Raw genomic sequence first — 57671 nt, 5'->3', positions numbered from 1 at the left:
AGATCTACGACAAGGGCGAGAACATGCTGCTCGATCTCGTCGCTGGCCGCATAGATGCCGCCGTCGACGGCGCAGGCGCAACGCTCAATTTCATCGGCGAACAGGAGAAGGCCGGCAAGAAATTCATCGCCTTTGGTCCTGCGCTGAAAGGCGGTGCCCTCGGCAAAGGCGTGGCGCTGGCGTTTCGCAGGGGTGAGGAAGCCGAACTGCGCGAGCAGTTCAACAAGGCGATCCGCGAAGCGACCTCCGACGGCAGCATCTCGAAGATGAGCGTCAAGTGGATCGGTGTCGACGGCTCGATTCCCGAAAACCTCGCCAAATGAAGCTTCTCGATCTTCTCGCCTTCGGGCCGACCGGCTGGGGTGACGAACTGGCATATGGTGCTGCAATGACCTTGGTCATCGCAGCACTGGGTTTTGCCGGCGGCCTTGTCGTGGGGTTGCCGATCGCGGCGGCCCGCCTCTCTGCGAACATCCTGCTGCGCGCGATTTCCGGTGTCTATGTCACGGTCGTCCGCGGCGTGCCAGAACTCCTGGTGATCTACCTTCTCTTCTTCGGCGGCGGCCAGTTCTATCGCCACATCGCCAATGCGATGGGATATTCTGGCGCGGTCGCAGCCGATGCCTTCAGCGCTGGCGTGCTCGCCATCGTCCTGATCTGCGCGGCCTACAGTGCTGAAGTGTTTCGTGGTGCGTTCCAAGCTATTCCGAAAGGACAGATCGAGGCCGCCAATGCCTTCGGCATGAGGTGGGCCACCCTGTTTTTCCGCATCAAGCTGCCGCAGATGCTGCGCTATGCCTTGCCGTCCATCGCCAATGTCTGGCAGCTGGTGCTGAAAGACACGGCGCTGATCTCCGTCACGGGCCTGGTCGAACTCATGCGCACCATCGACGTCGCAGCTGGCTCCACACGCAGTCCGTTCTTGTTCTACATGGTCGCCATCCTGATCTTTCTTTTCACCACCTCCGTCTCGCACAAGGTTTTCGAAAGCGCCGAACACCATTTCAGCCGCTCCGTCATCGGAGGATACGGCAAATGAGATGGGATGTATTTTTTGACTCGTTTCCGCCCTTGCTTTTGGCACTGCCGCTGACGCTGGAACTCGCCCTGACATCGATCGCGCTCGGTTTCATGCTGGCGGTGCTGCTGGCTGCGGCAAGGCTTTCGACGGTCCGCGCGTTTTCGGCGCTTGCCTACTCCTTTGTCTACGTCATTCGAGGCACCCCGCTGCTGGCGCAGGTTTTCTTCGTCTACTACGGACTCGGTCAGCTCGATGCGATGCGCAACTCCATCCTGTGGCCAATATTTCGGGAAGCCTATGCCTGCGCTCTCATCGCCCTGTCGCTCAATACGGCGGCCTATGGCAGCGAGATCATCCGTGGCGGGCTGCTCGCGGTTCCCCGCGGGCAAGTCGAAGCTGCCAAGGCGTTCGGGCTCACCGCCACGCAAAAGTTCCGCCTGGTGGTCTTCCCACAGGCCCTGCGCACCATGTTGCCAGCCTATGGCAATGAATTGATCCTGATTCTTAAGGGCACGTCGCTCGCCAGCATCATCACGATTATCGAGTTGACCGGGCAAGCGCGTATACTGGCTTCCGAGACCTATGCCCCGATCGAAGTCTTCGCGGCGGCGGGCGCGGTCTATCTCGCGCTCAACATGGCACTCAGTTTCGGGGTGCGGCTGCTTGAAGGCCGGATCAAGCGCAGCGGCGGCCTGGCGATGGAAGGCTGAGGCGCAAGCCATTCCCAACCCCGCCCAGCCAGGCGATCTCAACAAGACGACGAGAATGCGCATTCCAGCAATGGCGTGCCAGGCGGGACTCTTTGTACCGCCGCCAGAGCATCACCGGAGGAAATGATGAGTGTAATCGAACTGCCTCCCGGCAAATCCGCATCCGCGGTGCCGACAATCGAGTCGCGGGACTTGCGCAAGAGCTTCGGCGTCGTCGAGGTGCTCAAGGGCATTTCCTTCAAGGCTTACGAGCATCAGGTGGTTTCGATCATCGGTGCCAGCGGGTCCGGCAAAAGCACCTTCCTGCGCTGCCTCAATTTCCTTGAGACGCCGAGTTCCGGCGAGATAGACTTCAGGGGTCAAAGCCTCAAGATCGGCGGCGGCAAAGCGCCGGCCCGGGCGGATGTGGAGCGGCTGCGCCGACGCACCGGCATGGTGTTCCAGCAATTCAATCTCTGGTCACATTGGACCGTGCTTGAGAACATCATCAAGGTACCCATTCACGTGCATGGCACGCCGCGCCAGCAGGCGGTGGAGAAGGCAATGGAACTGCTGGCCAAGGTTGGCCTGCAGGAAAAGGCCAATGCCTATCCGACTTCGTTGTCTGGCGGCCAGCAGCAACGCGTCGCCATTGCACGGGCGCTTGCCGTCGAACCGGAGTTGCTGCTGTTTGACGAACCGACCTCGGCGCTCGATCCCGAATTGGTGGGCGAAGTGCTGGCCGTGATCCGTTCCCTCGCGAAGGAAGGCCGCACCATGCTTGTCGTGACACACGAGATGAGCTTCGCCCGCGAGGTCTGCGATAAGATAGTGTTCTTCCATGACGGCCGTATCGAAGAAGAAGGCCCGCCGGCCGAACTGCTACGCCAGCCTCGTAGTCCGCGTCTCGGCGCGTTCTTGAGATCGGTTCGCTAGTAGCACGACGATGCCAAGGAAGTGCCAGGGAATGATTCTCTCTCTCCATAGTGGGTTGGACCGTCGCTGGGGTGTTCGCGTCAGTGATCGCCTATGCACCGCAGGAGCAGCCGCTCTTCCGGGATCTGCCTATCCGCGACAGCCGACGTCTGCCCTGCATTCGGGCGATGCAGCACTTCAAAATCTGAGGCGGAGCTGTCGTTCAAGGTGGTGCTTTCGGCACGACGGCGCTTCAATTCGTCGAGACCTCTCGATCGCATGCGCAAGGGCGTTGCTAGAGACGTCGGATTGGCCCTCGACTCCATTGGCAAGCGTGCGAGGTTCGGAGGTCTCCACGCACTTTATTGGGCATTCCAGAAGCGGCGCGGCATTACGCTGAGTTTGTATCGTGATCGCTTCGGTACGGGATAGGGCACTATTGTTACGGTGGCATGAGACGGCCAATTGCCTTCCGTCGTAATCTGTCGAGAGAAATCGGAGGGGCGGATATTGTGGCGAGCTATGGAGTAAGACTTGGTTGCGAGCCCCCGCAACCACTTTTATCATAAATCAATTACCGTCCTGATCTGAGCATCAGGGCGGTTCTTGCGTTTGGCGAACTGGAACGGTCTGCGTCTGAACTTGTTTAAGTTCAGCTTGATGTCTGGTACTCACGCGGTCGATGCAGGCTACTCCAGCGTCGCCGCTATCTCCCCATAGTGAACCATTTGCCAACAAGCCCAGTTCTCAAACTCGAGAACGAGATCGTTATCGAGATGGACGAGGTTGCCGGCTTCGATGATGAACCAATTCGCCTGCCGGGCCTCGTCCAACAAATTGCCGATGTGAGCGCGCGAAACCTGAAAGCGCGCAGCCAAAGCGCGCAAGGTGAGAGGAACCGCCTGGGGACACGCCTTGATAGTCGCGGCGTAGTGGGCACCGATGATGGCAGTCAGCAATGGATAGCCACAATCCCGACCAGCAAAATGCAAGACCCGTTGGAATGGGTGGATGAGGGTGCCGTCACCGAGGACGAAAGCTGCAGAGCGTTGAAGGAGTACGCCCAATCTGTCGATATCCATCAGGGCAAGGGCCCAGGCTGGCCGCCAAGTCTCGATTTCATCCAAGGCCGAGACGAAGAGGCGGCCTGAGCGTCCAATCTCCTCCACCATTACGGCGGTGGGCTTGAGCGGCTTTTCCCGACCACCAGCAGGTTTGACTGCGCTTTCCAGAAAGCGGCCGGCTTTCAACGCCGCAACGAACCCAGCTGTCTGGCGGGCGCTCGATGGGGTGACCTTCTGAAGAGCTGCCAGCGTCGGTGAAGGGCCCTGGCCTTCACGCCAAGCATAATAATTATGGATCAGCAGATAGGCAGCGACATAGCGCTCGAACTGACCGAAGAGCTTATAAATCGGCCATACAACAGGCGGCTTTTCAGCCATGCGATGGCAATAACGAGCTATAGCCGGTTTGAACCCCGGCGATAGACGCAAACTCGCGGCGCGGAACATGAAGGATTCGCTCAGCCGCTGTGCAGGACGGCGAACGGATATTGGTAAGTCCGAGTGTGCTTCAAGCTTCAACATAAAGAATCCTGCAAAGTTTGGACTCGGGATTCCAGTTCTTCGCCCTCACTATCGACGGGTATCGATCATCTCACACCGGCGCAGCTAAGAACTCCACAGTTCCTTGGCGCATGCTCAATAAACCAGGATGGTTTCTATGTGTGACCAACATGCAGTGTCCCTAACGCGCCGCAGACTCTTGGCAACCGGCCTTGCTGGCGCGTTTGTCGGCGGGCTCGCCTTGCCCGCTGCAGCGCTGCAATCGGGGAGTCCAGCCGCTCAGAACACCATATCGCCCGACGATGCATTGAAAAGGCTGCTTGAAGGCAACGCGCGTTACGCCAGCAACTCGTCGCAGAATCGTGATTATTCGGCAGGACGAGTTGCTCGTTCCAGCGCGCAATATCCCATTGCTGGCCTTGTGAGTTGCGCGGATGCGCGTGTTGCTCCCGAACTGGCATTCGACCAAGGCCCCGGCGATCTTTTCGTTGTGCGCGTCGCCGGTAATTTCGTCAATGGCGACGGTCTGGCCAGCCTCGAATATGGTGTCAAGTTCCTGGGCATGCCGCTCATTGTGGTGTTGGGGCATTCCAATTGCGGTGCCGTAGCCGCAACCATCAAGGTGCTCAAGGATGGGATTGCATTGCCAGGCCATCTTCCGCAACTTGTAGCGGCCATCAAGCCGGCTATCGATCGTGCCGAAAAGGCGAAGGCCTCCGATGCTCTTGCCGAAGCGACCCTGCAGAACATACGCTACAATGTGCGCAAGCTTGAGAAAGCTGGTCCCATCATCGCCGATTTTGTTGCCAAGGGTAAAGTCAAGGTCGTGGGCGGCCTCTATGACATTGCCACCGGTAGGGTGAGCCTAGTGTGAGATATCCCTATATCGGAATGTTATCCTATGTGGCTTCCGATCCCGGCACTTCTTGGACGCGCCCTATACTCCATCAATGAGAGAATCTGGACCACATTCGGCGGCGAGGCGTACACGATCCACGATTATGATTGTCTGCCCTTCGACACGAATCCCTGATTTTTCCAGACCGGTTAATGCGCGAGAGAACGACTCGCGCGTTATGCCAAGTTCCGATGCTATGAGGCTCTTTCCATAGGGAAGCATGACACGGCCGGGAGTGCCCTGGCGTGCGGCAAGAGCCAGGATGTAGCACCCCACGCGCTCGGCGGATGATCTCAGCTTCAGGTTCTTGACTTGCCGGACCATGCGTCGAAACTGTTGGGCAAGGCTGCCAATCACGACATGCGCCAGCAGCGGGTCGCTTGCGACTGCCTCGCGGAACACCGCAGCCTGAATCAAGAGGAAGCGTGAGCGCTCGGGTACACGTGCCTGCATGAGATAAGGTTCTCCGGTGACGACGGCGGCCGGAATAATGAGATCGGGGGCCCTTACGACCTCGATGAGAACCTCGCGCCCGGCTGTTGAACGGCCGAAAAGCTGGGCCGATCCGGACATCGCTACGATCTGGAAATTCGGTGCGTCGCCTTGTTCGAAAAGGACGGTGCCGGCCGCGACGCTGTGTTGGATCGCGCTACGCAACAGCTCATCTCGTATTGAGGATGAGAGTCCGCAAAAGACCGGCAGGTCCTCCGGCGATAGATACGTAGCCGCTGTCTCGTCCAATTCATTCACTCCTCGGTCCACGGCCCATGATTGCGGCCTCATCATGTGACAATTATCACAGATCTCATTGATGCAAATCAATGCCCATCACCTGCCCCTTGGCCATGCTCTACGAGGGTAGGCGCAGTTCTGCCCTCGATTGCGGATCAATCGCCGAAGGGCAGTCAAACATGCAGACGACCGCGAATCCAAAGGCTGGCCAAATTCTGGGAACGAGCACCATCGCCTTCACGGCGTGCTTCGCCGTATGGACGATCTTTTCCATCATTGGTATTCGCATTCGCCAGGAACTGAGTCTGACCGAAACTCAATTCGGCCTGCTTGTCGGCACGCCGATTCTGACGGGCTCGCTCATCAGGGTGGCGCTCGGCATCTGGACTGATCGTTACGGCGGCAGGCTCGTCTTCGCAATGACGATGCTGACCGCGGCGATCGCGACCTTTCTGCTCGCCTATGCCCACACCTATCTTCAGATGCTCGTTGCGGCCCTCGGCGTCGGCATCGCCGGTGGATCCTTTGCCGTCGGCGTCGCCTATGTGTCGCGCTGGTATCCCGCGGAAAGGCAGGGAACAGCGCTTGGCATTTTCGGAGCCGGCAATGTCGGTGCCGCAGTCACGAAATTCCTCGCGCCCTTCGTGCTCGTCGCTTTCGGTTGGCAAGTCGTCGCACAGGTCTGGGCGGCGGGGCTCGCCCTAATGGCCGTTGCGTTCTGGCTGACGACCGACGATGATCCCATCATCGTCGAACGGCGTCGCTCGGGTAACAGGCCGAAAAGCGCGTGGCTTGAACTCGAACCGCTCAAGAACATTCAGATCTGGCGCTTCGCGCTCTATTACTTCTTCGTCTTTGGCGCCTTCGTGGCCTTGTCGCTCTGGCTGCCGCAATATCTGATCAATGTCTACGGCCTCGATATCAAGGCTGCAGGCATGATCGCGGCCTTCTTTTCGGTGCCGGCATCGCTGTTCCGTGCCTATGGCGGGCATCTCTCCGACACCTATGGCGCGCGGCGGGTGCTGTATTGGACCTTCCTTGTCTCGGTCGTCGCGACCTTCATCCTTTCCTATCCGCCGACCGACTATGTGGTCCACGGCATCAGGGGAAATACCGCGTTCCATCTGGAGATGAACCTTGTCGGTTTCGTGGTGACGGTTTTCGTGCTGGGCTTCTTCATGGCGCTCGGCAAGGCGGCAGTCTACAAGCACATCCCGGTCTATTATCCCGATCATGTCGGCTCCGTCGGCGGTCTCGTTGGCATGATCGGTGGCCTCGGTGGCTTCCTTCTGCCGATTCTGTTCGGTCTGTTGCTCGACCTCACCGGCCTGTGGACCAGCTGTTTCATGGCATTGTTCGTCCTGGTCGCCGGCGCGCTGATCTGGATGCATATGGCAATTCGCCAGATGGAACGATCCGCTACGGGCGAGACGCTGGCGAATCTGCCCGCCTTCCCCGAAATGCAGGGCATGCCGCAACCGGTCGCCGCGCCCCGCGTGGGCAAAGGCGTGTTGACCGACTGGCGGCCAGAGGATCCGACCTTCTGGCGCCAGACCGGCCGCGCCATAGCGCGCCGCAACCTCTGGCTGTCGATTCCCGCATTGCTGCTCTCCTTCGCCATCTGGCAGGTGTGGTCGGTCGTCGTCGCCAAGCTGCCGCTGGTCGGCTTCAGCTTCACCACCGACCAGCTGTTCTGGCTGGCGGCGTTGCCCGGCATTTCCGGCGCGGTGCTGCGTATCTTCTATTCTTTCATGGTGCCGATCTTCGGCGGGCGGTTGTGGACCACGCTTACCACCTGGTCGCTTATCATTCCGGCTCTCGGCATCGGCTATGCGGTCCAGAACCCGGATACGCCCTATATCGTGTTGCTGATCCTTGCCCTGCTCTGCGGTTTCGGAGGCGGTAACTTCGCTTCTTCCATGGCCAATATCTCCTTCTTCTTCCCGAAGGCGGAGAAGGGGAACGCGCTCGCTCTCAATGCCGGCCTGGGCAATCTCGGCGTCAGTGTCGTGCAGTTCGTCGTGCCGCTCGTGATCACGGTGGGCATCTTCGGTGGGTTCGGCGGTGAGCCGGAACTGGTAAAGGTGACCTCGGGCTCGGCACCGCTTTGGCTGCAGAACGCAGGGTTCTTCTTCGTGCCCTTCATCATCCTGTCGGCTTTTGCATCTTGGTTCGGCATGAACGACATCGCCTCGGCAAAAGCCTCGTTCGCCGAGCAGTCCGTCATCTTCCAGCGCCCCCACAATTGGGTCATGTGCTGGCTCTACACCGGCACCTTCGGGTCTTTCATCGGCTATTCGGCGGGCTTTCCTCTGCTGGCCAAGATGATGTTCCCCGAGGTGAACGCGCTGCAGCTCGCCTTCCTCGGCCCGCTTGTCGGTGCCCTGTCGCGATCCGGCACGGGCTGGCTCGCCGACAGATATGGTGGTGCTCGCGTCACCTTCTGGGTCTTCGCCCTCATGATGGTAGGGGTTGCGGGCCTTCTGTGGTTTACCGGTATCAAGGATCAGCCGGGGGCGTTCTGGGGCTTCTTCGCCTGTTTCCTGCTGCTGTTCTTCGCCACGGGTGTCGGCAACGCCTCGACGTTCCAGATGATTCCGGCGATCAGCACGAAGGAAATGGACCGTCTGTTCCCGCAGGCCGATGCCGAGGCGCGCCAGCGGCAGGCGGAAAAGGAAGCTGCCGCTATCACTGGCTTCACCTCGGCGATCGCTGCGTTTGGCGCTTTCTTCATCCCCAAGAGTTTCGGCACCTCGATCGCCCTCACGGGCAGTGCGCAGGCGGCTCTATGGGGCTTCCTCGCCTTCTACGTGACCTGCCTGGTCATCACGTGGGCCGTCTACACACGCAGGGGCGGTCTCCTTCACGATGTCGAACGTGCCAAGCGCCGTGCTCCCATCGGGCCGGCTGCGGCTGAGTAGTCAAGGACAACAGCAATGTCGCATTTTCTCGACCGGCTTACCTTCTTCAGGAAGAACGTCGATCGGTTCTCGGACGGTCATGGCATCGTGACCAGCGAGGACCGCTCCTGGGAGGACGGCTATCGCAAGCGCTGGCAGCACGACAAGATTGTGCGCTCCACTCATGGCGTGAACTGCACCGGATCCTGCTCCTGGAAGATCTACGTCAAGGGCGGCATCGTGACCTGGGAAACCCAGCAGACCGACTATCCGCGCACCCGGCCGGATCTGCCGAACCACGAACCCCGCGGCTGCGCGCGCGGCGCCTCTTACAGCTGGTACCTCTATTCCGGTGCCCGGGTGAAATATCCCATGATCCGCGGCCGCCTACTGAAGCTATGGCGGGCGGCACGCGCTGAAATGACACCCGTCGCGGCCTGGGCCTCGATCGTGGAGGATGAGGCCAAGCGTACATCCTACACCTCGATCCGCGGGCATGGCGGCTTCGTGCGGGCAGGCTGGGACGAAATCAACGAGATCATCGCCGCGGCCAATGCCTACACCGTCAGAAAGCATGGCCCGGACCGCGTTATTGGCTTTTCGCCGATCCCGGCCATGTCGATGGTCTCCTATGCGGCGGGTTCACGCTATCTCTCGCTGCTCGGCGGCGTGTGCATGTCCTTCTACGACTGGTATTGCGATCTGCCGCCCGCCTCGCCGCAGACTTGGGGCGAGCAGACCGACGTGCCTGAAAGCGCCGACTGGTACAATGCGGGCTTCATCATCGTCTGGGGGTCGAATGTACCGCAGACGCGCACCCCGGACGCGCATTTCTACACCGAGGTCCGCTACAAGGGTACCAAGAGTGCGGTCGTCAGTCCGGACTATGCCGAGGCAACAAAGTTCGCCGATATCTGGCTCAATCCCAAGCAGGGAACGGATGCGGCGCTTGCGCTTGCCATGGGCCATGTAATCCTGCGCGAATACCATCTCGAACGGCAGGTTCCCTATTTTGACGACTATGCCCGCCGCTACACCGACATGCCGTTCCTGGTGCGGCTCGTGGAGCGCGACGGTCGTCTGGTTCCGGAGCGGCTGCTGCGAGCCTCGGAGATTGCAGGTCATCTTGGCGAGAGCAACAATCCGGACTGGAAGACGGTAGCGATCGACGAGGCCACGGACACGCTCGTCGCGCCCCTTGGCTCTGTCGGTTACCGCTGGGGCGAGGATGCCAAGTGGAATCTTGAAGAAAAAGACGGAAAGGGCAGGGAAGTCAGGCTGAGGCTGACTCTCGCCGGCGAGAACGCCGAAATCGCCGCTGTCGACTTTCCGTATTTCGGAGGCCGGGCCACCGAGCACTTTGTGGCGACACAGCATGGCGAGATCCTGACCCGCAACGTTCCCGTTCGCACGATCGAGATGGCGGATGGCAGTCGGGTGAGAGTGGCAACCGTCAACGATCTTCTCATGGCTAATTACGGGCTCGACCGCGGCTTCGGCGGTTCCAATGTCGCTTCCTCCTATGACGAGGATGTGCCGTTCACGCCAGCCTGGGCGGAGCGGATCACCGGGGTGAAGCGGGACGCGATCATCACCGTCGCGCGCGAATTCGCCACCAATGCCGAAAAGACCAATGGCCGCTCGATGATCATTATCGGAGCCGGCATGAACCATTGGTATCATATGGACATGGGCTACCGGGGCGTGATCAACCTCCTGGTATTCTGCGGCGCCATTGGCCAATCCGGTGGAGGCTGGTCGCATTATGTCGGGCAGGAGAAGCTGCGCCCGCAGACCGGTTGGGCACCGCTCGCCTTTGCCCTCGATTGGTCCCGCCCGCCGCGCCACCAGAATTCGACCTCGTTCTTCTACGCGCATACGGATCAATGGCGCTACGAGACGCTGACGGCGGCGGAGATTCTGTCGCCAACCGCGCCCGAGGGCGATTGGAACCAGAGTTTCATCGATTACAATGTCCGCGCCGAGCGCATGGGCTGGCTCCCTTCGGCGCCGCAACTCAAGCAGAACCCGCTCGACATCGCCAGGCGTGCGAAAATGGCCGGCCTGGATGCCAAGGATTATGTGGCGGGGGCGCTAAAATCGGGGGAGCTGGAGCTTTCTTGTCACGATCCCGATCATCCTGCCAACTGGCCTCGCAACATGTTCGTCTGGCGCTCCAATATCTTGGGCTCATCGGGCAAGGGCCATGAATATTTCCTCAAACATCTGCTGGGCACCAAGCACGGCGTGATGGGCAAGGATCTCGGAGCCGAGGGTGCGGTGCGGAACAAGGAGGTCACCTGGCACGAAGAAGCGCCGCAGGGGAAGCTCGACCTGCTCGTGACACTTGATTTCCGTATGTCGACGACCTGCGTCTACTCGGACATCGTGCTGCCGACCGCGACCTGGTACGAGAAGAACGACCTCAATACCTCCGACATGCATCCCTTCATTCATCCGCTCTCGGCGGCGGTGGATCCGGCCTGGGAGGCTCGATCCGACTGGGATATCTACAAGGAGCTCGCGAAGAGCTTCTCCGAGGTCGCTCCCGAGGTGCTCGGCGTCGAGGAGGACGTCGTCCTCACGCCGATCCAGCACGACACACCGGGTGAGATCGCGCAGCCTTTCGAGGTCGCCGACTGGAAGCACGGAGAAATCGAGCCAATCCCTGGCAGGACCATGCCGGCGGTCAATGTCGTTACCCGCGATTATCCAAACCTCCATGCCCGCTTCACGGCCCTCGGTCCGCTGATGACGAAGATCGGCAATGGCGGCAAGGGCATCGCCTGGAAGACGGAGCATGAGGTCGAGGCGCTTGGCGCTCTCAATGGTGTTCATGCGGATGGCACCGCCAAAGGACTGCCGAAAATCGAGACAGACATCGACGCGACCGAAGTCATCCTCATGCTCGCGCCCGAAACCAATGGCGAGGTAGCCGTGAAAGCCTGGGAGGCCCTCTCAAGGGCCACCGGCCGGGAACATGCTCATCTCGCAATCCCCAAGGAAGATGAGAAGATCCGCTTCCGCGATATCCAAGCCCAACCGCGCAAGATCATTTCCTCGCCGACTTGGTCCGGCATCGAGAGCGAAAAGGTATGCTACAATGCCGGCTACACGAATGTGCACGAACTGATCCCCTGGCGCACGCTTACCGGCCGCCAGCAGCTCTACCAGGACCACCTCTGGATGCGGGCCTTCGGGGAAGGCTTCGTTACCTGGAAGCCGCCGGTCGATCTGAAGACCATCCCGGCTGTCAAGGGGCTCAAGCCCAACGGCAACACCGAGATCGTCCTCAACTTCATCACGCCCCACCAAAAATGGGGCATTCACTCGACCTATACCGATAATCTCCTGATGCTGACGCTCAATCGCGGCGGTCCGGTCGTATGGATCTCCGAGACCGACGCGAAGACGGCGGCGATCGTGGACAATGACTGGGTGGAAGTCTTCAACGCCAATGGCGCACTGACGGCCCGTGCAGTGGTCTCCCAGCGGATCAAGCCCGGCATGATGCTGATGTATCATGCCCAGGAAAAGATCGTGAACACGCCTGGCTCCGAACTCACCGGCAACCGCGGCGGCATTCACAACTCGGTCACCCGTACCGTGCTCAAGCCGACCCACATGATCGGAGGCTATGCCCAACAATCCTATGGCTTCAACTACTACGGAACCGTGGGAGCCAACCGGGACGAGTTCATCGTCGTGCGCAAGATGTCAGCCGTCGACTGGCTTGAAGAGCCGCTCGTATCCGAGGCACCCAAGGAGGCCGCAGAATGAAAATCCGTGCTCAGATCGCGATGGTGCTCAACCTCGATAAATGCATCGGGTGTCACACTTGCTCCGTTACCTGCAAGAACGTGTGGACCAACCGCGAAGGCGTCGAATACGCTTGGTTCAACAATGTGGAGACCAAGCCCGGTGTCGGCTACCCGCGCGAATGGGAGAACCAGGCAAAGTGGAACGGCGGCTGGCGGCGCAAGAAAAACGGCAAGATCGAACCCAGGATGGGTGCCAAATGGCGCATTCTTGCCAATATCTTCGCCAACCCCGACCTACCCGAGATCGATGACTACTACGAACCGTTCACCTTCGATTATGAACACCTGCACACGGCAAAGGAATCGAAGGCCTTCCCGACGGCCAGGCCGCGCTCGGCAATCAGCGGTGAGCGGATCGAAAAGATCGAATGGGGGCCGAACTGGGAGGAGATTCTCGGCGGCGAGTTCGAGAAGCGTTCGAAGGACGTCAATTTCGAAGATGTTCAGAAGGACATCTACGGTGAATTCGAAAACACCTTCATGATGTATTTGCCGAGGCTGTGCGAGCATTGCCTCAATCCGGCTTGCGTCGCGGTGTGCCCCTCGGGCGCGATCTACAAGCGCGAGGAGGATGGTATCGTCCTGATCGACCAGGACAAGTGCCGCGGCTGGCGCATGTGCGTCTCGGGCTGCCCATACAAGAAGATCTACTACAACTGGTCCTCAGGTAAGTCCGAAAAGTGCATCTTCTGCTTCCCGCGCATCGAGGCGGGCCAGCCGACGGTGTGCTCGGAGACGTGCGTTGGGCGCATCCGCTATCTGGGCGTCGTCCTTTATGACGCCGACCGTATCGAGGCTGCGGCGGCAACGCCCGACGAGAAGGATCTTTATCAGGCTCAACTCGATCTCTTCCTCGATCCAAAAGACCCGGCAGTGATCGCGCAGGCACGTGTGGACGGCGTGCCCGATGCCTGGATCGAAGCCGCACGTCATTCGCCGATCTGGAAGATGGCTATGGAATGGAAGATCGCCTTCCCGCTGCATCCGGAATACCGCACCCTGCCCATGGTCTGGTACGTGCCGCCGCTGTCGCCGATCCAGTCCGCCGCCGCCGCCGGCAGGATGGGGCTCGACGGCGATATGCCGGATGTGCGGTCCCTGCGCATCCCCCTACGCTATCTTGCCAATTTGCTGACGGCTGGAAAGGAAGAGCCCGTCGCACTGGCGCTCGAGCGCATGCTCGCGATGCGCAGCTATATGCGCGCGAAGACAGTCGATGGTCGCCTGGACGAGCGGATTGCCACGAAGGTAGGGCTGACCGGCGGAGCCATCGAGGAGATGTACCAGGTGATGGCGATTGCCAATTACGAGGATCGCTTCGTCATACCGACCGCCCATCGCGAATGGAGCGAGGACGCCTACGACCTGCGTGGCTCCTGCGGTTTCTCCTTCGGCAATGGCTGCTCGGGCGGCACCAGCGAGACCAATCTCTTCGCGACCAAGCAGGTCAAGAAGGCCCGCAACCCGATGGAGGTCGCGTGATGGCTGCAACGTTCAAAGTGCTTTCGGCACTGCTGTCCTACCCGGGCGACGATCTCCGGGCTGCAAGCAGCGAGATCTCCGGCATCCTGCATTCGGAACAGCTGATCAATCCTCGGCTGCTCCAGGCGCTGGAGCAACTGCTCGCGGAATTCGCGACGTTGGACCTTTTCGACCTGCAGGAGCGCTATGTCGACCTTTTCGACAAGACGAGGCGCCTGTCACTGCATCTGTTCGAGCATGTGCATGGCGAAAGCCGGGATCGCGGTCAGGCTATGGTCGATCTCGCTGCGCTTTACGAAAAAGGCGGGATGATCCTTGTCGGCAACGAATTGCCCGATTATCTGCCGCTGTTTCTCGAATATCTGTCGACACGTCCCGTCGCCGAGGCCAGGGCACTGCTCGCGGACACCGCCCATATCATTGCGAGCCTGCAGGAACGCTTGGCAAAGCGCGGCTCAGCCTACGCGTCGGTCTTCGCCGTGTTGGGCGCCCTTGCCGGTGGCGGGATCGCCACGGATCCGGGCGAGGACGAAGCGGTCGACGATTTTGTGGCTCTCGACGCTGCGTGGGAGGAGACGGCCGTCGCCTTCGGTCCAGGCGACGCCTTGGGAGGATGCTCTGTCGATCGGCTGAGGACCCAGATTCGCGCCGGCCGTCGCGACGTGCGGCAAACGGCAGCCCATTGAGGAACATCCCATGTTCGAGATCATCGATAGCGTACTCTTTGGCTGGTATCCCTATCTCTGTCTGACGGTTTTCCTACTAGGCAGCCTGCTGCGCTTCGAGCGCGAGCAATATACCTGGAAGACCGGATCCTCGCAGCTCCTGCGCAAACGCCAACTTAAATGGGGGTCCAACCTGTTCCACATCGGCATTCTGGTGATATTTGCCGGCCACTTCGTCGGCCTGCTCACGCCGATCTGGGTCTTCGATACGCTTGGCATCAGCCATGGCTTCAAGCAGGGCCTCGCTATCATGGTCGGAGGCATCGCTGGTATCGCCTGCTTCATCGGCATTGCGCTGCTGGCTCATCGGCGCCTGTTCGATGCGCGCATCCGCGCGACATCGAGCTTCGGCGACATCGCCATCCTGCTCCTGCTCTGGTTGCAGCTCACGCTTGGGCTGTCCACGATCTTCGTGTCGCTCGGGCACATGGACGGACACGAGATGGTGAAGTTCATGAACTGGGCGCAGGGCATTCTTACGCTGCAGCCTGCGGCCGCTGCCTTTGTCGCCGACGTCCACCCCATCTTCAAGGCGCATTTGATCCTGGGCATGACGATCTTTCTCGTCTTTCCCTTCACCCGCCTCGTTCATGTCTGGAGTGCGCCTGTCTGGTATGTGGGGCGGCCGGGCTATCAGGTGGTCCGCACGCGTTTTACCACGCGGCCGGAGCGGGCGATGCCGCCCTCCCTGCATCAGCCTGGCACGCGTGCAATGCCCGCCTCTCGCGCACAGCAATCCGCGGAGTAAGCCATGACGACCCTGATCATCGATCATTCGGCCAAGCGAACGGATTGCGGGCAGCCTCACGTTCATGGACCTGCCGCTGTCAGTACCGCTCCGTCACCGGGACGGGTGGCCATGCCGCCGGTCACCGTCAACGGCATCGCCATTTCCAGGAAGGCGATAGCCGCCGAGGTCCAGAACTTCCCGGCGCGCAATCCCGGAGAGGGCTGGCGCGCCGCCGCGCAGGCTCTCGTCATCCGTGAGGTACTACTGCAGGAAGCGCGCCGCCTCGGCGTTTCCGCAGAGCAGGCGACCGATGCGGACGGACGAATCGAGACTGTCGAAGATGCCTTGATCCGTGTGCTTGTGGAACGCGAGGTTGCTCTCCCACGAGCGGACGAGACGGTGTTGCGTCGCTTCTATCAGAACAATCGCAGCCGCTTCATGACGCCGGCCTTGTACGAGGCCGATCATATTCTGATCGCTGCCCTGCGCGATGACAGCGCGGGTTTTGCGGCCGGTCGTGAGAAGGCGTTGTCGCTTGCGGCGTTGCTGGCGGTGAATCCGGACCGCTTCGAAGGTCTGGCACGCGATTGCTCCGACTGTCCATCGGCGACACTCGGCGGCAATCTCGGGCAGATTGGATCGGGCGACACCACACCGGAATTTGAGGCGGCGCTGGTGACGCTCCGTCCCGGTGAAATCTCCGCACCGGTGGAGACACGCTACGGTATCCATCTCATCCGCATGAGGCGGCGGATGAAGGGGCGGCAACTGCCGTTCGAGGCTGTGCACGAGCGTATCGGCAATTACCTCAACGAGCATGTCCGCCGCCGGGCCACCGCGCAATATATCGCCCTGCTGATCGGCAGAGCCGATATCCGGGGCATTACGCTCGATGGTGCCTCCTCCCCATTGGTACAATGAGGCTCACGATGTTCGGACGACTGATTGAATCACTCGATGATCCAACGGCGGCTCTCAATCTCGTCGGAGCTCTCGGCGAGCCCTCGCTATTGAGGCGGCTGGCTGTGGCCGCGGACGCCGAGGCGCGCGCCCCTGCCGAACTCATCGCGTCGGCGGTTCGCGGCTTTCTCGACACCGCGTCCGATGATCACTGGCTGCAACTCGTCGGCATCATGAACAGTGCGGAAGATCCGGGTCTCGCCGCCCTGCGTGCGATCCTCGATAAAGTCCTGCCGAAGGTGCCGGAGCCCGTTCACGCCCACGTTCCGGCGTGACTCCCGCGATGGCCTTTCTTCTTCCATGCGCCAGGATGCATTGCGGTGGCGCTCGCATGGCCGTGCGGCCGCCATGAGCGGCCGGGTTCCACGTGGTGGCGCCATGTGCCCCGGTTCGCCGGCGCAGCGGTTTTTTCAAGAGGAACTTCACCATGCTGTTCGTGCATCCGGATTATGCCATCACGGGAATTGTCTATTCCAGTGGTTCGGAGTTTGAGATTTTTCTGCGGGATATCGTGGGGCAAATGGCCCAGACCGGTCTGCGGTTAGCGGGCCTAATCCAGCACAGCCAGCCGAAGCCGGGCCGTGCCAAATGCGACATGTTTCTTCATGATCTTGCGACCGGTGGCCTGCACCCGATTTCCGATGATCGTGGTCCCGAGGCTCGCGGCTGCGTGCTTAACCCCGACCGGCTGCTGCGGGCCTGTGACGCGGCGATGGCGGGTCTGGGCGGGGAGACTGACATTCTGGTTCTTTGCAAATTCGGCAAGGCCGAGGTCGAAGGTGGCGGCTTCAGGACGCTGATGGCCAGCGCGCTCGAACTTGGCGTGCCTGTCCTGATCGGTGTGCCGCTGGTCAATCTCGCGGCCTTTCGTCAATTCGCAGGCGACCTCGCATGTGTGGTCGACATGTCGGAACCCGAGGGCTGTCGGCCGCCGGTGGCTCAGTCTCCATGGCCCGGCGGCGGGCCGACTGATCGGCCGCTGGCCGGAGCGGCATAGAACCTGCCGGACGGCATCCGTTCAGTGGTCGGCGGAGGTAAGGAATGGACGATATCGTTCTGGCGCGGGCGCTTCATGTCCTGGCCGTTGTCCACTGGATCGGAGGGTTGGCCTTCGTGACTCTGGTAGTCCTGCCGCTTGCCAGGGTACGGTTGGCCGGGGAGGAGGCGTTGTCATTGTTCGAAAGCGTCGAGCAGCGTTTCTCGGCGCAAGTGCGGATTTCCATTCCGTTGGCGGGTGCCACCGGCTTCTGGATGACCTACCGATTGGACCTCTGGCAGCGCTTTATCGAGCCTGAATTCTGGTGGATGACGGCGATGTTCGGCCTGTGGCTCGTCTTCATGCTCATGCTATTCGTGATCGAGCCGCTGGCACGGACGAAGTTCGAAAGCAGGGCGCGGCAGATGCCGGGGCCGACATTGCGTCGTATCAGCCGCCTGCACGAATTGCTGCTGGCGCTAGCGTTTCTCACCGCGTTCTGGGCTGTTGCCGGTGCCCACGGATTCATCTTCTTTTGACGCAGGGGAGCATCCGTCATGGGACGCACCGCGGAGACGCAGAGATCGTGGAAGGGCGCGGCACTGTGGAGTCGCGGCTTTCGCCCCTTCTTCCTGGCTGCGGGTCTCTGGGCTGTGGCGGCCGTCGCGGTATGGCCGCCATTCTTCACGGGCGAAATCGCCATTCCAACAGCCTTTTCACCGGTGGACTGGCACGTCCACGAAATGATCTACGGCTACGGCTCTGCCGTCGTCGCTGGCTTTCTGCTCACGGCGATCCCGAACTGGACCGGGCGGTTACCGGTGGCCGGCTGGCCGCTTGCTTTGCTTGCCGGGCTTTGGATCTCGGGCCGGATCGCGGTCTTCTTTTCGGCGAAGGTCGGATGGCTATTGGCGGCATCGCTCGACACAGCCTTTCTTCTGATATTCGCCACGGTCGCGGCACGCGAAGTTTTTGCGGGGCGCAATCTGCGCAATATCAAGGTGGTCGTTCTCGTACTCGCGCTGGCGGTCGCAAATGCAGGCTTTCACTTTGAGGCAACCGCAAGCGGCACCGCGGTTTTTTTCGCACGTGCAGGGCTTGCTCTCATTGTCTTCTTGATCCTGCTCATCGGCGGACGGGTCGTGCCGAGCTTCACGCACAACTGGCTTGCCAGGAAGAATATCGCGGTGCGGCCGGCGCCTTTCGGTAAGCCGGATGGAATGGTCATGCTGCTTTCAGGGCTTGCTCTCATTTCGTGGATTGCCGATCCAGATGGAAACTTGACTGGCATATTGTCACTGGTCGCCGGCTTGGCGAATTTCTGGCGCCTGTCTCGCTGGCGGGGCTGGGTGGCCTGGTCCGATCGGCTTGTGTTGGTACTCCATGTCGGGTTCTTCTTCGTGACGCTCGGTTTCCTTGTTGCGGGCGCGCATACAGTGAAACCGGACATCGTTTCTCCGGCGGCTACGGTGCATGTTTGGGCTATAGGCGCTATCGGCACCATGACCCTTGCCATGATGACCAGGGCGACGCTTGGCCATACTGGACGGGGCCTCGCAGCCTCGCCTGCCACGCAGTTCATCTATCTCGCGGTGATGGTTGCGATGGCGCTACGCGTCGCCATGGAGTTCGTGCCGAACCTTTCGGTACCGATGATGTATGGCGCCGCCATCGCCTGGGTCGCTGCATTCGCTGGCTTCGCCACGGTATATGGACCAATGCTCGTGCGACCTCCACGTCGAACCTAGAGCGTATCTTGTTTAAGTTGGTTCATAGCCCGCTGCCTGGAAATAGTTCGAGCATTCGGTTGGGCTGAAGAGGTGGATGATCGAGCCGACCGCATCCCATAGGGCATCGATGGTCCTTTCGGCCTTTGCCCGTAGCAGCGCCTTGAGTTTGGAGAACGCATTTTCAATTGGGTTGAAGTCGGGGCTGTAGGGCGGCAGGTAGAGCAGGCTCGCACCTGCCGTCTCGATCGCATTACGCACGCCGGCAGCCTTGTGGGCCGGCAGGTTGTCCATCACGACAACGTCGTTGGGCTCAAGGGTCGGGACCAGGACCTGCTCGACATAGGCAAGGAATACGTTGCCGTTCATGGCGCCGTCATAGACGAAGGGCGCAGTCATTCCGGTCAACCGCAGCGCGCCGGTGAAGGTGGTCGTTTTCCAGTGATGGGGTGGACGCCCCCCGACGGCATCGATGTGCCAAAGTGGTGGTGTTTCAGCGCCACAAAGGAGAGCGTCCGTGACAAATGTTAGCATGATCGGCCTGGATCTGGCCAAGAATGTCTTCCAGGCCCATGGCGCGGATACCGCCGGTGCGCCGGTGCTCCGCAAAAAGCTGCGGCGTGAACAGGTTCTGAGTTTCTTCGCGGCTCAGCCGCCTTGCCTCGTTACGATGGAAGCTTGCCCCGGCGCTCACTATTGGGGCCGTGAGATCGGCAAGCTCGGTCACGAAGTGAGGCTGATCGCACCAGCCTATGTGAAGCCGTTCGTGAAGCGCCAGAAGAATGATGCGGCCGACGCTGAGGCGATCTGCGAGGCAGCTCAGCGCCCAACGATGCGCTTCGTGGCCGTGAAGAGCGAGGCCAAACAGGCCTCCGCCGTGATCTTCCGCACCCGTGACGTACTGATCAATCAGCGCACACAGCTGATCAACGCAATCCGTGGTCACCTGTCCGAGTATGGTCTGATCGCGCCACAAGGCCCCTTCCACGTCGAGCGATTGATCGCTCAGATCGAGGATCCCGCTTCAGATCTTCCGCAAGCGGCTCGCAGCTGTCTCGTCATACTCGTTGGTGCGCTCCGCCATCTCCAGGAGCAAACCGCCGCACTCGATGCCGAGATTGCCGCGCGGTCCAAGACCGACGACGTTGCTCGCAGGCTGATGACGGTCCCTGGCATCGGGCCACTGATCGCCACCGCGATTGAGGCGCTGGCGCCGCCGGCGGAGACGTTCCGCTCGGGTCGAGATTTTGCGGCCTGGGTCGGTCTGACGCCGGTGCAGCGCTCGACCGGCGGCAAGGAGCGTCTCGGCCGCACCTCACGCATGGGCGAGCGGACGCTGCGGCGTCTCCTTATCATCGCCTCAAGCGCGGTCGTGCGCTGGGCCAAGCGAAAAGGCGTGCCGGCCGGTTCGTGGCTCGGCCGCATGCTGGCCCGCAAGCCACCGATGCTGGTGATCGTGGCGCTGGCCAACAAGAATGCGCGTGTCGCCTGGGCGTTGCTGACGAAGGGTGGAGTTTATCGAGCTCCGGTCGCCACCGCATAAGCGGGGCGGGCGCGAGGCTGTCGGGGGTGAGGAGGTCGAAGGACAGGTATGGCGCAACGTCGGTGAGGCGGGGTCAGGAGAACCAGGCCCATGGTAAGCGCTTCGAGCGCGTTCCAATGATGTGGTCCCGACCCTCGCACTCCCATACGGGCCCGCGGCCATGAGCTTGCCGCATCAGAGGCCGGACACATGGCAGCACCCGATCACGCGCAGCGCCTGCCTTGAGATTCTTCTTGCATCCGAAGGGGCGTCCACACATGACCATGGGGAACGCCAGCTCGGCAACGCTCGCCACGGGGCGCTCTTCCGCGCAAGCGCGCCATCTTCGTCGACAGCCCCGTCTCGTCGATGAAAACGAGCCTTGCCGGATCGAGATCGAGTTGACCGTCGAACCAAGCCTGGCGGCGTTTCAGGATGTCGGGCCGATCCTGCTCCAGCGCATGTGCGGACTTTTTTTGAACGTCCAGCCATGGCCACGAAGCCAGGCGCTCAGGGCACTGCGGCTGATCCCGACCGATTGCTCGGTCTCCAGCCGTTGCACCATCTCGTTGAGCGTGATGTCCTTGCGTTCTTCGATCAGCCCGACGATGAAGGCTTCATGCACATCGAGGCTGGAGGACCGGCTACGGCCAGGCCGCCGAGGTGCCAACTCGCCTACCTTCGCTCGTGCTATCCAGCGGATCGCACTTGAAACGCCGACACCGAACCGCGCTGCAGCCTGACGCGCCGACATGCCTTCTGCCGAGGCCTTCAGGACCCGTGACCGTAGATCTCCGCTCAGGGCTCTTCCCATCATCAACTTCTCCCACAAAGCAGATGTTGAATCAGCTCACAAGCCACCTGTCACATCACAATCGATTCATCGATCGCAGGACATGCTCTAGGTCCGGCCCATGCTTTGGAGGAGGCGACGGTCAAGATTAGTAGCACTTGATCTATGTTTGTGAGGTTTCCAGCGAGGCTGAAATAAGATCAGGTGGTCGCGCGGCAAATGTCTTTTTCACAAGATGACGAAGTCAACGGTGGCCAGTAAAGTAGTTGAGAAACTAGTATTTATGTGGATGACTTCAGTAATCACCCGCGTCTTAATTTCTCGCAAAATATGGTGGTTTCGGACGCTCTGGCGTGCCACAGCGTAAGGCTTGGTTGCGCTCCCCCGCAACCAATTCTGTCATAAATCAATTACCGTCCTGATCTGAACATCAGGGCGGTTTTTGCGTTTGACCGGTGAACGGTCGGTCACACAGCGTTGGAAGAGGGATAGCAGGTCGGGAGGCCTCTCAAATGGATCGGCCTGCAGGCGCTCCAGCGACCTCCTTATGCGCGTCCATCAAGTCCTGACGGCAGGATCCGTCGCTTTTACAAAGCGCAGTCCCGATCGACGAGATCCAGGTCAGGCCTCGGGATACTCGCGAGTGATAGAAACGCGATCCGAATAATGCCTATTCCGAAGGGGCTTCCTGATCATCGGAATCCTCTTGGCCAAGTAATTTCTCGTACATGGCGTCGGTAAACGGACGTAGGAAATGAGAGACAGGGGCGTATTGGTCTGCCCTCAGAAGATGATAGGCTTCGTCGAGTTCAATCACTTTATCGAAGGGAAAGGTAGTCGGCGCTTCCACCGCCAGGATCACCTGCATGTCAGTCGGTAATTTCGTGGCAATATACTCTATCATCACCGGCAAGTTGGTCGCATCCTGTCCTTGTTGCTGCGGCGAGTCAATGACAGCGGGCATAGAGAACGAACCGTACTCGCTCAGCGAAGTATGCCAGAGAGCCACGTAGTACGCCAATACGGACCGTGGCCCTCCACTCCCGGAAATCTTTGGGCGGCTGGTCAGTTTCAACCCCTTGGTCTCGACGGGGGGCATATTGAGCGCCTGTAACGCGGCGGCATAAGACGTCCGGAAAGTCGTGAGGATACCTTTGGATCTTCTGGTGCTGGTCAGTTCACCGAGCTGCGCGGTTAATCTATCGATCTCGATCACCAAGGGATTGATCCTCGCTTCGAGCTCAACCAGTTCGGCTTCAAAGGCAGCAAACGCCGATTCAGCGCCCATGGCCTTGACAACATCGTCCAACCTCAGGTCCCCGCGCCGGGTCTCGAGAATCGCCGAGATCCGATTGTAGTTGTTGTCGAGTGTCCTGAGACGAGCTTTCGACTTCTCCAGGATTTCGTTTGCCTTTCGAGAGTCGTCCTTCAATTGGACGGCGAGGCTTCGAAGGATGCGAGCATCCTCGGAATAGCGCAGGATGTCCATGAAGGTCTTGTCGTGCTCGGCATGGCAGATCGGGCAAACAAGTACCTCGTGGGGCTCTGTTTGCAGAAACGCGGCATCGCTATCGTAATGGGCAAGGGCCTGTTCTGCCATTCTGACCTGAAGGATTAGGCTCTCGGCGGTTTCCTTCTCCCGTACGAGCGTATTCCTGAGTTGTTCCTGCTCGGCGTTCAGCGCCGTGACCTCCTCAGTCAACCGTGCGACGTCCTGGCCGAAGATGTCCGGCATCGTCTTCGGGCCGTCCAAGGGGACTGTCTTGCCGAACCGGTCCTTGATGCTTTTGATGACCTTCTCTTCGCCTCTAAGGTCGGCGAGTTCCTTCTGGCGGACGAGCTTCTGCGAATTGAGCTCATAGTAGGCCGGCGGTTTAACGCCCGTAAAATACTCAAGCACCGAGTCGACTGGCTTTTGGTACTGCTGCAAGTTCGCAAACGTTGACCAGGCAGCGAGCCAACTTCCATCTTGGTTGATGTAGAATGGCAGGAAGAATGTCCTCGCATCCCCAGTCACCGACTTCAATTGCCGGTCCGTAAGAACCAAATTGAACCCAACGAGATCGGCAAACCTACGCCCCCAGTCGGTCGCATTAGCCGAGGTGAATTCCAGATTTCCATTGGCGTCGAAAAGCCCGCGGTGATTGTGCTGTTGGACGGCATAGTAGCCGACGCCATCCACGGAAAATTCGACCAGAACTGCCGCGTCCTTGCTCCATCGATCGAGTTCGCCAGTGGGAAAGGCTCCAAGGGCGGTGAAGAGCGATTTAATCAGGCTCGATTTGCCGGTGTGGTTCATCCCCACCAACAACGTCTTTTTCGGACTGAAGCTCTCCCACCTTGCCCGCTGCTCGCTTTCTGAGAGCAACCATATGTTTTTGAATCTGAAGTTTTTCATATGACTTTGTCCGTAGGCTTCTGACGAGACGCGCTAGCTCGGGTCCACGCATTGCTCGATCGCTTTCAGCAAAAAATGAGCTTGAAGTTCAGCCTTCTTGGCCAGTGGAAATTCCGCGCGAAGATGGGTGGTCCCGCCTTCGAAAACAGGCATGAGATCTGTACCGATCCTATTGAGCCCGAGCCACGCATTGCAGCATGTCGAAATCTCAACATCGGTGGGCAGTAGGCTCCCAAACAGCTTCCGGCTGAAAATCGCGGTGGCCGCCGCGCGTATCTGCGAAACCTCCCAGAACGCCAGTCCCTCCTTCCCAAGCTGTTCCAGCCAGTGCTTGAGATGAAAATCAACGTCCGGCGTCTGCTGGAGGTCCCCCAATGCGGCGTTCAACTGCTCCAAGCTATAGCCGTGCCTGGATCGCATCTCATCAAGCGTCGTAGCCTTTGTCGTCTTTGCTCCGAGAGGGCCGAGTTTGGCCAGAAGGCTTTCGACGAACGACCGCGCCTGTCCGGCGTGCATCGGGCTTACTTTGTCCAGATATTTGTGAACGATGCCTATGGTGTAGGTCTGCGCGTCATCTACAGGCACGTCGACCTTTTCGAGCAAAATCTTCGACAGATCAGATTTTGCGCTGCCTGGCTTCTGCACAGCGTCGAGCGCAGCCTGAAGCAGATCGATGAAATGTGATGGGAGTTCGGAAAGCGCGACCGGCAGGGACGTTGCTGCGTTGCCACCAGAAGAGAGAGCAAGGTTACATCCCGCGTTAGAAATGAAACCTCCTGAAGTCTCCAAAGTCTTAAAGCCGGACAGTGAAGCAGAGAGTTTTCCGAGTGGGCTGTCGGCAATCCCCTCCAACGGCTTCGTTTTCTTAACTTTGCTCTTCCCTTTCTTCGAAGGATCATCGGGCACATGCAGATTCGTGAGCGAAGCCCACGTCCATTCCAAGCGATCTTTCTTCTTGACTTGAAAGACTTCGATACTCGTTGGGGTGGTCGAAGAGTTTAGTATGGCGACGTCTTGGACGGCCTCAAACAGAAACAGGAAGTCGATCGCAGCTTTTTCTCTCAGGGCGAACATCTTCACGATGGCCCAGTTCTTCTGGAACTCGATCCCTTTCTGGTTGTGAGCCCCACCACTTTCTGCGATGTCGGGGTCACTCAAGGCCAGCATGACCTCTTGTAACGCAGTATTCAATTGAAACGCCCCCGCGAGTTCACTGCAATCTATGTCCCCATTTGCCTGATGGGCAAGGAATTCTTCGCCACATCCCGAAAGTATAATCTCAAGCCCATGAGCCGAGCGCAGCGTTGGTTGGAACGGCGTTGGGCGCGAAGACGCCTGGTTTCAATCCGCTGGTGGCCACGGCTGTGGCAGGGCGAGAATATCGGCCAGGAAAGTGCCTTCAGCTCGGCCGAACGCATCCTTATCCTCGACATAGGTAAAGCCGGGGAGCGGAAGCAGGCCCCTTGGGTAGGGGATTGGTCGCGAACGGGTTGTCCGCAATCAGGGGCTGCCATCGTTCGTCGCGCAGTTTCCAAAGATTCGGCTCGGGCAGCAGCGGAAGGCCGCTGACATTTCGGTTGCGAGGCTCTCCGTGTCTACCGAAGAACCCATTGTTCGTGCTGATCATTTCCACCTCAGAGCTGCCTGCAGCGGTAGCGAATCCGCTCGAATAACACCCTCGCCGGAATTCAAAAACGTGGGCAACGAGCTGAACCCCTTGCTGCTTGCTACCAATTAGGCGGAGAACGGATGGAGATCTGCAAGATTTTCTTAGATTGTAAGCGCACCTTCGCCATTGAATCATACGATTGCTAGCTCCACTGTGTTTATATCCCCACGAAAGCTAATGTTCACCACGCAAAATGTGTTCTCGCTGGGCACGACTCGACGTAAATAACTTCAATGGAGCTCGTTGGATTTACGTTCGAAACGGGCGCCTATTAATCCTGCCGGAGACTGCAATTGGATATTCGCGAGCCATTAACCGAATTGCACTCAACACGCCTCTTTCAACGCTTGGTCGAACTCGACACTACTTATGCCGATCGAGCGACGAGCTTTCTTGAAGCCGTTGCTCCAGTACTGGCGAGTACTGCCGATCACTTTCCTTACTATACGCGTCATGATGCTCATCATGGCTTTCGAGTGCTTCGACGGGTCGAGCAGGTCATTGTCCCGGAATGTCTGGATGGGGAAGGGCCCGCGGCATTCTGTGCCGCTGAGATCTATCTCATAATCCTTGCCGCCTATGCCCATGACCTCGGAATGACAGTATTTCCCGGAGAGGCCGACAAACTTCTTGCACAACTCGGCATTCCGCAGACCTTAGGGTGGGAAACAGACCCTCGCCTTCAATTACATCTGCGTCGCGAGCATTCGAAGCGCGGCGGGCTTTATGTCTACGAGAACAGTGGCAACCTTCACGTGCCGGTCAACCTAGTCGACGCGCTCGATAAGATCATGCGCGCCCATAATCTCTCGATTGGCGACCTCGAAGCCGCGATTCCTCAGTCCTATGCGGCCGAGGAGAAACTTGTCGACGTACGCCAACTCGCCATCATTATCTGTGCTGCGGATGCATTGGAATTTAGCGACACTCGCGTGGTTGATGGAGTCCTCGCAGCTATCGAGAACGATCCGAGTCCAGAGGCGCGAATATCCTATCTGGAAAACATGAAGCATGTTTGCGTTGGCGACAGTCTGGCGGTTGATGCAGACGGGCGGATCGTCGTCTCCGGCACATTCGACGAGGAGGAGGTTCTAGCACTTTCCCACCTTACCTTGGATCAAATGGAAGGTTGGATACGCGGTTATTGCGATCTTGACCGCCAAATGAAGGTGGCGCGGCTTCGCATCCGCCCCGAACCCTTTGTCCGCAATCTTGTGCTCGTGAACGGGCGCTTCGAACGGCTGGGTGTAAGGCTCAATAAACGCAATGTTATCGAACTGATTGCTTCGAGCGCTGTATGGAGGGAAAGCGGCCCGGTGATCCGCGAACTGCTGCAAAATGCGGTGGAGGCCTGTCGGTACCGGCGACACAATTCGAGTGCGGCAGATAGTTATCGCCCCCACGTCATTGTCACATTTGACCGTGAGCGTCGCGAGATCGTGGTTGTGGATAATGGTTGCGGGATGAACGAGCGTGTTGTCCTCAACAACCTTCTCACCGTAGGCAGCAGTCGGTCTGCCGAGCCTGGTTATGCCAGCAGCAATTATGCGCCTATCGCCAGGTTCGGCGTTGGCTTCTGGTCAGTCTTTACGCTCGCGGAAACAGCTTGTGTCGAGACCGCCTCCTTCGAGACCTATCGCGGTGATCCTGAGGGGGCAACTCAGGCGACTGGGATCGCTTTCGACGTCTCCCTCAGTGAACTAAAGGAATACACGGTCTTCCGACCCGTTACTCGCCCGTGTGGCACGTCCGTAAGGCTGAAGCTGCACCCTAACATCATCGTCGATGATGTTTTCACTAATGCATGCGCCGAGATCTTTTGTTCAGATGTCCCCGTTACCCTGTGTATTGACGATGAGGAGGTTTCCGTACCTCTGGCGTTGCCGGACGTCCCTCATGAGGCATTACTGGGTAGTCGACATAGAGTGCTCAAAGAACGCGACCTCCAGCTTTTTGGGTGGCGCGGTGCGCTGGGCAAGACAGAACTGTCGCTGCTCCTTGCTTACCGAATGGAGGACGACAAACCGACCTTCCTGTGCGATCGCGCCAACTCCGTGATGAATGCCCTGGGAGGAATCCGAAATCCGCGATCCACCGTATGCGGCTTTGCAGCGGCGATGCGGGTGCGTCACATTTGCTTCGATCTAGGCCGCGTCGGCACTTACTTCGCCAATCGCGGCACTCCAGACGGTGTCACTTATTCACTCGATCGCCACCAGTTGATCGAGAACGCATCGTCGGAAGAGTACTCCAAGGAGATTACCAGCCTCATTCACGATGGGTACCGCGCTTTTCTGGACGCCACAAATGGGCGGGATCTAGCAACCGTTGCGGCGCTTCGCCAACAAGCTGCGATGCACGGGGGGAATGTTCATGATCAATTCACCGGCGATGAACTTTCCATCGCCGCTAAACATTTCCCGGACCTCATGCCATTCAAACTTTATCCCTTGTCGGGCGGTGAGCCAATCTATGCGCGGGCTGATCAGCTCGGTTCGCTTAGAGGCAAGGCGCTTTTCATGCAGGAGACACCATACGTCAAATTGACTGATGGCAGGATTGCCTCCCTCGACAATGAAGGTGAAGCAGGCATTCCATACGTACGGGAAATCCTCTCGCCTTGCTTTTTGGGAACAGCCGAGCCTATTTATGTGATGCAGCCGGATCGCTCAGCATCCATGCTGTTCGACGCAGATCCCGACAGTACGGTCTTGTACAATCCGGCTGGTCAGTTTGGTCATACGTGCACACAGCTTGTACAGCTCGAGCGGATCGATGCCTCGCGGTCTGGCAATGTACTTGCTCAGGTCGGAGGGCGTTGGGTTGGTGCAATCTATCTAAGGGATTTCGAAGCTCCGGCGAATAAACCCTACGCGTTTCTCGGACGGCATCGTGTCCTGATCCGCCGGTCCAGCAAGCTCGCAATTCACTTCCAAGATCTGGCCCAGTCAGGGAGGTATGCAAGGCTTGCCGATTTTGTCGCAGATCTTCGAGAGGATCAGGCGGGCTACCCTCCGGCCAGCGTGGTCACGCTGCTATCGGCGACTCTAACCTGAGCTAAGCATCCGCGTCCAGGAGCTGGCACTCGATAAACCCAGTCATGCATCTCAGACCACCATGAAATCCGAACGGATCACCAGAAGAACATTTGACTTCGCGCCCTGCATTTGGTGTGGGGCGAAGGAATACACTCCTTCATTGGAACACATTCTACCAGATTCAATGGATTGCCCCCCAGGCTTCACTTTAGACAATGACATGTGCGCGAGTTGCAACAATAAGCTGGCGCCTCTCGATCGTGCGCTTTTGCGACCGTTCGAGCTCATAACCTTTCTGGGAAAGGTCCCTCGAAAGGGCGGAAAGCATCCTTCGTTAAATAGCTTAGCATCGTTGCAAGGGCGCTATACCAATACAGGACCGGAAATTCATCTTAATGGCGGGCCCGGTATCACAACCGCCTTTGGTCAGACATTGAAGCCGCTGACAGCAACAAAGGAGCTCGACGATGTGTCGTTCGACACCCATGGTGAACTGGCCACTCTAAGGTTTTCGCTGCCATTTGGCGATGATCCGAAGTTCACGAGGGCGCTCTACAAAGTCGGATTCGAGACCGCGGTTTTCTGGCTAGGCCCAGAATCGGCACATATACCTGCGCTGACTGCTGTTCGAAGGTTTGTGCGCAAAGGACGCGGAGCATTCCACGCTGTGATGATCGCAAGACCCGACAGCCGAGCGCATCACTTCGAGCCTCCACATCGATCGAAAGACACGGGCCACCTGGCAGTTGGCATGCGAATATTCGGTGTTGACTTTGTCGTAGACTTTGATCCTCAACAGCGATTGATAGCCACCGTGAGGCGGAAGCTGGAAGAGGGCCGCGCAAAGAATTGGACCGTTATTTCTCCAAAAAAATAGGAGATATTACCGTTTTTGATTTTAAAATGTTCATATATTAATATCTTGTACTGAGTAACTTTTTGGTCTTGGGTTGGCTTTCAATTGCTATCTCTCGGAAGTAGTCTAATAAGACTTATCTACGACTGAAGTAATACTCTTGACCTGGCAGCGACCCGTAATTGAATGGCTCTTGCTCATTGTCAGTTGCACGCATGACGTCGTCACGCACCTTTCGGAGCATCAGATTGAGTTCCACGCCTGGGGTACCAATGTTGTCCAACAGCGCAGTCGTAAAGGGGCTGTGCGACCCAGCATTCCCATCTGCCGCCACAGCACCGTCGCGGGCCGCGTAGGCAACCAGAGTTCCCGTTTCCGGTTCAACGCGGGCCAATCCCCGGAACATGCTCCGCTTAGCGCTGGCGAAAGTCATCTGTTTGAGAAACGGGTCGTCACGACAGGCATCGAGAAGTACCAGCCGAAGCTTTTTGGCTCCATTGATTGCGCCCATCATTTGATCGAGGGAAATGGCTTGAAGGGCGACTTGCCGATCCGTCTTCAGGCTGGCATCAACCGGCACGAGGTAATTCCTGCCATCGACCTCGAGGCCATGGCCAGCGAAATAGATGACAGCCCAATCTGCTTGGTTCGCAACGTCGGAGAAGTCGGATAAGGCCGACATCATTTCCGCCTGGCTGGCGTTGGTTACCAGGGTAACCGTCTTGAAGCCTAGCGCTTTGAATTTTTCTGCTACCGCGGAGGCATCCTCCTGTGGATTGGGGAGAGCCGGCACGTTCTTATAGGCCGAGTTGCCGATCACGAGGGCAACTCGGTTCTCGCTGACGGGAGCCGTGGCCACGACTGGCGTCGACGGCTTCGGTGAAGCGCCATCATCCAGATTACGGCGCAGAGGCAGGAATTCTCGCGACTGAATATCGTAGACGAAAGGTTCCTTCTTGGCTTTGCCTGGAGCCAGGAAGACGCTGCCCTTCGGTACCGTGTCGTCGCCGGTCGGCTTGTAGCCCCCAGAAGCGCAGGCCGCCTTGATCATCTCGTTGTCGGCATATTTCACGTCGACCAGCAACGTCTGGTCCTTCGGGCCGGGCCGAACCTTGCCGACTTCCAGATAGACGACCCGCTTCGAGCAATCGACAGGATCATTCTCATAATGCGTGTTGGCGGATATTACCGAGGCAGTGTCGATGGCATTGTAATTATCGGCATTCTGCCGGGCGGGCGAATAGCTGGCGAGGGTGGTGCTGTGCTCACCCATCCCGTCATACTGCGAGATGCAATAGAGGCTATCCGTGTCGTAATCCCCAGCTACCTTTGCGCAGTTCTCACCAACAGAGTCTCCTCGTACAAAGGAGATCAGATTGATCGATGAGCCCTTGCGTTCAAGCAAGACGCTGCCGCCGTAGTTCGTGGCATGGGGTTCGCAATCACTGCGATAGGACGCATAGACAATGGTCTGACCGCCATAACGTTGCTCAAAAATGCCTCCATTCAGCTCGACGTTGCATGTCGTATCAGTATCCTCAGAAGGATAGCCGCGTGCGACCTTACAATTGTCGCTCTCTATGTCAGCGGGCCGACAAAAGGTCGCCAGGACGTTCGCTTTCGTTACCGAGCCCGTAACACGTGCCGGGGCTAAACTACCGCTTTGATCGCCACGGGTAGCGGCTTGCACCGGACTGGCAGCCCCCTGGATAGCGGCCTGGATACCAGGAGCATCTATATCGGTGGGATAAGCCTGCATGAAGTTACGAATATCGCTCAGCGCCGCCTGCATGTTGCCGAGTTGAGCGTTTGCCTTGGCCCGGCCTTTCAGCACGTAGACAGCAGCGGCGTCGAAAATGAGGGCGTTGTTGAAGTCGCTCAGTGCCTCGCCGGCACGACCAAGCTTCACAAGCGTTTCGCCCCTGATATTCAAGAAGCTTGGGTTTCGAGGCTCCATCGATACGATGGAGTTGAAATCCGTCAGGGCCTGCTGCGATTGGCCCACGGAGTCCAACAGCAAGCCTCGGCTCTGATAGGCAAACGCTAATTTCGGCGCGAGGCTTATTGCTGTATTCGCATCATTCAATGCAGCCTGGAAATTGCCCAGACCTTTATAGGCCGCCTGACGATCGTCGTAATAGCCCGCCACACCGGGATGCAGAGCAATGATCTTGGTAAAGTCAGAGACCGCCAAGGCGAATTGACGTTGCTCCATGTAGGCATTACCGCGCCTTAAATATGCCCTCTCAAGTTGGCTCTTGTCACGCAAGGTCGAGATGGCGCGCGAACATGCCGAGATCTTGGCTTCGGCATTCTGTGCGCTCTTGCAATCGCTCCAGGCGGCTTGCTGTGCGATAGCGGACGAACGGCCGACTGTGAGCGTCATTAGCCAAACCAGAGCAGCAAGTATCGAATACGAAATAGAAGAAAATCGACGATCTGCCAGGCGCATTTCAGCCCTACAAAGCTCACGAGACTACTCCAAGCACCTTATCTTGGCACGCTCAGTAACGCACGCGTATTAGTAATGAATTCCTTCTGTTCCATGCGGATGGTGCACCGGACCGCGCGGCCGCACCGCAGACAGCTTTGTTCCGCAATCATCACATGCCGCAATCAACTAAATCTATCACGGAATTGTGAAAAATTGGGGGGAGACAAATTCGCGAGAAAATGGTGTTTTTTTGTCATCGTCGGAGGAGGTGCGGTTCGCATGCCTGCGATGAAAGACAACCCGCTTCGGCGGGTTTTTTTATTGGTCAACCTGGACACCTATCCCGACATGATTGAGTTCATTTGGGACCGGGTCATCCCTGTGGCCGGCATCGTCCTTGGCATCATCCCTCTGATTTGCAGCTTGAGCCGTTCGAGGAAGCGCATTCGCGTGCGCCATCGGCGGTTTAGGTTTGGGATGATCGAGTGGGAACGCCGCGACCGCGACGAGGACACTCGGTCCTAATCCCTTAGCCCGGTTTTAAAAAATACGGGCCTGAGGGTTAGGCTGTTATGTATCCTCCTATATATGATAATATCCTTTATCACATATATAGGGGGGCCTTTAATGGTATCGAAGAAGAGAGAGCAGGAAATTGGTCATAAGGCGGACAGTGTTGAATGGATGTTGAAGGAGCGCGGGGTGTATCACCTCCCTAACGACGAGCCGGGATTTTGCTTCGCGGTTGGTGAGCTGCTGCGCCGGCGGTTCCCGAATTCCGATCTTAAGGTCGAAGCCCCTAAGCTGAATTTTGGCGGCGAGTACACTTTCAGCTCGGCAAGTCACCTCGGGACAAAGGCAAAGAGCAACACTGAATGAGCGTCCTCGTTTCTGCTCACACTAAGCAGTTACCAGCGCTTGTTTCGGCAGCCGGCGATCGTGCGTCTTATCGCTTCGTTGAATTCTTCACCGCCCATATCCGCAATCCGCACACCCGACGCGCCTATGCCGGCGCCGTTGGCGATTTCTGCGAATGGCTCGAGCGCCAGGGCCTACCCTCGATCGGTGTCGTCTCCTCGCTGCATGTCGCCTGTTATATTGAGCAGCTCGGCGGCGAGGTCTCGGCGCCGACGGTGAAACAGCACCTGGCCGCGATCCACTCGCTGTTCGATTGGCTGGCGCGCGGCGGTGTACTGCCCTTCAATCCGGCCTCGGCCGTGCGAGGGCCCAGACATGCCGTGAAGCGCGGCAAGACGCCAGTGCTGGCACCGGAGGAGGCACGCCAGCTCCTCGATGCTATCGACGTGTCGAAGCCGGCCGGGCTGCGCGATCGCGCCCTGATCGGCCTGATGGTCTATTCCTTCGCCCGTATCGGGGCGGCCGTCACCATGAAAGTCGAGGATGTCTATGTGCAGCAGCAGCGTCTGTGGATACGGCTGCACGAAAAGAGGGGCAAGCGCCACGAGATGCCCTGCCATCACAATCTGGAAGCCTATCTGCGGGCCTACATCTGGGGCTGTGGCTTGGCCGACGACGCCAAGGGCTTCTTGTTCCGTACGATCGGCCGAGGCACCGGCCGACTTACCAAGACGCCGCTGCCGCAGGCCAATGCCTATGCCATGATCCGCCGGCGGGCGACGGCTGTCGCGATTGAAACCAAGATTGGCAACCACACCTTCCGGGCAACCGGCATCACGGCCTATCTGAGGAATGGCGGTACCCTGGAGAAGGCAGCCGCGATGGCGAGCCATGCCAGCACGCGCACCACGCAGCTCTACGATCGCCGGCAGGAAGAGGCAAGTCTTGATGAGGTTGAGAGAGTGCTTATTTAGCCTCCGACTTTTGCGGCCGGCTTTGCAATAGGAATTGTGCTCAGGTGTTAATATGTGGCTAAATGCCTCGAAACTCAGAAGTTTTATGACTGACCACCGCACACCTATCGCTTGCATAGGGCGTAGGGGCCCTATGTTCGAATCTTGTCACTCCGACCATTTTAAAATCAATCGCTTAGCAAAATACTACGGAAACAAATGCTCAGTTTCCTTGATTTTTACCACAACAAAGCGGTCGTCTGAAATCCGCAGAAATCCGCGCTTTTCCTCCTTGGTCCTTCTCAGTCTGTGGCGCGTTTGTGGCAAGAACCCTGTATGGGCGGGACGGCCGCCGACCGCAGGGCAAACATCCACGGGATGGGCTCGGTCCCATCGGATGAAAGCCACCCTCGGCGGCTTGTTTAAAGAAAGTCAATTTTACGTAGTACGACTGTACAAAGGTCGATAGCCGTAAACCTTGAAGGTGTCATCCGGGGAGATTGAACGCATATCCGCCCTTGACCTTGACCACATCCGTCCCGGCCAGGGCTTCCACGATCAAACGAATGGCGTGAACTGTGCGCCGTGCGTCCATCTGCCGGGGAAAGTGATGCTCCTGACCTGGGAATAGGGCCCACCAATCCACCAGGCGCTTCCTCTTGCCGTCCAGATAGACATAACCTTTAAAATAGCCAGAATAGCCCAAGTTCGTATGCCCACCCTGGGCTGCCATACGGCCCATCATGTCGGACTTTTGCTGCAACTGGATAGTGCCATCGGCGAATGTCCCAAACCGGACTGCCAGATGTTTGTCTCCAAACGGAGCGACAATCCAGCCTTCTCCCTGATAGGCTTCGAGTTCATTTTCTTCGATCATGCATTCCTGGTCATTGCGGTCGTCCCATTCCACCACCTGTCCGTTAAGCCGGATTGTATCGGTCACGTACTTGCCCCCAAGTCTACGAAGTCTGTTTGCTCCGGGAGTAACCGCAGCGGTTACGTCTCAGTTGCCGGTATGAGCTTCTTAATCTTGTCGCCCACACCTGGCATCAAAAAATCCACAAGGGACAGTGTATCGGGATCAGGCATGTAATCTTTCGTTTTCCGCGAGAGCGAAGCGCGAATACCCCGAGTGCGTGAGCCCCACTTGCCGGTATGATCCTGCTGTTTTATCAGGTCGACGCGGTCGAACTGCAACAGGGCGTGGCCGAAAGCGACGACATGCTGAGGATACGCCTCCGCTATCCTGTGGCCGACCTCGACAAGCTGTTTGAATTTCCAGCCTACGGGCTTTCCTTCCCTCGCGCTCGTCAGGCCGTTCATCAATGCCATAAGATTGTTGTCTTCGGAGGATGCCGGCAGCGCGATGCCCCGATCCGCAAAAGCGCGGCGCAGGCCGCGCCAGCCGTTAAGCATCTTGGCATCAGGTGCGGTGTTTGGCTTCCGATCCGTCCAGAAATCGAATAGCGCGGTACGCAGAGCGGTCGCAGCATCACTCTCCCGTGCGCGTCGCTCCGCGTTGATCTCTGCACGGATAGCGGTGGCCTCACTTTCATAGTCGAAGTACCAGCACCGTTGAGCTTCCTGTTCAAGCGTCAAAGCGTCAAAGGGAGCGATGCAGCTTTCCCAGGTATCGGAAAGCTGGTCGCCGTCTCGAGCGGGCCGCCGGAAATGGCAACGGACCCGAAATTGCCCTGTGCTCTCTGAAAGCGCCGTGGTTTCTTCATCCACAATCAGGATATTGGAATTGTTGGAGAAGAGCAGGTCGTCGGTCGTCAGCCGCCTGTATTCCGGGTCGAAACCGCCCATGACCCAGACCAGCAGCCCGCCTTCCTCCCGGTAGAATTCGCGGCGGCCTACGACGACATCAAGAAAGGTCGTCGATAGCTGAACCTCAAAGGCAAAGCGCCCTCTGGGGCTGGTGGCCTGAACGTCGGGCTGCCGGCGCGCGATCGGATCATGCGCGGAGCGCCACTGGCGTTCCTTCTTCGGGACAGAATATTGTGGATCGGCCGAAAGGCTCCGCGCGATCAGTTCTTTGATCCGGCGGTGCGGTTCGCTCTCGCGCAATCCGCGATATTTGCGCGCAAGAATATCCTCGCGCGAGAGGGGATGGCGAGTCTGAGCGGGGCAGGAACCATCCTCCACCAGATGTTTGAAATGGAAACGCTTGTGCTGGTTGGAAACCAGATACACGGGCACGGAGCAGAGGGGACATCGAAAACGTGGCGCCTTTTTTAATTTCTCCCTGATGTCGAGGCGCTGCTGAATTAACTCTTCGTACCGCCAGTCACCGATCCACGTCGGTGCGTCGAGGTATTCACCGGTTGCACAATCAAGGACCTCTTTTATTTCAGGGTCCTCCACAGGCATTGCCCTGGACAGAGGATCAACAGTAATGTTCTGCACGGCGCGGCTCAATGGTGCTCCATCCTGCTTTATGGTTACTTTCACCTCACGTCGGAAAATAGCAGGATTCGATAGGTTTCTGTGACGTTTCCTGCTGCGGTTTCGTACAGACAGGGGTGAGCCGACTGGCTTTGCAAGGCGATGCCGGCTCATAGTGGGGCTGAATGCGGGATCATATTGAAAAAGCCGCACTTAAAGCGGATTTATGAAACTGATCCTGCAAAATTATTGGAATCATATTGAATATTCCGCTTTTAAGGCGGATAATTATATATGATCAGAATCGAGCGCTCAGCCCTGTCTTCCTATGCCTCCGGCCTGCTTGCGGCCGGGCGGGGGGTCTTTTCCGCCGCTGAAGCGCAGCAGGAAATCGGCATCGGCCATGGAGCGTTTCTGGATGCAGCCGAGCGTCTGCAACGACGCGGCCAGCTTATCAGGCCCCGCCAAGGTTTCTACGTGATCGTACCGCCGCAGCACGCCACCATGGGCGCGCCGCCGCCGGAGTGGTATATCGATGCCCTCATGCGGCATGAGAAGCGGCCCTACTATGTGGGGCTGTTGTCGGCGGCGGCGGCATATGGCGCCTCCCATCAGGCCGTGATGGAATTTCAGGTCGTCACCGATAAACTCCTGCCGGATATCGAGGCCGGGCGTTCACGCATCGCCTTTTCATACCGCAAGGACGTTGGGATGGTGTCGGCCGGCATCGAGGAGCGCAAGACGCCGTCGGGATATATGAAGTTGTCTTCACCGGAACTGACGGCGCTCGATCTTGTGCGCTATCCTCATTCCAGCGCGGGTCTCGACAATATCGCCACGGTGCTCTCGGAGCTTGCTGAACAGCTTCAACCCGACAAGCTTGCCGCGCTGTCGAGCGCCTTCGAGAAGGCGGTTGTTCAGCGTCTCGGGCACTTGCTTGGAAGGCTGGAGCATACACACACGGCGGAAGCAATGTTTGCGGCGCTGTCCGCGCGCGGCCAGGTGCCGTGGATTGAACTCGACCCTAAGCAAGCAGGCGATCCAGACCTGTCACCGCCACCATCGGAACGCGATGCACATTGGCGCGTGATCGTTCGCCGGGCGCCGGAGATCGACGAATGATACCGCAGGATTACATTACGGCGTGGAGCCACGTCGTTCCGTGGGCAAACCAGCGGCAGATCGAGCAGGACCTCCTCATCAGCCGGGCCATCGTTGAAATTTTCAGCGACCCGCTTCTGTCTGACGCGTTGCGGTTCCGCGGTGGAACGGCGCTGAACAAGTTGCATTTTCCGGCGCCGCTTCGCTATTCCGAAGATATCGACCTTGTCCGTACATCACCCGGAGCAATCGGTCCTATTCTCGACCGGTTGCGCGCTCTCCTAGAGCCTTGGCTGGGCCGCGCGCAATTCGACCAGAGCCCTGTCGCCCCGAAGTTGCGCTTTCGCGTTGAGGCCGAGGATGGCAGCGGCGCTCCCATACGGCTGAAGATCGAGATAAACACTCGTGAAATCGAAGCCTTCGATGGGCCTCACGTGTTGCCCTTTAGTGTCAAGAACCCATGGTTCACGGGCGAAGCTGTAGTACCGACTTTTACCCCGGAAGAAATGCTGGCAACCAAGCTGCGGGCGCTGCTTCAGCGGGACAAAGGGCGCGACCTTTACGATTTGGCTCACGCGCTGGACGTGTTCCGCGAACTGAATACCGCCCGTGTGCCAGAGCTGTTTGGCCGCTATCTGGCACTGGCGGGACAGACGATTTCGCGGGCACAGGCGCAGGAACGTATGTTCTCCAAGCTGGCCAATCCGCGTTTTCTGCTCGACATGAGGCCCCTTTTGCCTGCGGCCCAGGCTGAGGCTTTGACCGACGAATCCACAAAGTTGGCATTCACCCGTGTTTTCTATGAATTTGTCGATCGGATCGCCGGTGACCCCTGGGCCCGCTTCGACGAAATGAAAGACCGCTTTGCTTTGGTGCAGCGATCAGATGCACGCCGTTGAGATTGAAGAAGCAATATCGGCGCTTGCCGAACAGGATTTTAATCGCGACCAGTTCCCTGGTAGCAATCGCCAACAAGGATCTCGACTAAGTTGCTGGCACTATATCGCTGAAGCGAGCAGTGGTGCTCTTGGGCTGCAATTGCTCATCCAATGGCTTGATCGCCAGCTTCAGCGGCATTTGGCCTGCAATCCCACTGAAAATGCAGGTGCCAGTCGGAAGCGTAGGAATGGATTCTTCGGTGATCTTGTCGATATAGGAAACTGCACTCGCAATGGATTGCAAGTCCTTCTGATTGATAAGTCTATGAATGAAATAGTTATGAGCCTGAGAGGTGATGGTCTGGGATATATCGTTGGGTCGCTGGCTTGAGATTGTAACGAATACGCCAAACTTACGCCCTTCCTTGATTATTTCTTCAAATGTTTCCAGTCGATAATCCTTCCAGCTCTCAGACTCCCGGAATGACTCTCTGGATAATATATTATGCGCCTCATCAATAATAATATTTAGAGAACGACCTTCGCCTAAGCGTTTATGGTCTTCGTATATTTTCTTCGCGATCAACAGTGGAATGGTCTTTTTCATCTCCAGATTAACATTCCCCAGCGCGATGACGACCACGTTCGATGTGAATATGTTGCCATGGCCCGCTGGGTCGAAGACCTTGCGTATATCTGCCTGCTTGCTTCTCAGCTTATTTATTGCCGGAGAGATATGCTCATTTTGGGCGCGATTGGATAAAACGTCATAGATGAGCTGGGCATATGCGAACGCGATGAGGTCGCTTATCGTATCCCCGCTGAAATTCCAATTCTCGACGTGGCTATAAACGAACGTATTTGGAATATGATCCGGTGACGACTTCAGGAACACGCCACGGCATCTGAACTCTGCCATCGTGTTATGCCATTCGAGATCGGCGGCGATCTCGACGGGCATGCCTTCCCCGTCAACGTCTGGAAGGAGCTGTCTCAGATAATCCATCAGCAGGTCCACGCGAAGCTTATCCGACATCTGCAGGATCTGTTTTATCTGGCTGCGTAGAATATTCCGGAAATGCTCCGTGGCATCGCCGCCTGCCGTGACTCTTTGCTGGAGCGCGAGAACACGCTTGAAAAATGGTTTCTGCGTTTTCTCCGTGGCATCAGCTAGAATGCTCAGTATCTCAATGTCATTTATACCACTGCCACCAAGGGGAATTTTGTCGCCGGTATCGTTGCGCGTTGTAAGCCCATAAACGCGCTTGTGAGCCGTCAGACAGTTATCCCTTATGTATTCATTATTAAAATCAAAAAGCAATATTTTGCAATTTTGTTCAAAGGCGGCAATATTTCTAGCGCGCATCTTGGATATGAATTCTTGAAATATCATCGCAAGGGTATTCGACTTACCGCTTCCCGTGTTGCCGAAGATCGCGATATGACTGTTTATGAGACCATCAACGGGCAAGGCAATGTCGTATCCCTCGTATTCCGATTGTGCGATATCGAGCCCAACTCCAGCTGAGTTAACCAGGTTGTGAATTTGGTGCACCTTCTCTTTGGTGAGAAGGAAGGCCTCATTCCCAACGAGTGGCAATTCCTTGGTGCCGCCGAAAAAGGCCCCTGAGCGGTCCAGAAATCCAGCCAATGCCACGGACAGCACGCGCTGACCGTTCATATAAGCCAATTGACTTGGCTTGCGGTCATCTCCCTGCGCGTTTTCTCCCTCGACTTTGCCAACAAGGCTAAGAAAGCCTTTGCGGATATCAATGTAACTTCCGACAGCAATATTCCTCAGAACATCACCGTCGAAGAAAAGCTCGCTCAAATTCTTATCGCTATCGACAGAAATGAAAATCTTTCTTCCAGTGACGGCTGATACTTGCCCCACTCTTAATACTGACTCCCGCTCTAAGCGATCAGGCTCCATGGCTTCGGCCTACCTCGGGAAGCACCGAGTTCAACAACTTGTTCAAGGTCGCGAAATTTATAAGCGCTCCCGCCTCGGGCGAGATCACTGTCACATTTCGATGTTTGGCGAACTTTGCCTGATAGGCGGTTGAAGATGCCTTATCGAATGAAAAAATAAGCAATTGTGCGGTCGGATTACGTAAGGCTCTGCGCGTAATGTCCAAAATATGCTCGTCTGCAAAAGAGAAGCCAAAGCACATTAAAACAACGTTTCCGCGCTCCAGGGCGTTGGCGTAAAGACGCAGGAGGTCATAGTAAACGCGGTCCATAAGAGTTGAGTGGAACTTTCTAAAATTGGGCAGTATCAAGAAATGCTTCTCGAGATATTCGCGAACCTTGGCGGAATCGGCCCTGTCTGCTGCCGTCAATTTTGGGACCGCGATTGGATCGAAAACAATAGTATCCGAGCGTCGTCGCCATGATAACGACCCATGAAGCTTCACAAGGTTGATCGTCGGCATCTCGATTTGGTGACCATAAACGGCACCTGATCGGTAAGTGCGGTCAAAATATCGCTCCGGCGCGAAGGGAAAATCGTTGGCTATGCCCGAGGTGCGATCGAAGCCGTCATTGAGCATCAGCCCAGGTAAGAGACTAGATGCATGTTCTACGAACATATCGTAATTCGTGGTGAAAACATTCGCTTGGCGAGGCAGGAGCAAATTCTTCCGGGCGAAAAGAATCCTATCGACGATAGCCACGAATTCCGAATAGCCCGCGATTGTCTCGACAATCGGATCAACTGGGGGATTGGCAGTTATTGATGAATGGACGCCTCCGATCGCTTCGATAAATTCAAGGCACTTTTTATCTGCCTCCGTGTCATTGCCTGCGTCCAAAAGCTCGTTGATCTCTGCTTCAATATTTCCGGCGGTCCTGATCGCCGGGAGGGAGGCACCTGAGCCGATTAAAAAATTCAGATTTCCCGATTGGATGTAAGCTTCCAGGAGTTTGGAGAATGCTACTTCGTTGCCGCCTATTTCAAATATGTCGGCCATTCTTATTCTTTCAAACTGGCACGGCGCCGCATGATGCTCTAACTATACATTAGGGGCTGGGCGCTTGAAAGTCATAATCAGGCGAGGTGCGTTCCATAATCAATGGAGCCGGGGGGATCCGGTCAAGGATGGCCGGTCCGGGTATAGACGTCGACGCGGTATTGCGACACGGGCTCGGGGTATACACCCGCCTCCGCGCTAGCGTAGACGGTCGCTCGTTTGGTGACATTTTTCGACGCCAGAGTAGCGCTGGCTTCCGGAGTTCGAAGTCCACTTTATCTTTCGAACAAGCCTTCGCTGGGCGGCGACTGGCGGGTCCACGATTGACCGCGAGATAACGGCGCGTTGTACGGGACACGTCCCGTACAACGCNCGCCGCCCGCCGGTTTTTCCACACTGGCGCCCGTCGACCAAAATATTTTATATCGCACAAACAATCACATAAGAGCGCCCAGCTTCATCCTCTCCGGCACGCCATATTTCCACCACTCCAGAACAAAGCTGGGCACTATTTCCGCTGCGGCTTCATGACCCTTTTTGGACCTAGGCCCCGTTCGCCATCGCTAGAGGCGGCCATTAAAACAGCCGGATGGCCACACCCAGCCTCTCAAAGAGCTACGCGGCCCATAAGATAGTTGCTAGTACATGTGGTTGGCGCGAGAGTACGCGACATGCATTTGCTTTCAGCTCACTACCGCAGCGAATTTCTGGCGACGCCGCAACTCGTGCGCTTCGATTATGCGGAGGGCAAAGACGCTTGCGAACCTACGCTCCTTATCAAGGGTACCGCGCTAATCCTCAAATACATTATGAGAGGTGTGGCGCTTCAATTTGTTGCGGCGCGCGTCCGCGGCGACAGGCTCCTCTACGGCCTCCTCATTTTCGATGATGCGACCGGGCCGACTTTGATATGGTCAATCATGGAACGTGCGGAAGAGCAGCAAGCCCTTTTTCGCCTAGCCGAGGGCGAAATCTGCCAAGTTTTCCTCTTTAACGAACTCGCCATCAACGTGGCATGGACAACGATACCACTCAACGTCTCTTCAAGCCGCTTAGGCTCGCTGGCGGCATCAGCTGCGTTGGGTAAAATTGACCATGGCGCGATGGGATCGGCGGTAGAACAAGTGATGCTACGGGCGCGAGCAGGTGATGCTGCCGATCCTGAATTGTTGGTCGTTGACATGCCGACCGTGACCGACTGGAGGATCTTCAAGAACACGCTGATTACAAGTCAGGCTTCAGCAAGCCACCTCGATCAGTTTGATCTCGACGAGGGAAGGCAGCAAGAAAAGTTGATTACATGGTTGACTGACAACCTAATGCCTTCAGTAAGCATCGATCAGCCTCAAGTTCGGAAAGGCAAAAAACTTCGCGAACTCACCGACGCTCTTTTGAGTTACCCGCTTGGGACCTTCATCTTCGAGTCGAAGGCGCTCGCGCTGCTCAATCGGCCCACGCTTCCGGATCGGGCCACGCTCGTCAAAAATATCCTTGGCCACATTCACAAGGCAGCCAGTCAGCTAAAAGGGGCCGTTCGCCAGATTAAAGCTGGGGCTGAAATCATGGACGGTGCCGGCAAGGTCTGGCCCGTCGAGATGACACATCCGATCCATGGTGTCATCTTGGTACCTGAACTTGGGCTTCTCCCTGAAAAGTTCGGCGCGGAAATCATGTTGGATTTCATGGAGGCGACCGGCGGTTATATCCACATTCTCGATCCATCAGAATTGCTACGGATCGTTCAAACGACCGAAGAGCTCGTTCGGCGGAGTGAGCGCCAAACTATAACGCCGATGATGGCCTTCGACAGCCGTCTTATCGCGCGCGCTGAGCGCTGCGTTGAAGCCGCCAGTCTCAACGTCGAAATCATCACTCATTTCGTCGATCGGTGAACGAGACGCTGGAGACGAACCACTATTGCTGCTCGCTAGCTGCCGTCTCCCAAGTCGCTGCATATATGTCCGCTTCGGTTATTTTTCGAGCCAAAAGTCACCAGACCGCTTTCGACGTCAAATCGGTTATTCGAACCGCGCGCTATGGTCACGAATAGTCCTGATGAAACTTCATGTTGCAGCGACATTGTCAGAAATCAATAGCGCAAACAATCACATACGAGTGCCCAGCTTCATCCCCCCGTCACGGCACTGCCAGCTACGATATAGTCTAGGTATGAATGCCGTCCCAGAAAGGATTCGAACCGTTGGCCTACTTACTAAAAAACCGTAATCGGCCACGACCGCTGTTTTGAACGCGAAGCCGCTGCAGGTATTGTGCTTCAGCCCGCCGCTCTGCCTCACGATGTTCAGCGATTGCGTGGGCGATTTCCAAGAGGATTGTGTGAGGTGGGAACGATTGTGCCGCGCGATGGGCGGCATCAAGAAATTCGCATCTTTCGAGCTTCGCGATCACAGCTTGACCATCGACGCTTTCCGGCAGAAGGCACCATAAATTGCCTCGCGCCGCTTTGGGGGATCGTGTGTCTGGATCATCGTCGTGGCCGCCGAAGTCGAAAAAAACCGGCTTCGAACATCCAATCCATGACTTTGGAAAATAATCGCTCGGCCAGTGCGTCATGAAGTAGCCAGGTCGACCTGCGCCTCTCAGGTCGTGGCTACCACGATCAAACCTCGAAATGTCGTATTTCAAGCGCGTGCCGTCGACCACCCAGATTAGGTTCTCGTAGAATGCTTCCCGAGCTGTCCGCTCTTGGGTGGAAATCGCGGAGTGCTGGAATTCGATGACGAGGCCGCTTGCATTGCGGACGTCTGCAATATGCTTCTCGCCGGCTGCGCTCCATTGAATAACCTCTCGCCAGTCGGCTGGAAAGCACTCCTTCCACTCGCGATGCCACGCTGTCTCCGGCTCCCACCATGGATCACATTTGCGCTTTCCCTTATGCGACCAGTGCCAGATTTTTATCTCTCCGCATTTCGCAATCATCTCTTGCCCGCACCCGATGCACTTTCCAATGACATTCGGGGTGGGTGGGCAGCGATCTTCATTCACCAATGCAAACTGCACGCTTCGCTCCAAAAGGGTGTGGGCCTTGCACGTGATCCAAACTATCAGGGAAGCATCATTGTGTAAGACGTGCCGGTAAGCAGAAGTTTCCGGGCCGGATGGGACCGCGGCGGCGATAACGGCAGATATGGGTCGTTCGTTGTTTCGCGAGCATATAATGGCGCATTTTCATTTCAATCGGACTGTCAACGCTGTCAGGGTTCAGTGCATTAGGAACGGGTCGAGAGCCATAGCATGTCCATAGAAAGGATCTCCCGAGAAGAATTATTCGCCTTGGTTTGGGAGAAGCCAACCCAAGAGGTGGCCGAGGAGCTTGGCGTTTCGGACGTCGCAATTGGCAAGTTGTGCACCCGCCTCCAGGTTCCCAAACCGCCGCGAGGTTACTGGGCGCGGGTGAAAGTCGGACAGACGCCGAAACGCCCACCGTTGGCAGCGTTCCGGGAAGAAGTTGATCGCAAACGCCGCGCGACCGAGCGTGCGAAAGCGGCTGGACTGCTATCGAAACTACAACTGGAGTTCTATCAAACGGCGCTGCGGGAATTGAGGGCGCGCGGTATCGATCTCGGCGACGCCGAGATGGCTGCTAGCCGGCTGCCCGATCTAAGCCCGGACATTGCCGCTCAAATCCTGCTCCTTATTCAAAGCTCTGGGCACATCTGGATCAAAGAAGGAAAGATAGCTGCCGGATCGAGTCACTCCGTGCAGAGAAGCGCGGCCAATCTCGTGGACAAGCTGCTGCCATTGGCGCGCCCGCAGCTTATGATATTCGAGAGCGATCGCAAGAAGGGCGGCTATGTAGCCAATGGCCCTGCGGTCCTCGTGCGCTTTACAGCGCATCTACAAGAACGTGTCGCCTCGGTTGTTCGAGTGATTAGGGAACAGGAGCTTGTGCACGTCGTCATGCCACTGATGAGCGCGGATCACGCCTGGTCGGCTCACCATGTTTATTCGCCAGAAGCACGCCTTTTCCTGGATAGCACGCTGTGCATCTCCTCAACGGAGATTTGGGTGGAATGCCTGCAGCGAGCTTGGCGAGAGGAGGATCCTCCCGAACGCATTTCCACCAGTCGGCTCAAGCTGCGGGAAATCATGCCGATCGACTATATGGCTCCTCGAGAGATCGTGTTGTCGCCGGCAGTGTCACGAGCCAGCGTTGCTCCCTATCGCGAACGTCTGCAAGGGTTGATCGATGCCGAGCGAGTGTATGAGATGCTTTCCAGCGCCACATATGCGATGGAGCGACAAGTTCCAGGTGAGACGCTCAGGCTTGCGGACCGAATATGGTTCGGAAGAGAGCGCCCTTTTGGAGCCGCCCGCGAAGCCTGGGCGCGTGTCGAAGACGAACTGGCTTCCTGGGAGGCCGACCTTGAAGCGGAACGTTCGGCATTGGCTCAATCCATTCTTGGCGTTTCGCTCGGAGACATCGTGGTCACCGAAACTCGCGGGCGCGCGCTGCGCCTTTGCGTCACGCAAATGACGCTGTACGGAACCGAAAAAGGTGCCACCTTTGTCATGAACGGCACGCGATTTCGCAAAGACGGCACATTTGGCAAGCTGCAAGAAACGTTCAGTTTGCACTTCGAGGACGACACATTGGGGCTGTAGCTCAGGCCATGGACGACCTGCTAGTTACCAGCGTGAAGGCCGTATTTGGCGTAACCAGTGACTCCATCAAAACGAGACTGCTCAGGCGACATCGATTCCCAGGGCTCATATCGAAAGGGCTGTGGCCTGACGCTTCAATTGGTGTCGAACACCTTCCTTCCCTTTGCTGCCCATAGCGCCCGTGCCTGCTCACCTTGTTCGCTCTTGAGCTTGTTCGCCATCCAGAGCAGCGCACCGTAGATCATAGCGCGGTCGTCACCGGTCAGATCCACGATGCCGGCTTTGACGACGAGACCGCCAAGCTCGATGAGATGCCGCGTGCGTTTGCGGCGCTCGATCTGCCATGTCCTCATATCATGCCGCGCCCGTGCCGCTTGATGTCGGTTGCGGGCGGTCTGGTTGTGTTTGAGCGCTGCTCGTATTGCGATCATTTGCAGAAGCAGGTCGCCGTGCTCGCCCCTGGAAAAACATGGCCCCGCGCCTTGCGCACACCTCTCTCCTGCTGGCGTCTTTCGTCTCGGTCATGAGGAGCAGCGCGCCGGCGAGTTCTTCGGCGGTCAGCGCGTCGGCGCCGGTGGCGATCACCAGTTCACCGAGCTGCTGCACCTTGCGGCTCTTGAGCTCCCGTGCCTTGTCTTCGAGGGCTTTCAGTTCAGCATCAAAGTCTCTCGGCTTCCGCATTGGCATCTCCAATCGTTTGTAAATTATCGATGAGGGGATGATAGGTGAGCCCGTGCCGAAAGGCTGCAGGGTCACCGAGACTGGCTGAGACCGGATAGTCGCTCCCGAGATTTTTTCGAGGGAGGGCGCGCTTATACGTCGTTCCGACGTCAGCTCGACTGTGCCACATCCTGATCGGTGGCGATCTATCATCTTCACGTCAAGGTCATCGGCCGCAAGGCCGGCTCCAGCGCGGTGGCTTCTGCTGCCTACCGCTCGGGCTTGAGGCTGCGCGACGAGCGCCTCGACCGCAGCCACGACTTCTCGGCCAAGCGCGGCGTCGTGCATTCCGAGGTGCTGCTGCCCGATGGAGCCCCCGAGGTCTGGAGTGACCGCGAGCGCTTGTGGAACGACGTCGAGGCCTTCGAGATCCGCAGGGATGCCCAGCTTGCCCGCGAGATCGAATTCGCTCTGCCACGCGAGTTGAGCCAAGCGCAGGGCATCGAACTGGCCCGTGATTTCGTGCAGGCCGAGTTCGTCGACCGGGGCATGGTCGCCGATCTCAATGTGCATTGGGATGTCGGCGAGGACGGCATGCTCAAGCCCCATGCCCATGTCATGCTGACCATGCGCCCAGTGGAAGTGAATGGAGACGAGGTCAGCTTCGGCCAGAAGGTGCGGGATTGGAACCGCACCGAACTGGTCGAGCACTGGCGAGAGCGCTGGGCCGAGCTTGCTAACGAGCGCCTGGCCGAACTCGATATCGATGCCCGGATCGATCATCGCAGCCTAGAAGCTCAGGGCATCGCGCTGGAACCGCAAAGCCAGGTCGGCGCGCCGGCGCAGCGCATCGAGCGCGAGGGGATAGAGGATCCGGGTGTCGAGGATCCTGGGAGCGAAGCCGATCGTGCGGCGATGCACCGCGAGATTGCCCGCGGCAATGGTGAGCGGATCATCGCCGATCCCTCCCTCGCCTTGGACGCCATCACCCATCAGCAATCCACCTTCACGCAACGCGACATGGCAATGTTCGCCCATCGCCACAGCGACGGTCTCGACCAGTTCAATGAGGTGATGGGTGCGATGCGCGGCGCCCCTGATCTGATCGAACTCGGCCAGGACGGACACGGCGAGGATCGCTTCACCACCCGATCGATGATCGAAGCCGAGCAGCGCCTGCACCAGGCCGCGAAACTGATGGCGGAGCGGGAGCGGCATGCGGTCGATGATGTTGATCGCGAAGCAGCGCTGGCGCGTGCGGCAGAACGCGGCCTGATCCTGTCGGGCGAGCAGGCCGACGCACTGGCGCATATCACCGATGGACGCGATCTCAGCATCGTGGTCGGCTATGCCGGCACCGGCAAGAGCGCCATGCTGGGCGTGGCACGGCAGGCCTGGGCGGCCGCAGGTTACGAGGTCCGCGGCGTTGCGCTGTCCGGCATCGCGGCGGAAAACCTTGAGAGCGGATCGGGCATCGCCTCGCACACCATCGCCAGCATGGAGCATGGCTGGGGGCAAGGCAGGGACCTGCTCACGTCGCGCGATGTCCTGGTGATCGATGAAGCCGGCATGGTCGGCACACGCCAGCTGGAGCGCGTACTTTCCCATGCCGCCGAAGCCGGCGCGAAAGTCGTGCTGGTCGGCGATCCGCAGCAATTGCAGGCGATCGAGGCTGGCGCGGCATTTCGCTCACTCCATGATCGTCATGGTGGCGCCGAGATCGGCGAGATACGCCGCCAGCGGGAAGACTGGCAGCGTGAGGCCACGCGCGATCTGGCGACCGGCTGGGTCGGCGGAGCCATCCACGCCTATAGCGCTCATGATAGGGTGCATGCGGCTGAGACGCGGGAGCAGGCCCGCGACGATCTGATCGAGCGCTGGGATCGTGATCGGCAGGCCTCCCCCGATGCCAGCCGGATCATCCTCACCCACACCAATGCCGAAGTGCGCAACCTCAACGAGGCGGCACGCGAACGCATGCATGCCGCCGGCGATCTCGGCGCTGATGTGCAGCTCACGGTCGAGCGCGGCGAGCGCAGCTTTTCCAGCGGCGACCGCATCATGTTCCTGCGCAATGAACGCAGCCTCGCCGTGAAGAACGGCACGCTCGGCACCATCGTCGAGGTGAGCCCGCAATCCATGTCGGTACGCACCGACGATGGCCGATCCGTTGCCTTCGATCTCAAGGACTATGACCGTATCGACCATGGCTATGCGGCGACCATCCACAAGGCCCAGGGCATGACGGTGGACCATACCCACGTGCTGGCAACACCAGGCCTGGATGCCCATGGCAGCTATGTTGCCCTGTCACGACACCGTGACGGCATGGAACTGCATTACGGTCGCGACGACTTCGCCGATCGGGACCGGCTGGTCCGAACCCTGTCGCGCAATCGCTCCAAGGACATGGCGTCGGACTACGAGCTACGAGATCCGGCGCAGGCGTATGCCGAGCGGCGCGGCATCAGCTTCCGCGAGCGCGTCGCCGAGATCGTGCGAAAAGTCGTGCCGGAGAAATTACGCGATCGGATCGACCAACTGCTCGACGGGTTCCGCTCGCCCCCTGATGGTACGCCCAGCAGAGAACCAGGGCAGGGGCCGGAACCGGAAAGGGAAAGAGCCGGGACGGAGGTACGGCGCGAACCTGCAGCACCCGAGAAGGACGCTGTCGAAGATCCCGAGGAGGCACTGCGCAAAATCCGCACGCGGGCTCTGGTCCGCCATGCCCGTGCAGTAAGTGCCATTTTTGCCGAGCAGCAAATTGGCGACAAGGCCAGCCCAGAGCAGTGGCAAGAGCTGAAGGATGCGCGCGATGCCTTCGAGAAGGTGCGGCCCAATGGCTGGCGCGATGCCGAGGCGGCCTACCTCAAGGACACGGGTCTTGCGCGCGAGGCGGCCGGCGGCCGGCTCGGCCGCGCCATTCGCGCCCTTCAGCTCGAGACGGAGATCCGCACCGATCCGAACCGTGCCGCCGACCGCTTCGTGGAACGCTGGCAGAAACTCCATCGGGCGAGCCAGCTCCAATATCAGGCCGGCGACTTCTCTCACTATAACGCGACGCGCTCAGCCATGGGCGATATGGCCAAGAGCCTGGAGCGTGATCCGCAATTGGAATCCCTTCTTGCCAACCGCAAGCGGGAGCTCGGTATCGATGTCGGGTTCGACTCAGGCCGCCGCCTCGGTGTGGAGCTCGCCTTCAGTCATGGCCTCGGCAGGGGGCGGGGACTGGATATCGGAATGTGACCCATCCGATATGCCGCCAGCTCCTCGCCACGGCACGACGAAGCGGAAAACGCTCTTGCGCGCCAATGGCTGCTTGTCCTGTCTGGTCCCAGCAACAGTCAGGAACAGCCAGCAAGAGGCAGCCTGTCATGCGCGAGCCAGAACGCATCATTCGCATGAAAACCGTGCAGTCGCGAACCGGGCTGTCCCGGTCTACGATCTACCGCAAGATCGCCGAGGGGACCTTTCCGCCCCGGATCAAGATCAGCATCACCGGGGCGGGCTGGCATGAATCCGAAATCAGTCGCTGGGTTGCCGATCCCGTGAGATGGCGCCCAAAAGAGGACGGCGACGAATGCCGATAACCAGGCGGGAGGCTGTTGCAAACGCCGGCGACGCGATACGATCGCGGGTGCCGCTATATTCGGAGGGACAGCTACAACATAAGCGCAGCGACATGCTGCTGTGACGGGGCGAGCGATGAATGAAAAGCTGCACCAGACCATCACTCTCAACGTGAACCCCTACCTCTCCGAGCGAGAATGGGCAAAGGTGTGAGAAGTCTATTGTAGCATGGATGGTTGGATAGACGCTGCCGAACGCCCGTCATGGTACGGCGCAGACGATGCAGATCGGTACATAACCGTGTTAGCCGAGCCGAGTGGACTTCTCTTTGACGCGCATATCGAGCCGAAGCTGTGGACGGGTTGGCTGACCTTGATATGTGCCAGACTGACCCTCGCATTGGGCATAGCCGTGCATGATGCCGAGATATAGGGAAAGTCGGGAATTTACTCGGCAAGCCGACATGAGAGCAATCGACATGGGACATTTTCCGCAGGTCAGACGGCCACACGGCAAATCATGCTGTTGAGCCGACGCACCTTGCTCGCAATGGGAGCGACTGGAATAAGTAGCCTGCTTTATTCGCAGGCAGTTGGTGCAGGAGCAGAAAGAGCCATGAGGCGCGTCTTACCCGACTGGGTTATTCCGGACGATCTGGAAGCGATTGTCACCAAGCAGGAAGAATGGATCAGCGATCGTTGGGCACCGATCCGCCTCGTGGTTATGGGCGCGACAATCTATCATGGGCGCCCCATTCCCTTGTCATGGCAAATCGAATTCTCCCCCTATGGTCCGGAATTCGACGATGCGAACCGCCGCGTTGCGAAGAGCACGGGAAACAAGCCTGATTCCTATGCCTGGAGCGAGCTCGTTTTGAAGACGCTGCAAGAAAGGGCCCCCGAGTTCGTGGGACAAACGCATCTTGAGGACACTGAACTGGCGACGTGCGTCATCTGGGTTGAATCGGAAGCCGCCTGCAAAGTGTTGATGGAGCTCGTTTGGGAGTTGATCTACCGATAGCCGGTCGCGCAATTCCTAAAGCCTGATACGTCGCAGGTGTTCGTCGCATAGACTGTCGCATGTTTCGGGATTTTTGCGAATAATGGAAAGCAGGTTTGATGCGGTATCTTTCGGCAGACCACATTTCTAACGCGCTAAAACGGGGCAGCTCTGTAGAGCAGTTCCTCGGGCACAGTCCTAATAATCCTGACTATATTCGCCACATCGAGCTACGGCCCTCCAATGGCTCTGTTGAGTTATGGGTTTATGACGCCGAGGATATAGGTAGCGAGGACTGGCTGGACCTTTACGATTTCCCATGCCTCGACCCAGACGGACCGGAAACGCCTACTGCCACCTTTCAAGATGCTCACTCCGCCATCGTTTTCGCCAGCGAAGGGCTCCTTGCTGACGTGAGCCGGTGGACTAATCAGTTCATCAGTCAAGATGAATATCTTGACTATATTCGCGCAGGCCGGCCCCTTCGATGGCCCGTGCCCGCCTGAAATCAAATACAGGCATGGGAAGTGTCGCGGAAATCCTGAAGCCTTCTTCGCGAGCTGGAGCGCGTCTTGTTTAAGTTGGTTCATAGTCTGCCGCCGCGCACAGACGACCGCAGCAAGGGTAGGAGCACTCTGCTACGCGCGATCAGAACTTGTAGTTGACACCGAGGCGCACCAATTGCCCAGTCACGTTCTGGGAATACCGCTGAGAAAATGGTGGGTTGGCGGGGGAAGGGAGGGCGATACTCGTCACCTTACCAAGGTCAAAATAGAGATACTCGGCCTTGATCGTCCAGGCGTCCGTTACGGCATATTCGAGGCCACCGCCAAGCGTCCAGCCTGCTTTGGTCGTGCTGGTGGAACTTCCGTAGTGGGTAACCGGGAACTGTTCGCTGTGTGCGACGTCAACTTTGCCGTAAGCCAAACCGCCAGTGACGTAGGGTAGGAAGCGATCGAACGCGTATCCGACACGTGTACGGACGGTTCCAAACCACTTGATGGAGGACGACTGACGATACGTGAATGGGTCGAAGTATCCGGTCGGGGACCGCGCCGTGGATTTATCTTTCATGTCGGAATAGTTGAAGTCCGCCTCGATGCCGACAACAAAATGGCCAATCTGATGATTGTATCCAACTTGAGCGCCACCAACAAAGCCGTCTACTGACAGGTCTTTTTTGCCGAGCGCTACTGGATAGTAATCATCCCAAGCTGGGCCGCCGAGGCCGTCTAGGGTAGCATCATCGTTATTCCACCCATACCCGGCATTGGCGCCCACATAAAAACCCGTCCAGCTGAACGGAGCTGCTACCGATGCAACCGGCTCAACAGCAGCCGGGGCGAGATCGGCTGCCATAGCTGCGCCTGACAGGCACACAAGAGCAGAAGAGGCGAGGAGAAGCTTGCGCATGGGCACAGTCCAAATGAGTATGCGACTATCAATAACTTCAAATCCCCAGAAAGTATGTTGCTGATCGGCAACATTTAAAAAATGTTGTCCGTACGATAACTCGAACACAAGAATATTGTGAGTGCGGGAACTGGCTCGAAGAAACCGCCGACGACATATTCAGCTACTATTCTGGCTCCTGCTATTGTGGCGAGTGGGGCATTTGGCCTGGACTCGACGACGGGCCGGTGCCTGCTCCGGCCAACGATAATGGCCGAGACATTATGAAGGCGCTCAAATTAGCGATCCGGTTTTGATCGGCATAGTGCTCAGGTTCAGCGGGTATGGCGGAAACATATTCCGCCGCTCATGCCACCTAAGTGCCCGTAATCATCGAGTGCCGCTTCACCAAGATCAACCATCCGTGGACCAAAGAGCAGGTCGAGCGAATGAACCGCACCATCAAGGAGGCCACTGTCAAACGCTACCACTACGACAGTCACGACCAGTTCAAACACCACCTCGACATGTTGATCGCCGAAATGCCGGAACTCGGTCGTATGACCGCAGGCCAGGCCGCAGCCATGACCGGCCTGGCACCGGTGCCATACGACAGTGGAACAATGCGGGGCCGGAGGATGATTGTCGGAGGACGGCGGGCGCTGCGACATGTTCTGTTCCAGGCTGCGCTCGCCGCCGCATGCCACAACGCGGTGCTGAGGCCACTCGCCAAACGTCTAAAGGAACGTGGAAAGCCCCATAAGCTCGTCATCGTCGCAATTGCACGCAAGCTGGTCACAATCGCAAACGCCATCCTTAAAACGGCGACCCCATGGCGCTTAAACCCAGCTACCTAGACACAGTTGCTAGAGCCTCAATAGCCCAGCATGGCGTAGCAGCACAGGACGAAGCCGCCAGCGGCACCCGCCAGGCTGGTGTAGCCGATGATTTTGTCGCGGGGCTTGAGCCGCAGTTTGTTCAAGTGCTCGGCACTGCCTTCCGCCCCTGCAACATTATAGCCGACCAGGCTGGCAGCCTTCCGTGTGGCGTGATGATCCGTTCCAGTCTTGCGCAGAAACCAGCCGAACAGGGCACTGGTAAGCAGCTTTTGAAGGCTGCGGGCGATCGTGCCGATCACGCTGAGCTTGAGGACAATGCCGCAGATAAACATGAGGCAAAAGCCCGCAGCGAAGAGCCAGATGTTCATAAGGGTCTCGACAGGTCCGAAGTAATTCCGCTCGACAATCTGGAGGAGCCGCCGACGAGACTCAAGTCGCGTTTTGATTAGCGCGGCGCGACATTCCCCGATAGCCGAAACGGAGGATTGTCCCCCGCACTCAGTGAGAACTCCCGGCCTGTCTCGCCCCTCCTATCAACAGTTGGAAAACCGCGGGCACCTCTCCCAGATCTGGATTGGCATCAAAGGAAGCCGGGCATGGATCCGAGATCGGCCGTCGGATCACGGATCCATTGACGTGGTCGCCCAAAGGCGAGAGCGGTGAATTCCGGCGAAGACGAAAGGCGCTGCGGCAAGCTATGCCTCAGAAGCAGCACGGCGAGCGTGAGAAGTCTCACGGTCGCTACCGGGCATGAGGACATTCGGCTCCATGGTCTCAGCGATACGGATCAGATCACGGAGCGCCGAGCGGATCTGCGGCTGGGGGAACTCGGTGTCATCCTCCCAAATTGAACCCTCATGAAAGATCATATCGAGCTTGCCCGCGACGCCGGCGAGTGAGGTGGCCGGTGTGGCGGTCAGGGCATCGACGAGTTCCTGCTCCCGCTCGCCCGCTTCCACCTCCGCTTGCTTCGTAGCTGAATAGCCGATCTGCTCATCGATCGCATCCCAGCGCGCCTGATGCTCGGCCAACTCCGCCTTGGCTTTCGTACACAGGTCAGCCATCTCAGGGGCTGAGCCACAAACGGCCTCGATGTCCTCCGGCGAGAAAAATTCCAGTGCCTCGCTGCTCCCCGGCATGCGAAGTGTAGTCCGGGGGAAGCCGATTTCTCGGACGAGCTTCGTCTCGAGGTGCTGCTGCTTATGGCAGAGCGCTTCGGTCCTGAGCGCTACGGTTTTCCACGACTGCCACGCCAGCAGCGCTGGGTCAGGGTTGTCGTGACCAGTCTGCGGTTCGGCTGTCTGCGCCCTGGCCTGAAATGGCCAAGCCAGCGTGGTCAAGGTCGTGCCAATCAGCAGGCGTCGCCGGGTGACGAAAGACAAAGTCGTGCTATGGTCGGAATCAGCCATGATCCGAGCTCCTTGCAGCTTGGTTGTGGTCAGGCCGTATCGAGTGTTCGCCCACTTGATGCGGCCGCTTTCTAAAAACGAAAGGATTGTCTGTTTTTAGAAAGCTATTGTCAACGTTTTCCGAAAAAGCTTGCGATTTTCGAGAGTTATTACCAGTTTGCGGGATGGATTCTGCGCAGTGTCGCGCCGCACGGGCGCTGTTGAAATGGACACAAGAGGAACTCGCTGCCCGCTCTGGCGCGAGTGCCGTTACCATTCGCAATTTTGAAAACGACCGCTCCGTTCCCCAAACGGGAACTCGATACCTTCTCCAAAAAACACTCGAGCATGCCGGCATCGAGTTCATTCCCGAGAATGGCGGCGGTGTCGGCGTGCGCTTGAAGAAACGTTCATCCGCTGAATGAAAAGTCTGCCAAGCGCATTTGTTTTGGTGCGCCTGAGGCTTGCGGCCAGCCCCCTTTGCTACCCAGGGACGAAATTAGCCGCCAGGCACAGCTTTGCCTTTGGAAGAACAGGCGGATCGACAATACCGGTTGGAGTCGGGCAGTACGGCCAGCACCCGCAAGCCCCCTTCTGCCTCAAAGCGTGCCGGATCACGCAACAGCCCGGCATGGTAGGCCATGAACCATCTCGCGACATCCTGATCATAGAGCCGGGCAATCATCGCTTCGATCCTGGAGGTGACATCCGTCAGTGCCTCGCTTAAGTCTCGGCTACGAAAGCTCGCACTGCCGCGCAGCACTTTGTGGTCACGTCTGGCGCGGCCTGCGGCCCCTTGCAAGCCACCATCGCTCACCAGCAGGGCGAGATAGTGATAGCCCTGAGGTAACACGCTGACCCGGAGGCGCCTGGGACGCATGGCATCGAAACGTGCCTCGATCGCCGCCAGCCGCGCCTCGACTTTCTCCGCATCCTGCTTGAATGGGATCTCCTCCACCGGTGCCTCGGCAAGGCGCGTCAAGCGGTCGGCGAAACTGCGCTGCGCCTGAACTCTGCCATAGTAATCTTGTGTCAGGAAGGCCACCGGGTATTGCGCCAGCCAAGTTTCACGCTCAGCCATCGCCAGATCCCGGGCTCGTTCCTCGCCATATTTGTTCACGGAGAAACTTTTGCGCCGGGTGCCGTGCTTCAGCTCCAGCGTGGCACGCCAGGCAAACCCGCTATGGCCCATGCGCACACGTGCCACCCCCGCCATGCCGCTGGTGTTGTTCTTGTGCAGCCGCGCGCTGCGTTCCAGATTGGTCGCCGGCGGCAGAACCGCGATCACGGCATCCCGATAGGCCCGGGCCTGCGCCCGCGCTGCTTCGCTCGAACCATAGACCGCGTCGGCGAACCGACGCAGCACTGTGCGCCCTTGCCGCGTCATCATCACCACGAAGGTACCCGTCTTCTGTTCGCGATAGAGGCCGTAGGTCTCGGCCCCGTCAGGCACGGTGTCATCGCCGGGGCCAATCAGCAAAAACGGCTGTGTCATACGCATGGGATGCAAGACTGACATGCTGGCTTGTCTAGAGTAAAGGCCGTGGTGTGGCACGATGCTCGGACCACGAATGAACCCCAAGAAACAGCGTCGTGCTCCTGGTTCGAGCTAAGCGTGGGGGATGACGTAGCCCATGACTTCACCGAAGCGTAAACTGTACTAGTGCGATTGCGAGAATAAGAGCGCGGCATTTGCGGTATGATTTTGCAGTTGATCTTCAGTGTCGTCACGATACCTTTAATGACGTAAGGTTAGTTCGGCAAGAACGGCAGGAATGAGGCCATGGAACTATTGGACGCAGCGAGTGCTGGCTACATTCAGGCAGGCCGAATCCTGCGCATCGAAACGCCGCTGGGCGCCGATGTGCTTCTGCCCGAGCACATGGAAATGCGCGAGGCCATCAACGACCTGTTTACCCTCACCATCGCGGTGCGCTCCAAGAAGACCGACATCAAGCCGGACGAAATCGTCGGCAAGCTCGTCGACGTGTCTCTCGAACTGGGCCAGGGCGAGCGCCGCACCTGGAATGGGCTGGTGGTGCGCCTGGGCGAAGGCTCGGCGGTCACGAGAGGGCTGCGCGCTTACACCCTCGAACTGCGTCCCCAGCATTGGTTGCTGAGCCAGCGTTCGGACTGCCGGATCTGGCAGGACAAGACCTCGCTGGACGTCGCCCGCACGTTGCTCTCCGAGCACAAGCTGCAGGCGCCGGTGACCTCAGGCGTCATCCCCGAACCCAAGCCCCAGCATTATTCGGTGCAATATAACGAGACGGATCAGGCCTATCTGATCCGACGCCTGGAAGAGGACGGGCTTTTTTACTGGTTTGTCCACACCGGCGGCGAGGCCGGTTCTGTATCCGCCAGGCATGTCATGCATATTGCCTCGCATGGCTCTGGCTATGTCACCGGTTCTGAGCCCGATGTGCGCTATGCCCTCGGCTCTACGGACAGAAATCATCTCACCAAGCTGGAGCGCAGCTTCCACTATATTCCCGGCAAGCGCTCGGCGGGGGACTGGAACTTCCTCACGCCCTCGACCACACCGGCTGGCCAGACGCCCAGCCTCATCTCGCTGCCGGGCAACGAGGCCTATGAGCTCTATGAATACCCGATGGTCGGCGGCTACGGCTCCGACAGCGCCTCCGAGGGCATCGCCAATGACCGGGTGGAGCGCCAGTCCAAGCTGAGGATGCAGGCGGCCGAGGCCGATTACGAGCGCATCGAGGGCGCCTCCACCATTCGTACTCTTGCGCCCGGTCAGCGCTTCAAGCCCTATGACGTCGCCAATCCCGGCAACAGCTTCGAGGAGCATATCACCTTCCAGATCATCCATACGGCTCGCGACCGCTCCTACGAGACGAATGAGGGCGAGCCGGACTATTCCAACCGTTTCATCGCCCTGCCGAGCCGGGTGCCGGCGACGCCCCACCGCTCGACCCAGCGCCCGCGCATCGACGGTACCGACATCGCCATCATCGCCGGCCCGCCGGGCGAGGAGATCCACACTGACAAGTACGGACGGGTGAAAGTGTGGTTCCCCTGGGACCGCCGCGCCAAGAAGGACGGCACCGACACCTGCTGGTGCCGAGTGGCACAGAACTGGGGAGGCGGCAATTGGGGCGGCCAGATCATCCCGCGCGTGGGTATGGAAGCGATCGTTTCCTATCTCGGCGGCGACCCCGACCGGCCGATCATC

General features: G+C 58.2%; 48 protein-coding genes and 3 pseudogenes (1 of these 51 running past the window's edge). 32 read left to right on the top strand and 19 right to left on the bottom strand.

Annotated features, from left to right (window positions below; genetic code table 11):
• The 3 genes in view from ACTJKX_RS27445 to ACTJKX_RS27435 are tightly spaced (each overlapping or abutting the next) and all read left to right on the top strand, a layout consistent with a single transcriptional unit that may run on beyond the window.
• Positions 1-323 carry the 3' portion of a transporter substrate-binding domain-containing protein gene (locus tag ACTJKX_RS27445; protein WP_440727164.1) on the top strand. It extends 544 nt beyond the left edge of the window, so only the last 323 of its 867 coding nucleotides appear in the window; its start codon lies beyond the left edge, outside the window; its stop codon occupies positions 321-323.
• Positions 320-1039: an ABC transporter permease gene (locus tag ACTJKX_RS27440; RefSeq protein ID WP_440727163.1), complete on the top strand. Its 720-nt coding sequence runs from the start codon at positions 320-322 to the stop codon at positions 1037-1039. The genes ACTJKX_RS27445 and ACTJKX_RS27440 overlap by 4 nt, the downstream gene beginning before the upstream one ends.
• Positions 1036-1731 carry an ABC transporter permease gene (locus ACTJKX_RS27435; RefSeq protein WP_440727162.1) on the top strand — a complete coding sequence of 232 codons (696 nt, stop codon included), beginning with the start codon at positions 1036-1038 and terminating at the stop codon, positions 1729-1731. The genes ACTJKX_RS27440 and ACTJKX_RS27435 overlap by 4 nt, the downstream gene beginning before the upstream one ends.
• Before the next feature lie 38 nt (positions 1732-1769).
• On the opposite strand, the gene ACTJKX_RS27430 is transcribed toward ACTJKX_RS27435, so the two are convergent.
• A complete protein-coding gene (locus tag ACTJKX_RS27430) occupies positions 1770-1958 on the bottom strand; it encodes a hypothetical protein (protein WP_440727161.1) in 189 nt (62 codons plus the stop codon).
• Here ACTJKX_RS27430 and ACTJKX_RS27425 point away from each other — a divergent pair.
• Positions 1951-2646: an amino acid ABC transporter ATP-binding protein gene (locus ACTJKX_RS27425; protein ID WP_440727160.1), complete on the top strand. Its 696-nt coding sequence runs from the start codon at positions 1951-1953 to the stop codon at positions 2644-2646. The genes ACTJKX_RS27430 and ACTJKX_RS27425 overlap by 8 nt on opposite strands.
• A gap of 668 nt (positions 2647-3314) precedes the next feature.
• Here ACTJKX_RS27425 and ACTJKX_RS27420 read toward each other — a convergent pair.
• Positions 3315-4211, bottom strand: coding sequence for a hypothetical protein (locus tag ACTJKX_RS27420; protein ID WP_440727159.1), 897 nt, complete (start codon positions 4209-4211; stop codon positions 3315-3317).
• 136 nt (positions 4212-4347) lie between these two features.
• Between ACTJKX_RS27420 and ACTJKX_RS27415 the strand changes: the two genes are divergently transcribed.
• Positions 4348-5064 carry a carbonic anhydrase gene (locus ACTJKX_RS27415; protein WP_440727158.1) on the top strand — a complete coding sequence of 239 codons (717 nt, stop codon included), beginning with the start codon at positions 4348-4350 and terminating at the stop codon, positions 5062-5064.
• Positions 5065-5127: 63 nt separating this feature from the next.
• On the opposite strand, the gene ACTJKX_RS27410 is transcribed toward ACTJKX_RS27415, so the two are convergent.
• Complete coding sequence (locus ACTJKX_RS27410) at positions 5128-5829, bottom strand: helix-turn-helix domain-containing protein (protein WP_311934282.1); 702 nt, start codon at positions 5827-5829, stop codon at positions 5128-5130.
• A gap of 170 nt (positions 5830-5999) precedes the next feature.
• On the opposite strand from ACTJKX_RS27410, the gene ACTJKX_RS27405 reads away from it, so the two are divergent.
• The 10 genes from ACTJKX_RS27405 (at position 6000) to ACTJKX_RS27360 (ending at position 19162) form a co-directional block, all read left to right on the top strand.
• Positions 6000-8741, top strand: a complete 2742-nt coding sequence (locus tag ACTJKX_RS27405) for a nitrate/nitrite transporter (RefSeq protein ID WP_440727157.1) — start codon at positions 6000-6002, stop codon at positions 8739-8741.
• A gap of 15 nt (positions 8742-8756) precedes the next feature.
• A complete protein-coding gene (locus ACTJKX_RS27400; protein WP_440727156.1) occupies positions 8757-12500 on the top strand; it encodes a nitrate reductase subunit alpha in 3744 nt (1247 codons plus the stop codon).
• Positions 12497-14023 (top strand): nitrate reductase subunit beta, encoded by a 1527-nt coding sequence (narH, locus tag ACTJKX_RS27395; protein WP_149248995.1) that lies wholly within the window; start codon positions 12497-12499, stop codon positions 14021-14023. The genes ACTJKX_RS27400 and narH overlap by 4 nt, the downstream gene beginning before the upstream one ends.
• Positions 14023-14709 (top strand): nitrate reductase molybdenum cofactor assembly chaperone, encoded by a 687-nt coding sequence (gene narJ / locus ACTJKX_RS27390; protein ID WP_149248996.1) that lies wholly within the window; start codon positions 14023-14025, stop codon positions 14707-14709. Before narH ends, narJ begins: the two co-directional genes overlap by 1 nt.
• Before the next feature lie 10 nt (positions 14710-14719).
• A complete protein-coding gene (narI, locus tag ACTJKX_RS27385) occupies positions 14720-15496 on the top strand; it encodes a respiratory nitrate reductase subunit gamma (RefSeq protein ID WP_311934286.1) in 777 nt (258 codons plus the stop codon).
• A 3-nt stretch (positions 15497-15499) separates the two neighbouring features.
• Positions 15500-16399, top strand: coding sequence for a peptidylprolyl isomerase (locus ACTJKX_RS27380; protein ID WP_311934287.1), 900 nt, complete (start codon positions 15500-15502; stop codon positions 16397-16399).
• Positions 16400-16407: 8 nt separating this feature from the next.
• Positions 16408-16713: a hypothetical protein gene (locus ACTJKX_RS27375; RefSeq protein ID WP_311934288.1), complete on the top strand. Its 306-nt coding sequence runs from the start codon at positions 16408-16410 to the stop codon at positions 16711-16713.
• 152 nt (positions 16714-16865) lie between these two features.
• Entirely contained in the window at positions 16866-17435 is a 570-nt protein-coding gene (locus ACTJKX_RS27370) for a DUF2478 domain-containing protein (RefSeq protein ID WP_149249000.1), read from the top strand.
• A gap of 44 nt (positions 17436-17479) precedes the next feature.
• Positions 17480-17953 carry a hypothetical protein gene (locus tag ACTJKX_RS27365; RefSeq protein WP_440727155.1) on the top strand — a complete coding sequence of 158 codons (474 nt, stop codon included), beginning with the start codon at positions 17480-17482 and terminating at the stop codon, positions 17951-17953.
• Between the two features lie 18 nt (positions 17954-17971).
• Entirely contained in the window at positions 17972-19162 is a 1191-nt protein-coding gene (locus tag ACTJKX_RS27360; protein WP_440727154.1) for an NnrS family protein, read from the top strand.
• Positions 19163-19174: 12 nt separating this feature from the next.
• Here the strand turns inward: ACTJKX_RS27360 and ACTJKX_RS27355 are convergent.
• Positions 19175-19600, bottom strand: a pseudogene (locus ACTJKX_RS27355) (IS630 family transposase); the annotation flags it as partial.
• Between the two features lie 58 nt (positions 19601-19658).
• Here ACTJKX_RS27355 and ACTJKX_RS27350 point away from each other — a divergent pair.
• The gene (locus ACTJKX_RS27350; protein WP_440727153.1) at positions 19659-20684 is read left to right on the top strand and encodes an IS110 family transposase; all 1026 of its coding nucleotides are present in this window, start codon (positions 19659-19661) and stop codon (positions 20682-20684) included.
• 257 nt (positions 20685-20941) lie between these two features.
• Here the strand turns inward: ACTJKX_RS27350 and ACTJKX_RS27345 are convergent.
• The 3 genes and pseudogenes from ACTJKX_RS27345 to ACTJKX_RS27335 form a co-directional block, all read right to left on the bottom strand.
• Positions 20942-21477: pseudogene (locus tag ACTJKX_RS27345) on the bottom strand (helix-turn-helix domain-containing protein); the annotation flags it as partial.
• Between the two features lie 649 nt (positions 21478-22126).
• Complete coding sequence (locus tag ACTJKX_RS27340) at positions 22127-23854, bottom strand: hypothetical protein (protein ID WP_440727152.1); 1728 nt, start codon at positions 23852-23854, stop codon at positions 22127-22129.
• Between the two features lie 33 nt (positions 23855-23887).
• Positions 23888-25021, bottom strand: coding sequence for a dsDNA nuclease domain-containing protein (locus tag ACTJKX_RS27335; protein ID WP_440727151.1), 1134 nt, complete (start codon positions 25019-25021; stop codon positions 23888-23890).
• Positions 25022-25816: 795 nt separating this feature from the next.
• Here ACTJKX_RS27335 and ACTJKX_RS27330 point away from each other — a divergent pair.
• Positions 25817-28579 (top strand): HD domain-containing protein, encoded by a 2763-nt coding sequence (locus ACTJKX_RS27330; RefSeq protein ID WP_440727150.1) that lies wholly within the window; start codon positions 25817-25819, stop codon positions 28577-28579.
• A 61-nt stretch (positions 28580-28640) separates the two neighbouring features.
• Positions 28641-29438, top strand: coding sequence for a hypothetical protein (locus tag ACTJKX_RS27325; protein ID WP_440727149.1), 798 nt, complete (start codon positions 28641-28643; stop codon positions 29436-29438).
• A gap of 115 nt (positions 29439-29553) precedes the next feature.
• Here ACTJKX_RS27325 and ACTJKX_RS27320 read toward each other — a convergent pair whose 3' ends face one another.
• A complete protein-coding gene (locus ACTJKX_RS27320; protein WP_440727148.1) occupies positions 29554-31803 on the bottom strand; it encodes a caspase family protein in 2250 nt (749 codons plus the stop codon).
• A gap of 327 nt (positions 31804-32130) precedes the next feature.
• Here ACTJKX_RS27320 and ACTJKX_RS27315 point away from each other — a divergent pair, with 327 nt between their 5' ends.
• The 3 genes from ACTJKX_RS27315 to ACTJKX_RS27305 all read left to right on the top strand — a co-directional run bounded on the left by ACTJKX_RS27315 (position 32131) and on the right by ACTJKX_RS27305 (position 33683).
• Positions 32131-32376, top strand: a complete 246-nt coding sequence (locus ACTJKX_RS27315; RefSeq protein ID WP_440727147.1) for a hypothetical protein — start codon at positions 32131-32133, stop codon at positions 32374-32376.
• A gap of 102 nt (positions 32377-32478) precedes the next feature.
• Positions 32479-32730 (top strand): hypothetical protein, encoded by a 252-nt coding sequence (locus ACTJKX_RS27310; RefSeq protein WP_440727146.1) that lies wholly within the window; start codon positions 32479-32481, stop codon positions 32728-32730.
• Positions 32727-33683 carry a tyrosine-type recombinase/integrase gene (locus ACTJKX_RS27305; protein WP_440727145.1) on the top strand — a complete coding sequence of 319 codons (957 nt, stop codon included), beginning with the start codon at positions 32727-32729 and terminating at the stop codon, positions 33681-33683. The genes ACTJKX_RS27310 and ACTJKX_RS27305 overlap by 4 nt, the downstream gene beginning before the upstream one ends.
• A 466-nt stretch (positions 33684-34149) precedes the next feature.
• Here ACTJKX_RS27305 and ACTJKX_RS27300 read toward each other — a convergent pair whose 3' ends face one another.
• On the bottom strand, positions 34150-34605 hold the full coding sequence (locus ACTJKX_RS27300) for a hypothetical protein (RefSeq protein WP_440727144.1): 456 nt from the start codon (positions 34603-34605) through the stop codon (positions 34150-34152).
• 53 nt (positions 34606-34658) lie between these two features.
• Positions 34659-36083, bottom strand: coding sequence for a DUF6035 family protein (locus tag ACTJKX_RS27295; protein ID WP_440727143.1), 1425 nt, complete (start codon positions 36081-36083; stop codon positions 34659-34661).
• A 261-nt stretch (positions 36084-36344) separates the two neighbouring features.
• Between ACTJKX_RS27295 and ACTJKX_RS27290 the strand changes: the two genes are divergently transcribed.
• On the top strand, positions 36345-37172 hold the full coding sequence (locus tag ACTJKX_RS27290) for a type IV toxin-antitoxin system AbiEi family antitoxin domain-containing protein (RefSeq protein ID WP_440727142.1): 828 nt from the start codon (positions 36345-36347) through the stop codon (positions 37170-37172).
• A complete protein-coding gene (locus ACTJKX_RS27285) occupies positions 37169-38050 on the top strand; it encodes a nucleotidyl transferase AbiEii/AbiGii toxin family protein (protein WP_440727141.1) in 882 nt (293 codons plus the stop codon). The genes ACTJKX_RS27290 and ACTJKX_RS27285 overlap by 4 nt, the downstream gene beginning before the upstream one ends.
• Positions 38051-38135: 85 nt before the next feature.
• On the opposite strand, the gene ACTJKX_RS27280 is transcribed toward ACTJKX_RS27285, so the two are convergent.
• Entirely contained in the window at positions 38136-39962 is a 1827-nt protein-coding gene (locus ACTJKX_RS27280) for an ATP-binding protein (protein WP_440727140.1), read from the bottom strand.
• Complete coding sequence (locus ACTJKX_RS27275; protein WP_440727139.1) at positions 39952-41001, bottom strand: SIR2 family protein; 1050 nt, start codon at positions 40999-41001, stop codon at positions 39952-39954. Before ACTJKX_RS27275 ends, ACTJKX_RS27280 begins: the two co-directional genes overlap by 11 nt.
• 671 nt (positions 41002-41672) lie before the next feature.
• Here ACTJKX_RS27275 and ACTJKX_RS27270 point away from each other — a divergent pair.
• On the top strand, positions 41673-42893 hold the full coding sequence (locus ACTJKX_RS27270) for a hypothetical protein (protein ID WP_440727138.1): 1221 nt from the start codon (positions 41673-41675) through the stop codon (positions 42891-42893).
• A 313-nt stretch (positions 42894-43206) separates the two neighbouring features.
• Here the strand turns inward: ACTJKX_RS27270 and ACTJKX_RS27265 are convergent, their stop codons facing one another.
• On the bottom strand, positions 43207-44022 hold the full coding sequence (locus tag ACTJKX_RS27265; RefSeq protein WP_440727137.1) for a competence protein CoiA: 816 nt from the start codon (positions 44020-44022) through the stop codon (positions 43207-43209).
• A gap of 234 nt (positions 44023-44256) precedes the next feature.
• On the opposite strand from ACTJKX_RS27265, the gene ACTJKX_RS27260 reads away from it, so the two are divergent.
• Positions 44257-45627: a hypothetical protein gene (locus ACTJKX_RS27260; RefSeq protein ID WP_440727136.1), complete on the top strand. Its 1371-nt coding sequence runs from the start codon at positions 44257-44259 to the stop codon at positions 45625-45627.
• Positions 45628-45761: 134 nt separating this feature from the next.
• On the opposite strand, the gene ACTJKX_RS27255 is transcribed toward ACTJKX_RS27260, so the two are convergent.
• The gene (locus ACTJKX_RS27255) at positions 45762-45980 is read right to left on the bottom strand and encodes a conjugal transfer protein TraD (RefSeq protein ID WP_440727135.1); all 219 of its coding nucleotides are present in this window, start codon (positions 45978-45980) and stop codon (positions 45762-45764) included.
• A gap of 1 nt (position 45981) precedes the next feature.
• Positions 45982-46308: a conjugal transfer protein TraD gene (locus ACTJKX_RS27250; RefSeq protein ID WP_440727134.1), complete on the bottom strand. Its 327-nt coding sequence runs from the start codon at positions 46306-46308 to the stop codon at positions 45982-45984.
• Positions 46309-46485: 177 nt separating this feature from the next.
• On the opposite strand from ACTJKX_RS27250, the gene traA reads away from it, so the two are divergent.
• The 3 genes from traA to ACTJKX_RS27235 all read left to right on the top strand — a co-directional run bounded on the left by traA (position 46486) and on the right by ACTJKX_RS27235 (position 50877).
• Positions 46486-49533 (top strand): Ti-type conjugative transfer relaxase TraA, encoded by a 3048-nt coding sequence (gene traA, locus ACTJKX_RS27245; protein ID WP_440727133.1) that lies wholly within the window; start codon positions 46486-46488, stop codon positions 49531-49533.
• A gap of 128 nt (positions 49534-49661) precedes the next feature.
• Positions 49662-49877: a helix-turn-helix transcriptional regulator gene (locus ACTJKX_RS27240; protein ID WP_440727132.1), complete on the top strand. Its 216-nt coding sequence runs from the start codon at positions 49662-49664 to the stop codon at positions 49875-49877.
• Between the two features lie 595 nt (positions 49878-50472).
• The gene (locus ACTJKX_RS27235) at positions 50473-50877 is read left to right on the top strand and encodes a hypothetical protein (RefSeq protein WP_440727131.1); all 405 of its coding nucleotides are present in this window, start codon (positions 50473-50475) and stop codon (positions 50875-50877) included.
• Positions 50878-51504: 627 nt separating this feature from the next.
• Here the strand turns inward: ACTJKX_RS27235 and ACTJKX_RS27230 are convergent.
• Complete coding sequence (locus tag ACTJKX_RS27230) at positions 51505-52269, bottom strand: outer membrane protein (protein WP_440727130.1); 765 nt, start codon at positions 52267-52269, stop codon at positions 51505-51507.
• A 371-nt stretch (positions 52270-52640) separates the two neighbouring features.
• Between ACTJKX_RS27230 and ACTJKX_RS27225 the strand changes: the two are divergent.
• Both ACTJKX_RS27225 and ACTJKX_RS27220 read left to right on the top strand, forming a co-directional pair.
• Positions 52641-52773: pseudogene (locus ACTJKX_RS27225) on the top strand (IS481 family transposase); the annotation flags it as partial.
• Between the two features lie 2 nt (positions 52774-52775).
• Entirely contained in the window at positions 52776-53105 is a 330-nt protein-coding gene (locus ACTJKX_RS27220; protein ID WP_440727204.1) for a transposase, read from the top strand.
• Positions 53106-53122: 17 nt separating this feature from the next.
• On the opposite strand, the gene ACTJKX_RS27215 is transcribed toward ACTJKX_RS27220, so the two are convergent.
• A complete protein-coding gene (locus ACTJKX_RS27215) occupies positions 53123-53455 on the bottom strand; it encodes a hypothetical protein (RefSeq protein WP_440727129.1) in 333 nt (110 codons plus the stop codon).
• A 327-nt stretch (positions 53456-53782) separates the two neighbouring features.
• On the bottom strand, positions 53783-54496 hold the full coding sequence (locus ACTJKX_RS27210) for a hypothetical protein (RefSeq protein WP_440727128.1): 714 nt from the start codon (positions 54494-54496) through the stop codon (positions 53783-53785).
• 107 nt (positions 54497-54603) lie between these two features.
• Between ACTJKX_RS27210 and ACTJKX_RS27205 the strand changes: the two genes are divergently transcribed.
• Positions 54604-54900, top strand: coding sequence for a helix-turn-helix domain-containing protein (locus ACTJKX_RS27205; RefSeq protein ID WP_440727127.1), 297 nt, complete (start codon positions 54604-54606; stop codon positions 54898-54900).
• 74 nt (positions 54901-54974) lie between these two features.
• Here the strand turns inward: ACTJKX_RS27205 and ACTJKX_RS27200 are convergent, their stop codons facing one another.
• Positions 54975-55994 carry a hypothetical protein gene (locus ACTJKX_RS27200; protein ID WP_440727126.1) on the bottom strand — a complete coding sequence of 340 codons (1020 nt, stop codon included), beginning with the start codon at positions 55992-55994 and terminating at the stop codon, positions 54975-54977.
• Between the two features lie 264 nt (positions 55995-56258).
• Between ACTJKX_RS27200 and tssI the strand changes: the two genes are divergently transcribed.
• A partial coding sequence (gene tssI / locus ACTJKX_RS27195; protein ID WP_440727125.1) for a type VI secretion system tip protein TssI/VgrG occupies positions 56259-57671 on the top strand: 1413 nt, incomplete at its 3' end.

This window comes from Labrys sp. 22185 (genome assembly GCF_052045555.1).
Lineage (GTDB): Bacteria > Pseudomonadota > Alphaproteobacteria > Rhizobiales > Labraceae > Labrys > Labrys neptuniae.
This window is presented reverse-complemented; position numbering and strand designations above follow the sequence as displayed.

Excerpts from the sequence above, each read along its gene's own strand:
- ACTJKX_RS27440 (WP_440727163.1), top strand. The coding sequence starts at position 320 with ATGAAGCTTCTCGATCTTCTCGCCTTCGGGCCGACCGGCTGGGGTGAC.
- ACTJKX_RS27435 (WP_440727162.1), top strand. The coding sequence starts at position 1,036 with ATGAGATGGGATGTATTTTTTGACTCGTTTCCGCCCTTGCTTTTGGCA.
- ACTJKX_RS27420 (WP_440727159.1), bottom strand. The coding sequence starts at position 4,211 with ATGTTGAAGCTTGAAGCACACTCGGACTTACCAATATCCGTTCGCCGT.
- ACTJKX_RS27415 (WP_440727158.1), top strand. The coding sequence starts at position 4,348 with ATGTGTGACCAACATGCAGTGTCCCTAACGCGCCGCAGACTCTTGGCA.
- ACTJKX_RS27405 (WP_440727157.1), top strand. The coding sequence starts at position 6,000 with ATGCAGACGACCGCGAATCCAAAGGCTGGCCAAATTCTGGGAACGAGC.
- ACTJKX_RS27400 (WP_440727156.1), top strand. The coding sequence starts at position 8,757 with ATGTCGCATTTTCTCGACCGGCTTACCTTCTTCAGGAAGAACGTCGAT.
- narH (WP_149248995.1), top strand. The coding sequence starts at position 12,497 with ATGAAAATCCGTGCTCAGATCGCGATGGTGCTCAACCTCGATAAATGC.
- narJ (WP_149248996.1), top strand. The coding sequence starts at position 14,023 with ATGGCTGCAACGTTCAAAGTGCTTTCGGCACTGCTGTCCTACCCGGGC.
- narI (WP_311934286.1), top strand. The coding sequence starts at position 14,720 with ATGTTCGAGATCATCGATAGCGTACTCTTTGGCTGGTATCCCTATCTC.
- ACTJKX_RS27380 (WP_311934287.1), top strand. The coding sequence starts at position 15,500 with ATGACGACCCTGATCATCGATCATTCGGCCAAGCGAACGGATTGCGGG.
- ACTJKX_RS27375 (WP_311934288.1), top strand. The coding sequence starts at position 16,408 with ATGTTCGGACGACTGATTGAATCACTCGATGATCCAACGGCGGCTCTC.
- ACTJKX_RS27370 (WP_149249000.1), top strand. The coding sequence starts at position 16,866 with ATGCTGTTCGTGCATCCGGATTATGCCATCACGGGAATTGTCTATTCC.
- ACTJKX_RS27365 (WP_440727155.1), top strand. The coding sequence starts at position 17,480 with ATGGACGATATCGTTCTGGCGCGGGCGCTTCATGTCCTGGCCGTTGTC.
- ACTJKX_RS27360 (WP_440727154.1), top strand. The coding sequence starts at position 17,972 with ATGGGACGCACCGCGGAGACGCAGAGATCGTGGAAGGGCGCGGCACTG.
- ACTJKX_RS27340 (WP_440727152.1), bottom strand. The coding sequence starts at position 23,854 with ATGAAAAACTTCAGATTCAAAAACATATGGTTGCTCTCAGAAAGCGAG.
- ACTJKX_RS27335 (WP_440727151.1), bottom strand. The coding sequence starts at position 25,021 with ATGCTGGCCTTGAGTGACCCCGACATCGCAGAAAGTGGTGGGGCTCAC.
- ACTJKX_RS27325 (WP_440727149.1), top strand. The coding sequence starts at position 28,641 with ATGAAATCCGAACGGATCACCAGAAGAACATTTGACTTCGCGCCCTGC.
- ACTJKX_RS27320 (WP_440727148.1), bottom strand. The coding sequence starts at position 31,803 with ATGACGCTCACAGTCGGCCGTTCGTCCGCTATCGCACAGCAAGCCGCC.
- ACTJKX_RS27315 (WP_440727147.1), top strand. The coding sequence starts at position 32,131 with ATGCCTGCGATGAAAGACAACCCGCTTCGGCGGGTTTTTTTATTGGTC.
- ACTJKX_RS27310 (WP_440727146.1), top strand. The coding sequence starts at position 32,479 with ATGGTATCGAAGAAGAGAGAGCAGGAAATTGGTCATAAGGCGGACAGT.
- ACTJKX_RS27305 (WP_440727145.1), top strand. The coding sequence starts at position 32,727 with ATGAGCGTCCTCGTTTCTGCTCACACTAAGCAGTTACCAGCGCTTGTT.
- ACTJKX_RS27290 (WP_440727142.1), top strand. The coding sequence starts at position 36,345 with ATGATCAGAATCGAGCGCTCAGCCCTGTCTTCCTATGCCTCCGGCCTG.
- ACTJKX_RS27285 (WP_440727141.1), top strand. The coding sequence starts at position 37,169 with ATGATACCGCAGGATTACATTACGGCGTGGAGCCACGTCGTTCCGTGG.
- ACTJKX_RS27280 (WP_440727140.1), bottom strand. The coding sequence starts at position 39,962 with ATGGAGCCTGATCGCTTAGAGCGGGAGTCAGTATTAAGAGTGGGGCAA.
- ACTJKX_RS27275 (WP_440727139.1), bottom strand. The coding sequence starts at position 41,001 with ATGGCCGACATATTTGAAATAGGCGGCAACGAAGTAGCATTCTCCAAA.
- ACTJKX_RS27270 (WP_440727138.1), top strand. The coding sequence starts at position 41,673 with ATGCATTTGCTTTCAGCTCACTACCGCAGCGAATTTCTGGCGACGCCG.
- ACTJKX_RS27260 (WP_440727136.1), top strand. The coding sequence starts at position 44,257 with ATGTCCATAGAAAGGATCTCCCGAGAAGAATTATTCGCCTTGGTTTGG.
- ACTJKX_RS27255 (WP_440727135.1), bottom strand. The coding sequence starts at position 45,980 with ATGAGGACATGGCAGATCGAGCGCCGCAAACGCACGCGGCATCTCATC.
- ACTJKX_RS27250 (WP_440727134.1), bottom strand. The coding sequence starts at position 46,308 with ATGCGGAAGCCGAGAGACTTTGATGCTGAACTGAAAGCCCTCGAAGAC.
- ACTJKX_RS27240 (WP_440727132.1), top strand. The coding sequence starts at position 49,662 with ATGCGCGAGCCAGAACGCATCATTCGCATGAAAACCGTGCAGTCGCGA.
- ACTJKX_RS27235 (WP_440727131.1), top strand. The coding sequence starts at position 50,473 with ATGAGGCGCGTCTTACCCGACTGGGTTATTCCGGACGATCTGGAAGCG.
- ACTJKX_RS27230 (WP_440727130.1), bottom strand. The coding sequence starts at position 52,269 with ATGCGCAAGCTTCTCCTCGCCTCTTCTGCTCTTGTGTGCCTGTCAGGC.
- ACTJKX_RS27220 (WP_440727204.1), top strand. The coding sequence starts at position 52,776 with ATGTTGATCGCCGAAATGCCGGAACTCGGTCGTATGACCGCAGGCCAG.
- ACTJKX_RS27215 (WP_440727129.1), bottom strand. The coding sequence starts at position 53,455 with ATGAACATCTGGCTCTTCGCTGCGGGCTTTTGCCTCATGTTTATCTGC.
- ACTJKX_RS27210 (WP_440727128.1), bottom strand. The coding sequence starts at position 54,496 with ATGGCTGATTCCGACCATAGCACGACTTTGTCTTTCGTCACCCGGCGA.
- ACTJKX_RS27200 (WP_440727126.1), bottom strand. The coding sequence starts at position 55,994 with ATGTCAGTCTTGCATCCCATGCGTATGACACAGCCGTTTTTGCTGATT.